Genomic DNA, 57671 nt, shown 5'->3' on the forward strand with positions numbered 1-57671 from the left:
CATCAGCATGCCGACGAACACATGAAAGCCGTGAAAGCCGGTAAGCATGTAAAAGGTCGAACCGTAAATGCCAGAGGTCATCTTCAAATTGAGTTCGGAGTAAGCATGAAAATACTCGTAGCCCTGAACAAACAAAAACACAACACCCAGGGTCACGGTAGCCCACATGAAAGCGATGGTGCGGGCACGATGGTTCTCACGCAGCGCATGGTGAGCAATAGTCATAGTCACGCCGGAGCTTAAAAGCAAGGCGGTGTTGATAGTTGGCAGCCAGAAAGGGCCTACAGTCTGAAAAGGCTCAATGATGTTGGCCGGTGAAGCCGTCACACCAGCTGCCACGCTTGGCCAAACAGCTTTAAAGTCGGGCCAAAGCAGTGCGTTTTCGATGTTTCCAAGTCCCGGCACAGAGTGCGAACGGGCCCACCAGAGGGCAGTAAAAAAAGCACCAAAAAACATCACTTCAGAAAAGATAAACCAGCTCATGGCCCAGCGATAAGACAAGTCAATCTTGTAGCCGTAGAGACCGCCTTCGCTTTCACGTACCGATTCACTAAACCACTGGTATAAAGTGACCAGCCACCAAACCATACCAAAGGCCAAGGCATAAGCGCCCCATGCCGCGCCGTTAATCCATTGACTGGCGCCGAGGATGACGAAAAATAAGCCTATAGAGGCCATCACAGGATGGCGGGACGGCTCGGGCACAAAATAATACGGGGTTCCCGACTGGGCTACTGAAGACATTTTCAACTCCTGTTTTCGCTAAATACCAAGATACCAAAATTCAAATATTTATGGGGCTTGCCAAGCACTAGCCGGCTAGCCCACGACCCAAGTAGCCAGAAGAATCAAGCTACCCACAAAAACACCTGCAGCAATTAAGCCCACGATAACGATGTGTAACGGATTGAGTTCCTCCACATCTTTTTCGTAGTCCCCACGCGAACGCAAACCGACAAATGACCAGAGCACCGCCTTGGCAGTGCGTAAAAATGAACCCTTGCGCTTATGCAGCGGCACTTCAGGAGGCTGACTCATCCGCCCACCCCAGCGGCTTCAGGTGCCACATCAACTAACGCTACCGGCGCAGCTGGCGTGCGGCCGCCAACCTCAAAAAAAGTGTACGACAGCGTAATGGTCGCCACATCCTTAGACAGCTTTGGATCAATCACAAACGCCACCGGCCATTGCTTTTTCTCTCCAGGTGCGAGCGTGTACTGGTTAAAGCAAAAACACTCGACCTTATTAAAAAAAGAGCTTGCCTGCGCAGGCGCAAAACTTGGAATAGCTTGTGCAGACATGGTGCGGTTTTGCACGTTTTGAAACTCGTACATTACGGTGGCTAATTCACCCGGATGAACTTTGAGCGAGCTTTGCGCTGGCTTGAAAATCCAAGGGCCACGCGCATTGGCATCGAACACCACCGTAATCGACCGACTCAAATCGACCTGCGTATTAGCTGCTACGGAAGAAGTTGCACCCGGAATCAACTTATCACCCAATGCGAGTACGTTGATGCCTGTGATATCGCAAATAGCTCTGTAAATGGGCACTAAGGCGTAACCGAAACCAGACATGCCGATCACGATGACGGTGAGTTTGCCCAGCATCTTGAGATTTTCTAGTCTTGCTTTCGCCATTTCAGTTCCGTACTGGGTACATCTAAAGCTTAAAAGCCCAAGAGCACATTTTTCGATAAATAGCCTAGAAAAAATACCAGCGCCACCGACACCAGTATCAGAGCCAGACGACGGTTTTTTTTCTTTTGATCAGGTGTCATGTGGATGCTTGTTGAGTCAATCAGCCGATCACGCGAGTTGCGCTGGCATCAAGCTTTGGTGGCGTTGCAAAGGTGTGGAATGGCGCTGGTGAAGCGACTTCCCACTCCAGACCAACAGCGCCAACGCCGCCTTCGTCAACCCATGGATTTTGTTTAGCCGGAACACCCTTGCCGCGCATCGTAGGAATCACGATAAAGACAAAAAAGTAAACCTGAGCAAAACCGAAGAAGAAAGCGCCCACTGAAGCGATGGCATTGAAGTCAGCAAACTGCATTGGGTAGTCAGCGTAGCGACGCGGCATACCGGCCAGACCCAAGAAATGCATGGGGAAGAAGGTCACGTTAAAGGCAATCAATGACCACCAGAAGTGAATTTTGCCGCGCGTCTCGTTGTACATCACGCCAGTCCACTTGGGTGACCAATAGTAAAAACCAGCAAACATGGCGTAGAGCGATCCGGCCACTAACACGTAGTGAAAGTGTGCCACCACGTAGTAAGTGTCTTGCAGCTGAATATCAATCGGAGCGACCGACAAGATCACGCCCGACAGACCACCAATGGTAAACACAAAGATAAAACCAACCGCAAAAAGCATGGGTGTCTCAAAGCTCATTGAGCCTCTCCACATGGTAGCAATCCAGTTGAACACCTTCACGCCGGTAGGCACGGCAATCAGCATGGTCGAGTACATGAAGAACAACTGGCCTGTGACCGGCATGCCGGTAGTAAACATGTGGTGCGCCCAAACCACAAAGCTAAGAATAGCGATGGAGCCGGTGGCGTAAACCATAGAGGCGTAACCGAACAGGCGCTTACGTGAGAAAGCCGGGATGATCTGACTGATGATGCCGAAAGCCGGCAAGATCATGATGTAGACCTCAGGGTGACCGAAGAACCAGAAAATGTGCTGAAACATCACTGGGTCACCGCCGCCGGCTGGGTTAAAGAAACTGGTGCCGAAGTGGCGATCGGTCAGCGTCATGGTGATGGCACCGGCGAGCACTGGCATCACAGCTATCAGCAGGTAAGCAGTGATTAACCAAGTCCAGCAGAACATAGGCATCTTCATCAACGTCATGCCAGGAGCGCGCATGTTGAGAATAGTCACGATGATGTTGATCGAGCCCATGATTGACGATGCGCCAAGTATGTGCAGCGCGAAAATACCGACGTCCATTCCGGGGCCCATCTGCAGGGAGAGTGGCGCATAGATGGTCCAGCCGCCAGAAGGCGCACCGCCAGGCAGGAAAAAGGTGCTGGCCAGCATGATAGATGCCGGAATCATCAGCCAGAAGCTGAAGTTATTCATCCGGGCAAAAGCCATGTCAGGCGCGCCGATTTGTAGCGGAATCATCCAGTTAGCAAAACCCACAAAGGCCGGCATGATGGCGCCGAACACCATGATCAAGCCGTGCATGGTGGTGAGCTGGTTAAACAGCTCTGGGTTTACAAACTGCAAGCCCGGCTGAAACAACTCCAAGCGAAGCAACAATGCCAATACGCCACCAAACATCAGCATGGTGAAGCTGAACAACAGATACAGCGTACCTATGTCTTTGTGATTGGTCGCATACACCCAACGACGCCAGCCAGCTGGCGCGTGTTCGTGATGATCATGCTCATCATGCGCATTGTCGTGATGGTCTGTGAGTGCACTCATCTTTGCTTCCTTTTGGTGGCTTAGGCCGGTGGCTTGTTATTTTTAGCGGGACGGGATGGTCTTGCGCTTTTAAAGAAATGAAAAACTTTTCTTGGCTTGTCAGTTGTCAAGGCAAATTGCCCTGACAACTCGCTGCCAAAAGATGACTGGTTTATTTGCGTGCCGCCAAAATTTCAGAAGGTTGCACCAACTGACCGGTCTGGTTAGACCAGTTGTTTTTGGAGTAAGTAATAACAGCTGCAATCTCGGTATCGCTCAGGGCTTTCCACGATGGCATGGCACCGTTGGCTGCACCGTTGAGCAACTTCATAATTTGCAGGTTGTGATCATCACTGAGAACCACAGCGGAACCGTCGAGAGCCTTGATAGCGCCAGCGCCTTTGCCATTGGCTTGATGGCAAGCCACGCAGTTAGAGGCATAAACTTTTTCACCGCGCGCCTTGAGGTCAACCAAGGTCCAGACTTTTGCCGGATCGTCAGCCAAAGCTGCGGCTTGTTTGGTCTTCATGGCAACCCATGCGGTGTAGTCCTCGGCAGAAAGAACCTTGACATGGATAGGCATGTAAGAGTGTTCTTTGCCGCAAATTTTGGCGCATTGGCCGTAGAAGTCGCCGACTTTATCGGCTTTAAACCAGGTGTCCCGCACAAAGCCAGGAATCGCGTCTTGGTGGATGCCCAGTGAAGGCACGGCAAAAGCGTGAATCACATCATTGGCAGTGGTGATCACACGCACTTTTTTGTTCACAGGAACAACCAATGGGTTGTCAACTTTAAGCAGGTAATTGTCTACCGGAACGGAGGGACCACCTTGGTTAGACATTTGGCGGTGACTGACGTCGAGGGTGGAAAGAAAGCCTAAACCTTCGCCTTCGCCAGTGATGTAGTCGTAACCCCATTTCCACTGCATGCCAGTGGCCTTGACGGTGATGTCAGCATTGGTCGTGTCCTTCATGGCCACCACCACTTTGGTTGCTGGCAGTGCCATGGCGATGACGATGACAAAAGGAACTATGGTCCATGCGATTTCGACAGCTGTCGACTCATGGAAATTGGAGGCTTTAAAGCCTTTTGATTTGCGGTGCGCCCAGATGGAATAAAACATCACGCCAAAGACGCCAAGAAAGATGGCTACCGAAATAGCCATCATGAACCAATGCAACCACATTTGCTCAGCCGCAATCTGGCTCGCCGGGGCATGCAAATTGAGTTGATTAACGCCGGGTCCACCTGGCAGGTCATTAACAGCATAAGCGGCGGTGCTAACCGTAGCGCTGGCCCAAGCCAATACTGATCCAACAATTGCACTGGTTTGCGCCAAGCCGGTACGCGTCATTTTGCTCATAGTTTTGCTTACGTTCATCGTGATCACTTTTAATGCCTACCTTGCTAGCAGATTAGTTCGCCAATTAGCCCGGAAAACTGTTTGTTAACCAGGACAAATTGTCCACCTTATTGATTTGTGATACCTATTATAAAGTTAGTGCAAAGACTAAAAAGCGCTGGGCACCTGTTTCAGAGACTTTCAAGTGACACAAAAGCCAAACTACCAGCTAAAGACAGTGCAGGTCAGCTAAAAAGCTAGCGGCATTTAGGTTTAATGTTCGCGCAGAGCCCGGCGTATTTCCCTTGCCAGAGTCGGCCGCAATTCCGGTCGCAAATGCCGGCCAACCCACACTGATCGCCCCTGACCAGACAGCACTATCAAAGATCCGTCACCATTTTTTGGCTCCACCCTGACCCAGGCCCGATTGAACTCAGAGCGTTGCAGACGGCCGGCTGTTTCTAGCTCCACCACCAACTGCCCGTCTTGCAATATTATTTTTTCAACGTCGCTGGCATGGCGTGCATAAATCAAAAAAGCTAGGCCAACGGCCAGCAACTCTAAACAGGCAAAAGGCATCACTATCCAAGCGCCCACCAGCCAAAAGGCCCCGGCAATGCCGAGTGACAAAAAACAAAGCGACAAATAAAACAAGCCCAATTGCTTAGGCGATACGGAGCAATTGCGCTTTAACAGCCATTGAACGCCGCCTGAGCCCAAGACGCCTGATGAAGGCATGCTGGCGAGTCGATAGTCGGAGCCAAAAAGTGCGGTGTTGAAGTGCAACATGCCATGTCACCCATAAAGGTATTGCCTAGCGCGACTCGCCATAGGCGCGGGAAAATGCCCAAATATAAAAACAGTATAGCGTTGAGTTTTTGCTGGAGAAGGCTTACTTCAAAGCAGCGCTGCTACCCTTGAGCATGCTGCGCATATCCTGCATAGATACCGAACTGAGCGCACTGAGTTTGACCCGCGGCAGGGGCTTGAGTGCGTGGCCATAAATGATCTCAAAGCTCAGACATAAACGCCCTTGGGCATCGCGCGGCACTCTCTCATTTATGGCCTGTTCCAGCCTTAACTTCCAGCGGCGCGTTCGTAGTCCAGCAAAACGCGCCGGATGAAAGTTGCGGCCTAACTCAACGAGTTCCGCCAACAGACGGGCTGGTGTTTCAAAAGTCAGGGTGATGCGCTCCATATCCATCACCGGTTCGGCAAAACCAGTTTGCACCAGCATGTCGCCCCAGTCGTGCATATCCGTCAAATCATGGCCGGCCGGCGGCCAGCCAAGGGCAGCATAAAGCTCGCGCAGCTCGATAACGCTGTCTGGACCAAGACAAGAAAACATCAAAAATCCGTTGGTCGCCAATGCTTGATGCCACTGTGCAAGTAACGCTTGGGGATCGGCCGCCTCATGCAGCGCCATATTGGCCCACAACATATCGACGCTAGCCGGCGGCGGCAGGCCATGCTTGATTTTTTGCTGCCAGCGTTTGAGATTCCACCAAGGAAGCCGTGTTTTCGTCATGGCAATGGAGACAAAGCGGGGATTAGTCTCGGCCACAAAGGTCAAAGCTTTGGGATATTTCTCCAGCAGCAAAGCATGCGCTTTCAAGCCGCCACGCAGCGCACCCCAATGAGCCCAAGTTTGGGGTTGCAGTTTGACCCATTGCAGTCTGTCGAGCATGCGACTGGCGACCTCTTCATGCAGCCACGGCGAAGCCGCTGGGGCGACCAGCAGCCAGTGCTGGGCGGCCAGCGGGTCCAAGGTGGGCGGACTATCAGTAATTGGCATGGGTGCGATTTAGAAAAGAAGAAAGATAGATACTGGAGAGCACAAGTTTTGCCGCTGGAAAAACTGCGGATAAAAACAAACCGTACAGATGACAAAGGCAAGCGGTCGGCCGGTGCGGGCGGACTAGCGTTTAGTAAAGTTTGACTTCCTCTGTGCTGTTTCCCAGTATATTGTTTTGCGTGTTTAAACCACTGCTGTCACTGCTGAGTCCCTTTTTGCCTGAGCTGCCTACCTTAGTCAGCCAGTGCGCCGTCTGCCGCAGTTGGCCGACAAGCCAAGTCTGCACTGACTGCACGAGCCGCTTTACGCGGAGTACTTCGCGATGCAAAACTTGCGCCATCGCCCTTCCCCTTGGCTTAGCAACGCCCGACGTGGTGACGGCTAAGCCATCCACGCATTCCTCAAAAATTGATGCGATTGATGCGGTTAATGCGCTTGACTCTTTCAGCGCAAGCCGACTGTGCGCGAACTGTCTACGCCAGCCCCCGTCCACCGATATGTGCTTGGTGGCAGTCGACTACGCCTATCCTTGGTCAACATTAATGACCCGCTACAAATTTGGTGCCATGCCAGGCTGGGCAACGTTTTTTGCCGGCCTGTTGCTGCGCTCGCCAGACGTGCCACAAGCTTTGGCAAGACTTAGCGCTGACGATTTCATAATCCCCATACCGCTATCAGCGCAGCGCCTGCAAGAGCGTGGTTTTAATCAAACGTGGGAGTTGGCGCGTGCGCTGTCAACGCAATCGAGAAGTCACGCGAAAAGCCGCGCCAATTTGCTGCTGCGAGTACGTCACACCTTGCCGCAAACATCACTAGATCGAAAGGCTAGATTACTCAATCTCAAGGGTGCTTTTCATGTCGATCCACTGCTCACGTCAGAGCTGAGCGGCAAGCGCGTGCTGCTAGTCGATGACGTGATGACGAGTGGCGCATCCATGTTTAGCGCCGCGCAAGCCCTTAAAGCTGGCGGTGCGGCCGAAGTCATTGCCGTGGCGTTCGCGCGCACGCCTTGACGCCGACTTACACCAGCACAGCCAGCACGGCCAGCAAAAGCAGCGACCTGAACGCCAAAAGCGTTTATGCCAAGCTAGGCGCAGCGACAATCAAGCGATGTTTAATATTGTCTTGGTCGAACCCGAAATCCCACCCAACACCGGCAACGTCATACGACTAGCTGCCAATACCGGCTGCCGCCTGCATCTGATTGAGCCGCTAGGCTTTTCTATGGAAGACAAGCTGATGCGCCGCGCCGGATTGGATTACCACGAGTACGCACCAGTGCTGCGCCACGCCAATTGGCAGGCGTTTATTGATCTTGAAAAGCCGGATCCCGCACGCTTATTCGCCATGACGACCAAGGGCTCACGCAGCTTATATTCGGCCACTTTCCTCCCCGGCGACTGGCTGGTGTTTGGCTCAGAAACCCGCGGCTTGGCAGCGGCTGTGCGCGATTCGTTTCCACTCGATCAACGTCTCAAGCTACCTATGCTGGCCGGCCAGCGCAGCCTGAATCTGTCTAACAGCGTGGCCACTTCAGTGTTTGAGGCTTGGCGTCAGCAAGGTTTTGAAGGCGCAGATCTAGCGCTTTAAAGTCGCTTAAGGATAGCGCCGCACCAACGACTCGGCCACGCAAACCGGTTTGGGCTGACCCTCGCGCTCAACTGTTACTTCCCAAGTCATTTGCACACCAGAGTTGTCTACCGGCTCTGCTGCCAGTAGTTTTAAATGTCCGCGCAGGCGGCTATCGACCGGCACCGGCGCAGTAAAACGCACCTTATTCAGGCCATAGTTCACACCCATTCGTGAACCCAGAATTTCAAACGATGAATCGAAAAATTTTGGCAACAAAGAAAGTGTGAAAAAGCCGTGCGCAATGGTTGTACCAAAGGGTCCGGCAGCGGCTTTTTCCGGATCCACATGAATCCATTGATGGTCACCCGTGGCTTGCGCAAACAGATCAATCTGCTGTTGGGTAATGCTGATCCACTCGCTCACGGCCACGGTTTGGCCAACGCAAGCGATCAACTCGTCTATGTTTTGGAAAGTTTTCATTCAGTCACTTTAGCCTCACCCAACCCAATTGGCTGTCAGCCCAGTGACAAGTGACAAGTGACAAGTGACAAGTGACAAGTGACAAGTGAGTCAAGTGTTTATCCAATTACAAATACCCTGCCACTGCTGCAAATCTTTTTCAACTCGGCCGGGAGCGATATCGAAAAGGCTAAGTCCACGAGCGGACAAATGTATATAGTTCTGCGTGCTGCGCAAAAACCCCAGTACTGGCAGTCCCAGCCCGTCAACAAATTCGCGCAGCTTGTCAGCAGAAATAGTGCGCTCGTCAACGCGCATGCCGACTATGCCGATTTGCAGCTTGCTCAGTTGGTGGTCTTGAGCGAGTTGGTCTAGAAAATCACGAGCGGCAAAAATGTCAAACACGCTAGGCTGCAAGGGCACTATGAGCTTATCTGCCATTTTGATGACGTCTTTAAAGCGCCAGCCATGCAGGCCGCCTGGCGTGTCGAGCACTACATGCGAGGCGTCGCGCGGGGGCTTAATGATTAAATCAGCATCCAGCCCCCAACTGCCAATCGGCCTGGCTTGCGGCGGGCGCAAACCCAACCAAAGCCGAGACGACTGCTGCCGGTCCGCATCGCCCAATAGCACCGCATGACCTTGACTGGCAAAGTAACCAGCGACGTTGGTGGCCAGTGTCGATTTACCGACGCCGCCTTTGGGATTGGCAATCACAATCACGGGCATGTACGACTCCTGATTTTTTGGCTTTGCATTTGTTGAAAAACAATGTTTGTGACATATGGTAACCAGAAGCCAAATGCCCGCAGTCGATTTACGGCCGAGAAAAAACCTAACACTCTGGTAACTTTGCGCTTTCAAAATGCTTGAAAACGGTTTTTTTCTTAACCATGACAGAAGGAAATAAACCGCCACAAAGCCACAAACAATGCCGCATAAAAAAGAGCAAATTAGCAGCGAACTAAAAACCAAAACACAGTCAGCAAGCCACAAGAGATTAGTCAGTGCTGTCTTAGCGCAGGGTGAAGTATTCTCTAGGCACTGAAGCATCTTTTTTTCGATGCTGCAGACATCAAACCTATGCAAGACATCGCACCCAAAAAAACCACGCCTAAGACAGCGCTAAAAGTCAAAGCAAAAGCCGGCCCAGCGCTGCACTACAAGCTGGAGATGGCTAATTTAAACGCCCATTTATTTCACATTACCCTAACAATTGCACAGCCGGCAGCGCTGCAGCAGGTGGCGCTGGCGGTGTGGATACCGGGTAGTTACTTAATTCGAGAATTTTCCAAAAACCTGCAAAGCCTCAGTGCGCGGCAAGGCAGTCAGTCACTAAACGCCGAGCAACTCGACAAATGCAGCTGGCAAATTGCCTGCGAACCCAACAAGCCCTTGGTGATTAGCTATCAGGTTTATGCGCGCGATAACTCGGTGCGCACTGCTTGGCTGGATTCGTCGCGGGGCTTTTTCAATGCCACCTCACTATGCCTGCGGGTAGCTGGACAAGAGCAATCTAGTCACATTTTAGAAATCAGCGACAAAGGCGAAAGTCCAGCCGCAACCCGCGTGTTATCTAACTGGTCAGTCGCCACAGGCCTAACAGCGCTCAAAACCAATGCCCGAGGTTTTGGCAGCTATAGCGCGGCAAATTTCGACGAGCTTGCCGACTGCCCGGTAGAAATGGGCACGTTTTGGAGCGGCAGCTTCAAAGCTTGCGGCGTAGCGCACCGCTTTGTGGTGGCCGGCGCGCTGCCCAATTTTGACGGTGACAAGTTGCTTGCCGACGCGCAGATTATTTGCGAGACCGAAATCCGTTTTTGGCACGGCAGCAAAAAGCCACCGTTTAAAAACTATCTGTTCATGCTCAATGCGGTGGACGACGGCTACGGCGGCCTAGAGCATCGGAATTCAACCGCTTTAATCTGTAAGCGGCAAGATTTACCCGTGCTGAACCCAGTCAAAGGAGCAAAACCGTCCGAGGGCTACATCACGCTCAAAGGACTGATTAGCCACGAATACTTTCATACCTGGAACGTCAAGCGCTTACGCCCAACAGAGTTCGCCAGCTATGACTATGCCAACGAAAACTACACCGAGTTACTATGGTTTTTTGAGGGTTTTACCAGCTATTACGACGATTTACTGCTGCGCCGCGCCGGTCTGCTGGAGAACGTCGACTACCTCAAGCTGCTCAATAAAACCATTAACCAAGTCATGCAGACACCGGGGCGCAAGCTGCAATCCGTAGCCGAAGCGAGTTTTGATGCTTGGGTCAAGTATTACCGCCAAGATGAAAATACCGCCAACGCCACCGTGAGTTATTACACCAAGGGCTCGCTGGTCGCACTTTGCCTTGACCTGACGCTGCGCACGCAAAGTCAAAACAGCGTCACGCTAGACCATGTTATGCGCGCCTTGTGGCTGCGCTGCAAAGGCGGGCCAATGCAAGAATCCGATCTGGCATGCGTGCTAGAAGAGCTAGGTCAGCGCTCTTATGCAGCCGAACTCGCTAGTTGGGTGCACAGTACGGACAACTTACCCATCAAAGCCTTGCTAGAACAGCATGGGGTTGCGGTTCATGAAGACGCTTCGCAATTAGCCCATAGACTTGGCCTACGCGTGAGCGAAGGCCAGAGCCTGCAAATCAAAACCGTGCTGCGCGACGGCGTGGCCGAACAAGCTGGATTTGCCTCCGGCGACGAATGGCTAGGTGTCCGAGCAGTAGCCAGCGCCGCAGCCAGACGTAGTAGCCCAGACGCCGGCTGGCGCATGAGCCGGCTTGACGATTTGACCGCTTACGCAGGCCAAGCCAAGCAAGTCACGGCTCTGGTCGCACGCGACAAACGTTTATTGCAGTTAACACTCGACATGCCGCCAGCCATGAGCACCTACCGCCTTGCCGTGCATGACGTCGCCGCCGTCAACAGCTGGCTTAGCCAGCAGTCGCAAGCCTTGATCTGAAATTAAAACCCGCCCTATAAACAAAAGGACTGCCAGCCATGTACGAAACCATTTTGACGCGCACCGAAGGCCCGGATTCACGCCGGGTCGGCATCATCACACTAAACCGCGTCAAGCAGCTCAACGCACTTAACGACCAGTTAATGGACGAGTTGGGCAGTGCACTCAAAGCCTTTGATGCAGACGCCAGCATAGGCTGCATGATTTTGACCGGTAGCGAAAAAGCCTTTGCCGCCGGCGCTGACATTGGCGCCATGGCCGGCTACAGCTTTGCCGACGCCTATAACCAAGACTTCATCACCCGCAACTGGGAACAAATCCGCAGTATTCGTAAACCCGTGATCGCTGCGGTTAGCGGCTTTGCGCTGGGCGGCGGTTGCGAGTTGGCGATGATGTGCGACTTCATCATCGCAGCCGACAACGCCAAATTCGGCCAGCCCGAAATCAAACTAGGCATCATCCCCGGCGCTGGCGGCACGCAGCGCCTGCCGCGCGCTGTCGGCAAAGCCAAAGCCATGGACATGGCCCTGACCGGCCGCATGATGGACGCCGTCGAAGCCGAAAGGTCTGGCTTAGTCAGCCGCGTCGTGCCGCTAGACAAGCTGATGGACGAGGCTTTGGGCGCAGCACTGATGATTTGCGGCCACGGCCAAACCAGCGTGATGGCGGCCAAGGAATCGGTAAACCGGGCTTTTGAAAGCGGCTTGAGCGACGGCGTGATGTTCGAGCGCAGACTGTTCCAGTCGCTGTTTGCAACCGCCGATCAGAAAGAAGGAATGGACGCTTTTCTAAATAAACGCAAACCAGTCTTCGTTCATCGCTAAAAACAGCCGCGGAGTCGGCTACAATTTGCGACGCGGGGTGATATAGCTCAGTTGGTTAGAGCGCAGCATTCATAATGCTGATGTCGGTGGTTCAAGTCCACCTATCACCACCAAAATTGCGAAAAGCCGTTGATTAACAATATCAACGGCTTTTTTTTGGTCTGACTTTTTAGTCAGGCACCGCACAGGATGAAAACTTTCATAAACGCATCCCAGCGTGGAAATTTTTCTTTTTCTAACGCAAGATATCAAGCGCGCACTTGACCATTGAAACTCGCCGCAATCGTGTCCATTGAAACTGAAAAGCGCACTAACTTTCGCGCCAGTCGATACCAGACATCTTTCTCTGCATGAACGCATCAAACATGGGCACTGTGAATGCTGTGTCCCCATGATTGGGACTCCAAACCATGCCCTTAACAATTAATGAGCTCCGCGTTGGCGCAAGCGATGACACCCTCGCTCCGTAACACGCAGCAATATCACCTGATCGGTGAGGTCCGGCACCAAGTTCAGCCATTGCCCGAAGATACTTTTTTTCCTTGGGTGTAAGCCGATCAAACCGGACACTGAAGAAACTCTCATCTAGTGCTGCGATGACGGTCGCTGAAGCGGAAACCACATCGCTCAAACGAATAGGAGACTGCGTTGCAGCACGCCAAGTATGGCTACCCCACTGTTGCAGAAAGTAGGCGTAACCTTGAGTGAGCGTTAGAACATGATCTAGTGCTTCGGGTGTGATGCTGACGCTTTCGTCCGCAAGCGGTTTTTCAATAGCACGTCGCGCGGCTTCTGGCGGCAGTGGGCCAATGAACGGAAAATCAAACAAGCGCTCGGCGTATGACTTTGCATCACCCATCCTTCCGCGTAATTGGGGCAAGCCCGCGCCGACTAAAACGATAGGCAACTGCCGCTGTTCAGAACGATGCATCGCCGTGATGAGAGCGGCCATTTGCGCTTCTTCAACATATTGAAGTTCATCAATAAAGATGACTATCACCGTGTCTGCCGCTTTTGCTGTCAAACCAACTTGCTCGAATAAGGCCTGCATGTCGTGCTCTAAATCGCCGTTATCGGCTAAACCCGGTTCAGGCTCGTAGTCAATGCCGACCTCAATGTCACCAAAGGTGAGCTTAAGTTTTCCCGCAAAACCAGCAAGCGCACGCAAAGCACGAATTGCGAATGCACGCGCAGCCTCAATTTGACTGAGTCGCAGCAGTGCTTGACGCAGTTGGGGCGCAAGTATCGACGGTAGCGAACGCCCTTCTGGCGCTTCGATACGTATAGTTTGAAAACCTGCTGCTTCGGCATCCGCCCGCACACGATCAAGCAATACCGTCTTTCCAACGCCTCTCAGTCCAACCAACATGGCACTCTTTGCCGGGCGTCCAATTTTTGCGCGGGCTATCGCGATGCGAAGCGACTCGCGCAATTCGTCTCGGCCAGCTAATTCTGGGGGCGGCGTGCCTGCACCGGGCGCAAAAGGATTAGTAATTGGACTCATTCGAGATAGTTTATAGCGATGTTTGGTAAATTACAAATTTTTGATAACTTAGTAAACATTGGTATAAATGCCATACGGCGTTGAAGTTAAGACCGCTTTTGTGAACTGAGTTGCTCGGGTTTATGCCGTACAAATGCCCTTCTGTTCGCATCAAATACCCAAACCACGATCACAAAGCAAGGCTGTCAGAGACAATATTTGTACTGATTTGATCTATAAAGCCTAGCCTTCTGATGACTTTCAATAGAAGGAGAAAGCCTTATCTATTTTCTTTTTTTGTCGCCAACATTGATCCGTATTACTTTGACAATAGGTTCTCATCGCTTGTCTTGTAAAATCAAATTTTACTGAACCACTTACCCCCGCTAAATTTCTAAAAAATAAAGACTTCACCGCTAACGGCAGCTGAAACTTCATTTTTTAGAGAACCTTTTTGCAATTTATTTGCAACCCACCAGCCTCTGGACAAACACCATGAAACGCTGCACCGCTTACGCTTACATTCTGACCTCTGCCGCTAGAGTTTTCTACGCACTGCCCGCAGCCGCCCAAACTCCTACCGTCAGAGAATTTCCTGCGGCTGCCATGCGCGCTGAGATGACGGTGCAAAATCACCCGGAAATCAGTCTGAACGACAAACCCGAACGACTCTCGCCGGGAGCACGTATTTTTGACACGCGCAACCTCCTAGTGCTCTCAAGTCAGCTCCAAGGTCAGCGCCTTAACGTTAACTATCTGCGCGATACCGGCAACCAAATTGAGCGGGTCTGGATACTCAATCCTGAAGAGGCCAAGCAAAAACGTCCGGGCTCTGAGCGCACTATTTTTAACTTCATCACCGGCAGTACGCCGACTAAGCCTTAATCGTCTTGTCCGGCTTTAATCGGTGTGGTTAATTCTTAACCTTTTTTTTAGTCTAAAAAGACCCCACGCATCCTCAGATTGAACCTCGCGAGCCGTAACGCTCGAAGTAGCCAATCCTTACCCAATTAACCACTGCGGCCCGCCTTTTTCTGGGTCTGTCGCAACATTACGAGTCAAAAAATGAGCAAAAAAGTCTTTATCAAAACCTTCGGCTGCCAGATGAACGAGTACGACTCGGAAAAAATGTCTGACGTGCTGCATGCCGCCCAGGGCTACGAGCCAACCCAAGACATGGAGGAGGCCGATCTGATTTTGTTTAACACCTGCTCGGTGCGCGAAAAGGCCCAAGAAAAAGTCTTTAGCGATCTTGGCCGGGTCAAGCACCTGAAGAAAAAAGGCGTTTTGATTGGCGTGGGCGGCTGCGTCGCCAGTCAAGAAGGCGCGGCCATCATTGCGCGTGCGCCTTATGTTGACGTGGTGTTTGGCCCGCAAACGCTGCACCGTCTGCCGGATTTATTGGCCAAACGCATCAGCATGGGCAAGCCGCAAGTTGACATCAGTTTTCCGGAAATCGAAAAATTCGACCACCTGCCGCCCGCCCGGGTTCAAGGCGCTAGCGCTTTTGTCAGCATCATGGAAGGCTGCTCGAAATATTGCAGCTACTGCGTCGTCCCCTACACCCGTGGTGAAGAAGTCTCGCGGCCTTTTGAAGATGTATTGGTAGAAGTCGCAGGTCTGGCCGATCAGGGTGTGAAAGAAGTCACGCTGCTAGGGCAAAACGTCAATGCCTACCGCGGCCCTATGGGCGGCACGGCAGAAATCGCCGACTTTGCCACCTTGCTCGACTATGTCTCAGACATTCCCGGCATAGAGCGCATACGCTACGTCACCAGCCACCCGAATGAATTCACCCAGCGCCTGATCGACGCCTACGCTAGATTGCCTAAGCTGGTTAACCATTTGCACCTGCCGGTGCAGCACGGCTCAGACCGCATACTCATGGCGATGAAGCGCGGCTACACCGCCATGGAATACAAAAGTACGATTCGCAAACTGCGCGCCATACGTCCAGACTTGGCCATGAGTAGCGACTTCATCGTCGGTTTCCCGGGTGAAACCGAGGACGATTTTGAGAAAATGATGAAGCTCATTGATGACGTCGGCTACGACACCTCGTTTAGCTTTATCTACAGCCCACGTCCCGGCACACCGGCCGCCGCACTGCACGACGACACGCCGCACGAGGTCAAACTCAAACGCTTGCAACGCCTACAAGCGGCGATTGACCAAAGCGTCATCGCCATCAGCGCCAGTCGTTTGGGCACGGTGCAACGGGTGCTAGTTGAAGGCCCGGCGCGCAAAACCGCAAACGCCTTGTTTGGCCGCACTGAGTGCAATCGAGCCGTGGTCTTTGAAGGCCCAGATCGCCTGATTGGCCAACTGGTCGACATCCGCATTACCGAAGCACCGCAGCGTTCGCTGCGTGGCGAGGTCGTGCAATCTGCGGAGCTAAGCACCCATTCAATACCGGCTTAATTTCAAACGGCGCTGCGAATGCTCAAACACATTTCCTTTCGTCAGCTACTGGTCCTGGCTTTTTTGCTGATAGCCACATTGCTGGCAGCAGTGTGTATGCGGGCGCTATCGACGCTAGAAGACCTGACCATGCAAAGTCGCAGTGTTGCGGCGCGCGCGCTCGATCTCAGCGCTTCAGCCCAGTTTCTGCGCGAGCGCAGCGTAGTCATTGAGCGCAGCTCGCGTCAGGCCGTCGTACTCGGTGACCAAGTACTGCGCGAGCGTTTTAACAGCGCCGCTGGAGAGATCTCATCCGGCTTGCAGCGCTTGGCAGCTCAAGGTGTGGCGATCAGATTAATCGCAGAGTGGCAAACCGGTGTGCAATCTATCAGTGCTTTGCTCAATGGGACTAGCGACACCGCGCTCGAACGTGAGCAGCAAATAGTGCATCAATTCCGTGAGCTCGACGACATCAGCGCCGGCATCACGCTAAAGGTTCAGCAGACGATAGAGGGACAAAACCAAATGCTACTGGCGCGCTTTGAAAGCAGCCAAGAATCACTAACCCGGCAAGTCTTTTCGGCGATTGCATTGGCCGTCGCACTGGCACTAGGACTTGGCATTTGGTTAACGCGGCCATTGCAGCGGTTAGAAAAAGCCATCAAGGGTTTAGGCGAGAACCGCCTCGATGAGGCCATTCATATCACCGGGCCGGCCGACCTGCAAATGGTTGGCCAGCGACTGGACTGGTTGCGTCTTCGGCTGGTCGAGCTTGACGCCGACAAAGCGCGCTTTTTGCGCCATGTGTCTCATGAACTTAAAACCCCGCTAGCGTCTTTGCGCGAAGGCGTGTCTCTGCTAGAGGAAGAAGTCGCCGGCGTACTGACCGAGCAGCAGCGTGAAATCGCCCAAATACTGCGGCAAAACACCAGCGTGTTGCAAGGCCAGATAGAAGACTTGCTGCGCTTTAACGCAGCCGCCTTTGAGGCGCGTCAGCTACACCGCGAAAAAACCGACTTAACGCATTTGATAGAAGCCCAGATCGAAGACCAACGCTTGCAGTGGCGTGCCAAAAACTTGCAAATACAGCTAGAGGGCACGGTTAAAAATATAGAAATAGACGCCGAAAAAATCACTACTGCAGTGGCAAACTTGCTGTCGAACGCGATACGTTTTTCACCGTCCGAAGGCATCATCAATATCCGATTAAGCCAACAGCCAGCCAGTATCTGCATAGATGTGCAGGACCAAGGCCCCGGGATTGCACAAGCCGACCGCGAACGCGTGTTTGAACCGTTTTACCGCGGCGAACGCCAGCCCTTGTATGCGCTGCGCGGCAGCGGCATAGGCCTGTCTATCGTTAACGAATACATCAGTGCCCACGGCGGACGCCTGCACCTGCTGCCAGAACAAGACAATGCGCCAGGCGCACATTTCAGAATTGAACTTACCTATGCACCGACAAACTGAAGCAGCACTAGCGCAGCAGCCAAAAGCTCATCCCAGTGCAGGGCCAAACCGCAAGGCAAACGCCGCTGAAAAAGTGCTGGCAGTACTGCTAGCGGTGGCTTTAGCCGGCTGTAGCACGGTCTCTTTAGAACCAACTGCAACGCTTGCCGCTAAAGCGCCGATCGCAGTGATGCCGACGCCAATACCCGTAGCGGCGTCGCCCGCCCTAGCGGTTCAGGAAGAACTTATCTACCAGCTAAAGCTAGTGTTTGACTACGCCGACCAGTTGCGCACTATGCAGCCTAGGCAGCTTTCTAACGAGGTCGCCCGGCTAGGCAGTTCCGCCATGCCAACCGACCAGTTACGACTAGCACTGGTGCTACTGCAATCTCGGCCATTCGTTGAGGCCGCAGCAGTGCGCCAAAACGGCGAGACAGCGCAAACCAGACCGAGTCTGGAAATGCTGCTGCGTGCCCACGATTTGGTGCAAGGGTTGGTATCGCAAACGGACAGCGAGTCTGCACCCCTTCGCCCCTTCGCGCGCCTGTTATTAGCCCGTATTACTGAGCAAAAGCGTGTAGAAGACCTACTCGAGCGCCAAAGCGGCCAACTGCGCGAGACTCAACGCCGACTAGACCAAGCCAATGAAAAACTTCAAGCACTCAGAGAAATAGAGCGCAGTTTGACGCGCCGATCTACGAATAACCAACCATCTCCGCCAGTGCGGCCACGGGCCATACAGCCATGAGCAACCCGCAAACCGGCGCAAGCCATGCAGCGCCTATGGCAGGCGCGCATTTGTTAGTCGTTGACGACGACACTGACATGCTGCGTCTGCTCACCATGCGCTTGACCGCAGCGGGCTACCGCGTCAGCACGGCCGGCTCTGCCGAAGCCGCGCTAACTCAGTTGGATATAGAGCGGCCCCAACTAGTACTCAGTGATGTACGCCTGCCGGGTCGTGACGGTCTGGCTTTGTTTGGCGACATTCGCGAACGCCACCCATCGCTACCCGTGATTTTGCTAACCGCCCACGGCACCATTCCCGACGCGGTAGACGCCACTGAACGCGGCGTATTTACCTACCTGACCAAACCCTTTGACGGCAAGGCCTTGCTGGAAAAAATCGCCCAAGCATTGGCACTGAGCGCACCGGCACCCGCAGCGCAGCGCGGCGATGAAGACTGGCATGCCGAAATCATCAGCCGCTCCAGCCGCATGGCGGAGACCTTGGCCGAAGCCCGCATGGTGGCGCAAACCGACGCCAGCGTGCTGCTGCGCGGCGAAAGCGGCACCGGCAAAGAGTTGCTCGCCCAAGCCATACACCGCCTAAGCAACCGCCGTAACAAACCGTTTATTGCAGTGAACTGCGGCGCTATTCCAGAAGCGCTGCTCGAATCCGAGCTATTTGGCCACGTCAAAGGCGCTTTTACCGACGCGGTCGCGAATCACAAAGGCCTGTTTCAAGCCGCTGAAGGCGGCACGCTGCTACTCGACGAAATCGGCGATATGCCGCCAGCGCTACAAATCAAGCTGCTGCGCGTGCTGCAAGAGCGCGTATTGCGCCCGCTGGGCTCTAGCCAATCCATCGCGGTGGATGTCCGCATCATCTCGGCCACCCACCGCGACTTGGACGACGCCATGGCGCAAGGCCAGTTTCGCGCCGATCTTTATTACCGCCTAAATGTGGTGACCTTAAGTTTGCCGCCGCTGGCCGAGCGGCGCGAAGACATACCGCTGCTGGCGAATCACTTTTTGGCCAAACTTGCCGCCAAATACAACAAGCGCCTGAGCGGCTTTGCCCCGGAAGCGCTGAAAACCCTGAGCACAGCAGCTTGGCCGGGGAATGTGCGTCAGCTGTTTAACGTTGTTGAACAAGTCTGCGCCCTGTCGAGCACACCGCTGATTCCGCTGGCCTTGGTACAGCGGGCGCTGCGTATGCCCAGCGTGGAAATACTCTCGCTAGCCCAAGCACGCCAGCGCTTTGAGCGTGAATACCTGGTCGGCCTGCTGAAATTAACTGATGGCAATGTGGCCGATGCGGCTAGGCTGGCGGACCGCAACCGTACAGAGTTCTATCGCTTGATGCAAAAACACGAACTCACGCCCGGCCATTTCAAGCCCGAGCCATCTGACACTGAAGACTAAGCACTCAAGCCTGTCGTGATTTAGCGACAGACCTAAGTGATTGATTTAAAACAATAAATCTAAAACTCGTCAATAGTCGTCGTCAATTAGCGACAAATAACAGCGTTTATCGCGGTAAAAACCGGACGAATTCGCTAGTGAAATCTAAAAACCCCTTAAAGCCTATGATTTATATATGTTTTTTAGAGTTGGCACAGGGTTTGCCCTATACAAGATATGAGCCACCATATCTTCTCAAAAAACACCAGCCAGCAGCGCCCTAGCAAGGCCCGCAAAACGCTGTTGTTAGGCGTGCTCGCAGCGCTGTCAAGTCTGCCCTTAGCCGCACTGGCATTCGATTTGAGCGATGTCGCAGCTATCGCCCAAGCCCGCTCCCAATCGGTTTGGCAAGCGCCTAGCGTGGTCATGCCGCCTGAGCTAGCAGCACTCGATTACGACGCTTTACGCGACATTCGTTTCAACACCGACAAAGCACTCTGGCGCGACCAGTTGCTGCCAATAGAAATTAACTTCTTTCACATCGGTCGTCAGGGCGACAGCGTTCGTATTAATGAAATCACCGCAGACGGCGTCACGCCATTTGCCTACAAAGCCAGCGACTTTAACTTCGGCAAAAACCAGCTATCCACCGCCAATTGGGGTGAGCTCGGTTTTGCTGGCTTTCGTGCCCACAGCTTTTTAAATTCGACCAACTACAAAGACGAGCTAATCGCCTTTATGGGCGCGAGCTACTTTCGGGCTTTAGGCGTCGGTCAGCGCTACGGCTTGTCGGCGCGCGGCTTAGCCATCGATACCGTGGGCGGTGCACGCGAAGAATTTCCTCGCTTTACCGAATTTTGGTTAGAAAAACCACTTCCAGGCGCGACCAGCCTTACCATCTACGCCCTGCTCGAATCCGAACGCATGACAGGCGCTTACCGCTTTGATATCCAAGGCGGTATTGATACCGCTGTCGACGTCCACGCCCAAGTATTTATGCGCCCGGCCAGCCCGGCAGTTGCCACCTTTGGCATGGCGCCGCTGACCAGCATGTTCTTCTTCGGTGAGAACCAGCCCCGCACTGGCGACTTTCGCCCCGAAGTACATGACTCAGACGGCTTGATGATGGCCAGCGGAAACGGCGAATGGCTATGGCGCCCACTGCAAAACACCAGCTCGGCGCTGGTCAACTCGTTCAGCATGGAGGCCCTCAAAGGCTTTGGCCTGATGCAGCGCGACCGCGACTTTAAAAGCTACGAAGACTTAGAAGCGCGCTACGAGCTGCGCCCGAGTGCCTGGATTACACCGCTTGGCGACTGGGGTTCAGGCCGCGTCGAGTTACTGCAATTGCCCACGCCTGACGAGACCCACGACAACATCGTGGCCTATTGGGTACCCAACAAACTGCCGCTGCCGGGCGAGGCTGTGAGCATGGCTTGGCGCATCAACTGGCAAGGCAAACAGCAGCAACGCCCGCCCAACAGCTGGGTGACGCAGTCGCGCAAAGGCTCGGGCTTTAGCCAACTCAGTGCGCAAGTGCAAAAACAAATCACCGAATTCTCGATTGACTTTGCTGGCCCGGCTCTTGAAAGCCTAAGTCCAGACGCTGCTGTCAAAGCCGTCGTCACCAGCGACGCCAACGGCCGCATTCTTGAAAGCCAAGCCCTATACAACCCCGCCGCCGGCGGCTGGCGCATTCACCTACGTGTGCAGCGCATAGACCCAACACAGCCCATAGAGCTGCGCGCCTTTTTGCAACATGACAACAACACATTAAGCGAAACATGGACCAATCTCATCACACCCTAAACGACACACAGTCGCTGCTAGCCGGCACTGCCAGCCCCAGCCCAGAAAGCCATGTAAGCGCCTCTGTTGTTAGCAAGAAAGATCGCAGCCCGCTGCGCGCCGAACGCCACCCGAATGCGGTGACAGCGCCTACGCTAAACCGCGGCTCTATGTTGCCAGCGCCTTGGCGCGGCTTTTGGAACGGCATGGCCAGCGTACTGCCGAGTCAAGACAAACCCGCCGCTCAAAATGTGACGTCAAGTGCGGCCAAGACCAGCGAAAAACCGCTGCCGTGGCAGCGCGCGGCAAGCCGCCGCCGCAGCCTTTTTCTAATCCTCACCTTTATCAGCACGGCCTTTGCCAGCAAGCTGTTTTCGGATCTACAGCCAGCCTACAACAACGCTTGGCTGACCTATGGCCAGTTAGCCCTGTTCGCATTGCTGACCGCTTGGGTTGTTACCGGCTTTATGACCGCCATGATGGGTTTTTACGTCACGCTGCGTGGCGACCGTTGGTCGCTGTCAGCCAAGGATGTCAAAGACCACAGCTTTAATGACGATGCCCGCACCGCCATCATCATGCCAATTTGCAATGAAGATGTGCGCAGCGTATTTGCTGGCCTGCGCGCCACCTGTGAGTCGATTGCCAACACCAAGCATGTAGGTGCTTTTGACGTGTTTGTGCTGTCTGACAGCAACGACGTCAACATACAAAAAGCCGAACGCCAGGCGTGGGAAGAGTTGCGCACGCAACTCGCCGGCCAGCCAGACCAGCCACAAATCGAGGTCTACTACCGCCTGCGTACCCGCCGTACCCACCGCAAGGCCGGTAACGTCGCCGACTTTTGCCGCCGCTGGGGCAAAGACTACCGCTACATGGTGGTGTTAGATGCTGATAGCGTGATGAGTGGCGACTGCTTGGTTAGCCTGGTTAAGCTGATGGAAGCCAACCCTAAAGCCGGCATTATCCAAACCGCCACCCAATCGATTGGCCACGCTACGCTGCATGCGCGCGCGCAGCAGTTCGCTTCCCGCATGACGGGCCGTTTATTCACCTTGGGCATGCAGTTCTGGCAACTTGGCGAGTCGCATTACTGGGGTCACAACGCCATATTGCGGGTTGCGCCTTTTATGGAGCATTGCGCACTCGCACCAATTACCGGCACGGGCGGCATGGCCGGCGGCATTATGTCGCACGACTTTGTTGAAGCCGCTTTGATGCGCCGCGCCGGCTTTTATGTCTGGCTGGTTTCTGACCTGACGGGCAGCTACGAGCAGCAGCCGCCAGATTTACTCTCCGAGTTGCAACGCGACCGCCGCTGGTGCCAAGGCAACTTACAAAACGCCCGCTTGATCGCTGAACCCGGCATTCACCCTGTACACCGCTCCATGTTTGGCACTGGCGCCATGGCTTACTTGTCGGCACCGCTGTGGCTGAGTTTTCTCACGCTAGGCACAGCCTTGTGGTTGTCGGGCACACCGATGATTAAAGACTGGAACTTGCTGCCCGCCGAGCTGTTTGGTATTTGGGCTTGGACGCTGAGCATTTTGTTTTTGCCGCGCGTTTTAGGTATCGCAGCAGTACTGATTAAAAAAGAACAAGCTTCTTTCGGCGGCACAGCCGCACTGCTGCGCAGCGCTTTGTTAGAGACTTTGCTGGCTTTGCTGCAAGCGCCGCTGCGCATGATGGCGCACTCGCTGTTTGTGGCGGTGGCAATCACCGGCCTCAAACTCGAATGGAAATCGCCTCCGCGTGAAGCCGTTAGCGTGTCGTGGAAACATGCAATTGAGCAACTCGCGCCCATGAGCTTGGTGATTGCCGCATTGGCGGCCGGTATTGCATTGATTGACGTTAGCGCCTTGATCTGGTTAATACCCGTTGGCCTACCGCTGCTACTAGCTGTGCCGCTAACTGTCATTAGCAGCCAGCCCCGTCTTGGCGCCGTTATGCGTGCACAGGGCTTTTTGTTAATCCCAGAAGAGACTCGCTCACCCGCCGTTTTGCGCCGTGCTTGGATGCATGCCAGGCCAGCGGCTAAACCAAGACTTCTGGCGGCTTGATAGGCTAAGACGCTGCGCGTTGCGCAGGTAAAAAAGGTCTGATTTCGCTTGCCGAGTCAGGCCTTTTTTTTCGGCTTGATACATTCAATTTAAGTCGATGTTTAAGTCGGCTTTAGTTTTCGCAGAAATTTTAAAATCCAGCCCTAGTCAATTGTTCACGGTGCGGCAAGCCTTCGCTGTCACCCAACACTTGAACCGCGCATGCACCTATGTAGGCGCCGCGTTTGACGGCTTGCGGCACGGACAAACCTTCTAGCAGCGCGCTGATAACACCGACGGCAAAGCCGTCTCCTGCACCGACTGTGTCGACAACAGAATCAACAGCAAAACCGGGCACAAAACCCTGACCGCTTGGGCCATCAAAATAAGCGCCATCGCTGCCGAGTTTGACCACCACTAAAGCAGCGCCGGCTTGACGGTAAAAAGTGGCGATGTCTTGAGGGCTGTTTAAGCCGGTCAAAAACCGGCCCTCATCCAAGCCCGGCAAGACCCAATCCGCACGGCTGGCCAAGTCATTGATAGACGCACGCATGTGTTCAGGTGTGCGCCATAACGTGGGTCTGAGGTTGGGATCAAACGAAATGCTGCGCCCGGCTAGACGCATCAAATCCATACTTTTAATAGCGGCGACTAGCGTGCTGTTTGAGACCCCAGCAAAGACGCCGGTTGCATGCAGATGACGTGCACTCACCAGCCAGTCTTGGTCAATATCGGCCTCGCCCATATGACTGCTAGCCGATCCGCTGCGGTGAGATTCGACCGTTGGATCGCCACCGTTATCAACTCGGCCTTTAAATTGAAAACCGGTTTTTTGCGCAGCAATGCAAACCACGTGTGAGCAGTCAATGCCTTCAGCCTTCATAGCGGCTAACAAATAGCGGCCCATAGAGTCGGTACCCAGACGACTGGCCCAACCGACACGCAAGCCCAGTCTCGACAAGCCAATCGCGACATTGGTTTCCGCACCCGCTGTGCGCTTGTGAAAGGTCATCACCGCTTCGAGCGGGCCAAGCTGATCCGCCACCAGCAGCAGCATGGCTTCACCAAAAGTGACCACATCAAGCGGCTCTTTTACTTCAATCGAAGCGGTTTCAGTGTGCATGCGAGAGATGAAATAGTTGATCTAGAAAACTGCGTGCAGTCTGGAAAGGTTTAGGCAAATGCACGTCTGCGTTTAGGCATCAAAGCGTGTTGGCAGGTGAGACAGAACGCTTAAAACTTAGGCATGCCCTTCATGCCGCCCATGCGCTTCATCATCTTCATCATGCCGCCGCCCTTGAGCTTTTTCATCATGCCTTGCATTTGCTCAAACTCGTTGAGCAGGCGGTTGACTTCTTGCACATGCACGCCAGAACCGGAGGCGATGCGGCGCTTGCGCGTGGCTTTGATTAGCTCGGGCTTGCGGCGCTCTAGTGGCGTCATGCTTTGGATAATTCCTTCTTTGCGCTTGATATCTTTTTCAGCTTTATCCATGTCGACCTGACCGGCTTTAGCTGCCATCTGCGCCGGCAATTTATCCAGCAGGCTGGACAAGCCGCCCATGTTTTTCATCTGCTGAATTTGGCTTAAAAAATCATTCAGATCAAAACCGTCGCCAGACTTCATCTTGGCCGCCAGCTTTTGCGCCGCGGCCATGTCAACACCGGCGGTGACTTGTTCGACCAGCGACAAAATGTCGCCCATGCCGAGAATACGGCCGGCATGACGCTCGGCATCAAAGACTTCAAGGCCGTCTAGCTTTTCGCTAGTGCCCGAGAACTTAATTGGCGCGCCGGTGATTTGGCGCACGCTAAGGGCTGCACCACCGCGCGAATCGCCATCGGTTTTGGTCAGAATAATGCCGGTTAACGGCAAGGCTTCTTTAAACGCCTTGGCGGTATTGATCGCATCTTGACCCTGCATGGCGTCGACTACAAAAAGTGTCTCTACCGGTTTTAGCACCGCATGCAGCTGGGTAATCTCAGCCATCAAAGCGGCGTCAATGGCTAGGCGGCCTGCGGTATCGACCAGCAGCACATCAAAGAAATGCCGGCGCGCATAGTCCAAGGCAGCTAATGCAATATCCACCGGTTTTTGATCCGGGCTACTCGGGAACCACTCGGCACCGGCTTGAGCGGTGACGGTTTTAAGCTGCTCGATAGCGGCCGGGCGGTAAACGTCGCCTGAGACGGTCAGCACTTTTTTCTTGCGCTTTTCAATCAGGTATTTGGCCAGCTTGGCGGTAGTGGTGGTTTTACCTGCGCCTTGTAGGCCGGCCATCAAAATCACGGCCGGTGGTTGGGCGGCGAGATTGATGTCACTAACGCCCTCGCCCATGGTGGCGGCGAGTTCACGGCTGACGATGGAGACCAAGGCTTGGCCGGGTGAGAGCGAGCCCATGACTTCTTGGCCGAGGGCTTTTTCTTTAACGCGGTTAATAAAGTCGCGCACCACGGGCAGTGCGACGTCGGCCTCTAACAATGCCATGCGAACTTCGCGCAGCATATCTTGGACATTGGTTTCGGTAATGCGGGCTTGGCCGCGCATTTCCTTGACTAGGCGTGTGAGTTTGTCGGTAAGGGCTGATGCCATGGCGGGAGCTCCACAAGCTGGGAGAAATTTAAGAAGTCGAAGATACCCGGCAAGCGCCGGACATGAGGGGCTGTTAGCAGTCAAATGAATTGAAAAGCTACAGCTAAGGCTAAACTGTAGTCATGATTTTAGCTTTGAGTTCCGGGTGGGGTCTTGCAGCAGCCGCAGGTGCTGTTGCAAGCTATAGCGTGCTCGCCTTATCGGCCAGCCGTTTGAGTCCGCGCACCCTGCGCGGCGTATTGTTTGCCGCATGGCTACTGCATGGTTTGGTACTGACCACTGGCCTGATCGCGGAACCACTTCGCTTTGGCTTTGCACCCGCACTCTCGATGACAGTGTGGTTGGTACTCAGCATTTATGCGGTCGAGAGCCAGCTGTTGCCTCAGCTTGGCACGCACTGGGCGTTGGCCAGTTTGGGCGCATTGGCAGTCGCGTTGACAGTGGTCTTTCCGGGTAGTTTTTACCACCGCATAGCCTCGCCTTGGCTGCCGCTGCACTGGGCGTTGGGCATTGCCTCTTACGGGCTGTTTGCTGTAGCAGTAGTGCACGGCTGGCTGACAACGCGCACCGAGCGCGCCATGCGTCTGGCCACTTCTTGCGACACTGGCGTGCCGCTGTTAACGCTAGAGCGTCTGACTTTTCGCTTTGTTCAGGCCGGTTTTGTGCTGCTCACAGCAACGCTGCTAGTGGGTTGGCTATTTGCCGAGCAGCTCTATGGACTGGGCCAGGTTTGGAGTTGGAGTCACAAAACCATTTTTTCAGTCTTAGCCTGGCTAACTTTTGCCGGTCTTTTGGTTGGAAGAGCGCGTCTAGGCTGGCGCGGCCAGAAAGCGGTTCGCCTGCTGTATTTAGGTTCAGGTCTGCTGCTGCTGGGCTATGTCGGTTCGCGCTTTGTGCTTGAGGTCATACTCCACCGCTTATGAAATATCTGCTCCTCTTTATTTTGGTTCTCTGCGTGATCGGCTGGTGGCGCAACCTTGCGCGAGGCGACAGCCAGAGCAACGAAGCCACCAAGCGCACAGCGCAACCACGCCAAACCGCCCTACCGCCTACCCAAATCGTCGCCTGCCGGGTCTGTGACCTGCACTTGCCGCGCCGTGAAGCACTGGTCGGGCCAGCCGGGCTGTACTGCTGCGAAGCACACCGAAAAATAGGCACGTAAAAAAGGCACGTCAACGTGGCACCAGGCCAAAACAAATCCGGCAACCCGTATGCTTGAATCCCAACCTAAAAGCACTGGCCTGTGGTCCCACGGCTGGTACCAGCACGCCAGAGTGCTGGCTTCACCCAATTTCGGTCCACGCCCAGAGGCGGCACACATCGATTTAGTCGTGATCCACTCCATCAGCTTACCGCCTGGCGAGTTTGGTAACGGCCAAGTGCAGCAATTGTTTACCAATCAGCTTGACTGGGATGCTCACCCGTATTTTCAAAGTATTCGCGGGTTGCAGGTGTCGGCGCATTTTTTCATTACCCGACTAGGTCATCTGTGGCAGTTCGTGAGCTGCGACGACCGCGCTTGGCATGCCGGCTCATCCGAGTACCGCGGCCGCAGCGATTGCAACAACGACTCAATTGGCATTGAACTCGAAGGTTTGGAGGGCGACCGCTTCGAACCCGCTCAATATGAAACCCTCAGCAGCTTATGCAGCTCAGTGCTGACGCATTACCCAATAGCTCACATTGCCGGCCACGAACATATTGCACCGGGCCGCAAATTCGATCCTGGTGCGGGCTTTGACTGGACGCTGCTGCAACACAGCCTAAGCGCGTCAAAAGAGTACTTCCCCACAGTTGGTGACGACGCCTGAAATGAACGTTGAATCTAGCAATATGGTGACGTTGTAAAAATTATTTCTCAAGCATTTAAAGCGCAGAAATTCGGGCCTATCCAAAAGTATTTTTTTTAAATAAGCCAAGCACCAAGCTGGGCACGTGATGCAGCCTAAAAACCGGCGCTAAGCCGCATCAATCCTATATTTTTTCAACCAAAAGCCGGCCTAGCAAGGGCTTGCAGACAACCTCGGTTTAGCAAAGCACTGGTTGCTCGCAAGTGCATCAATTGAGGTTTTAAAAAAGATCTCATTTCGTGTGAAAATACATCTCAAGACACTACCGGTAGTGCTTGAAATCAAAATTAACACTAGGTATAGTGTCTACATATCTTGCTACGTTAGATGTAAATTCAGTCTTTCGAGCCCAGACAAAGACCCCCGCCATAGCGCCCCAGAGAGATTTAAAAAGTCAGCTACGCCGATTTGACAGTCATTTCGTGCGCCTGGTGCGGGTAAATTGAGATTTTAAGTCAGACAAACTTTTTTCCGTAACGACCGAAAAAATCAGCCGCAAAAGTAGCTAAAACCTCAGCCAATAAGCCAAGAAAAAGCCCATGCAAAACACCCTCAATACCGTCAGCGCGGCCAGCGCTGGCAATGCCCTTCATTCACCCTCGACCCATCAAGGACAGGCCCAAGCCAGTCTATTTAGCGACTACCAAATTCTGCGCCGCAACGGCGCTGTCGTGCCGTTTGCGCCCAGCAAGATTGCGGTTGCCGTGATGAAGGCCTTTCTCGCCGTTCATGGCACGCAAGGTGCCGCCTCAGCGAGCATTCGCGAGACCGTTGATGAGTTGACCCAAACTGTGGTGCGCGCACTGATGCGCTCGCGCCCGGGAGGCGGCACCTTCCATATTGAAGACGTGCAAGACCAGGTCGAACTAGGCCTGATGCGCGGTGGCCACCACGAAATCGCCAGAGCTTATGTGCTGTACCGCGAAAAACGCACGCAAGAACGTACTCAGGAACGCGCCCGCACCCCACAAGCGGCCGCCGTACCCCTGTTGCATGTGACGGACAAGGGTCAGCGCGTGGCGCTAGACATCCGCAATCTACAGGCTTTGATCGAAGCTTCTTGCGCCAACCTTGGCGCCGGTGTGGTGGCTGCACCGATTGTTTCTGAGACCATGCGCAATCTGTACGACGGCGTGCCAATAGACGAGGTCTACAAAGCTGCGATTCTCGCGGCCCGCACGCTGATAGAAAAAGATCCGGACTACACCTACGCCACTGCGCGTTTGCTGATGCACACCATTCGCCGCGAAGTGTTGGGTGAAGAAGTCGATCACGCCCACATGCAAACGCGCTACGCCGCCTACTTTCCAGAGTTCATCGCCAAGGGCGTAGCTAACGAGTTGCTGGACGAAAAACTCGCCAGCTTTGACTTAGCTCGACTCGGCGCAGCGCTCAAGCCAGAGCGCGATTTGCAATTTGACTACCTCGGCCTGCAGACATTGTTTGACCGTTACTTTCTGCACGTGCGCAAGCTACGCATAGAGCTGCCGCAGGCATTTTTCATGCGCGTCGCCATGGGCTTATCTCTCAACGAGAGCGACCGTGAAGCGCGCGCCATTGAGTTCTACGAGTTGCTCTCCTCGTTTGATTTCATGTCCAGCACGCCAACCCTATTTAATTCTGGGACTCGCCGCGCACAGCTTTCTTCATGCTACCTAACCACAGTGGCAGACGACTTAGGCGGCATCTACGACGCCATCAAAGAAAATGCATTGCTGTCTAAATTTGCTGGCGGCTTGGGCAACGACTGGACACCCGTGCGCGCACTGGGTGCCCACATCAAGGGAACCAATGGCGAGTCCCAAGGCGTTGTGCCATTCCTGAAAGTTGTCAATGACACGGCCGTGGCCGTCAATCAAGGCGGCAAGCGCAAGGGCGCGGTGTGTGCCTATCTTGAGACGTGGCACTTAGACATCGAAGAATTCCTCGAGTTGCGCAAAAACACGGGCGACGATCGTCGCCGCACGCACGACATGAATACAGCCAACTGGATTCCAGACTTGTTCATGCGCCGGGTGATGGAAAAAGGCAGCTGGACGCTGTTCTCGCCAAACGACACGCCCGACTTGCACGACAAATATGGCCGTGAATTCGAAGCCATCTACACCGCTTATGAAGAGCGCGCCGAACGCGGCGAGCTCAAGCCTTCACGCAAACTGCAAGCCACAGACATGTGGCGCAAGATGCTGTCGATGTTGTTTGAAACGGGTCATCCTTGGATTACTTTTAAAGACGTTTGCAACATTCGCTCGCCGCAGCAACACGTGGGCGTGGTTCACTCCTCAAACCTGTGCACAGAAATCACACTCAACACCAGCGAGACTGAAACCGCTGTGTGTAATTTGGGCTCAATCAACTTGGTCCAGCATTTGATGGACGGCCCCGACGGTCAGCGCATGCTCGATAGCAAGAAGCTGCAAAAAACCATCACCACGGCCATGCGCATGTTGGATAACGTTATCGACATCAACTACTACGCAGTTAAAAAAGCGCGTGACTCCAACATGTTGCACCGCCCTGTGGGCTTGGGCCTAATGGGCTTTCAAGACTGCTTGTACGAGTTGCGTGTGCCCTACGCCTCGCAAGCGGCGGTGGACTTTGCCGACACATCCATGGAAGCCATTTGCTACCACGCCTACTGGGCGTCGACCGAATTAGCAAAAGAACGCGGCAAATACCAAACCTACGAAGGCTCGCTGTGGGACAAGGGCATCTTGCCTTACGACACCATGGACATGTTGGCCAAAGAGCGCGGCGGCTATGTAGAAGTTGACCGCAGCATGACGCTTGACTGGGATGCACTGCGTGCAAAAATTGCCCGCGACGGCATGCGCAATTCCAACTGCGTAGCGATCGCACCAACTGCTACCATTTCCAACATCATCGGCGTGGATGCTTGTATTGAGCCTTGCTTTGGCAACCTCTCAGTCAAGTCCAATCTGTCTGGTGAATTCACCGTCATCAACGGCTACTTGGTGCGTGACCTCAAACGCTTAGGTTTGTGGGACGACGTGATGGTGGTTGACCTGAAACACTTCGACGGATCACTGCGCCCGATAGACCGCGTACCACCAGAAATTAAAGCTTTGTATGCCACTGCGTTTGAAGTCGAAACCTCTTGGATAGTCGAGGCTGCAGCAAGGCGCCAAAAGTGGATTGACCAAGCGCAATCACTGAACATTTATATGGCTGGCGCATCCGGCAAAAAGCTCGACGAGACCTACAAACTGGCTTGGTTGCGCGGCTTGAAAACGACTTACTATCTGCGCACCATGAGCGCTACCCACGCCGAAAAATCCACTGTTCAAGCCGGCAAGATGAACGCCGTTTCATCGGGCAGCGCCACCGCCGCTTCAACTGCCAGCAGCGCGCCTAGCGCACTGGATTTGGCAGCGGCCGCAGCGTTGGTTCAGATGAGTGCGTCACCTGCGACTGACATTAAGTTCTGCGCGATTGACGACCCTGGCTGCGAAGCCTGCCAATAAATAATCAGAGGCAAATAACGCGCTTGATGCTGCGGATTTTTATCCCGATTCGATGCAATTAGGCAACACAAAATGGCAACGATAAGAATCACTTCTTTGAGATTCTTGTCGCGGCTTTCATAATCCCCCGAATATTGGAAAATACTATGTTGACTTGGGAAGAAGACGTCATACCGTCAGTGCAAAAAACACCCGCCGCCAGCCCACCGGAAAAGGCTCAGAGCCGCTCTAACGAACTACCGGCATTCTCTTATGCAGACAGTCTTTCAGCTGTCACCACCAACGCATCAGCGAGCGCAACAACAGCGGCGTCGAAAAACACAAACACTGATAACGCACACGCAGAAGCGGCCACTTCAAACCTTGAACCCGTCGCTGCAGCACCGGTTGCCAATCGCGTCAAAGCTGCCGACAAGCGCATCATCAACGGCCGTACCGATGTCAACCAACTCGTGCCGTTCAAATACAAATGGGCATGGGAAAAATACCTCGCTAGCTGCGCCAACCACTGGATGCCGCAAGAAGTCAACATGACGCGCGACATCGCGCTTTGGAAAGACCCCAACGGTTTGACCGATGACGAGCGTCGTCTGGTCAAACGCAATCTAGGCTTTTTCGTCACGGCCGACTCACTCGCTGCCAACAATATCGTGTTGGGCACTTATCGCCACATCACGGCACCCGAATGCCGCCAGTTTCTACTGCGTCAAGCATTTGAAGAAGCCATTCACACGCACGCCTACCAGTACATCACCGAGTCACTCGGCCTAGATGAAGCGGAGATTTTCAACGCCTACAACGAAGTGCAGTCGATCAAGGACAAGGACCAGTTTCTTATTCCATTTATCGCCGTCATTTCCGACCCCAACTTCAAGACCGGAACACTAGAAGCTGACCAGACTTTGCTCAAGTCGCTCATCGTATTTGCGTGCCTGATGGAAGGCCTGTTCTTCTACGTCGGCTTTACGCAAATTTTGGCGCTGGGTCGTCAAAACAAAATGACTGGTGCTGCCGAGCAATACCAGTACATACTGCGCGACGAGTCTATGCATTGCAACTTTGGTATTGATCTGATTAACCAACTCAAGCTTGAAAATCCACAGCTTTGGACAGCGGACTTTAAAGCCGAAATCAATGCCTTGTTCATGCAGGCAGTTGAGCTCGAATACCGCTATGCAGAAGACACCATGCCACGCGGTGTGCTGGGTCTGAACGCCTCTATGTTCAAAGGCTATTTGCGCTACATTGCGAACCGCCGCGCAACTCAGATTGGACTGGAAGCTTTGTTCCCTAACGAAGAAAATCCATTCCCTTGGATGAGCGAGATGATAGATCTGAAGAAAGAACGCAATTTCTTTGAAACTCGCGTGATTGAATATCAATCAGGCGGCGCCTTGTCGTGGGATTAATGAGAAACTCATGACTTCTACAATTGCAATGACCAGCAACCGCACCACGCGGGTCGGGCATTGCTACTGTGTTCGCGGCGCTGGGCAGGTATTGATACCTGCTCAACGTCAGGAATCGCTTTGCGGACTCCCGACGTAAAGTGCTCATTGCAACGAGATCAAGGAGAAAAAATATGGCAACTGCGAAAAAAACTGTGGCAAAAAAAGTCCCAGCTAAGAAAGCCCCCGCTGCTAAAAAAATAGTGGCGGCAAAGGCTCTAGTAAAAAAAGTAGCGACCAAAGCTGCGCCTAAAGCGATTAAAGCAACTAAAAAAGTAGCGCCCGTAAAAGTGCCGGCTAAAAAAGTTGCGCTCAAGCCAGTATTGGTTTCAAAAACACCAGCTAAAAAAGCTGTCGTGATTAAGTCAATAGTAAAAAAGGCAATGGCAAAACCGATAGTGATCAAAAAAGCGACTGTAAAAGCAGCCGTAAAAGCGGTCAAATTGGTCAAGGCTACCAAACCTGTGAAAGCGGTAAAAGCTGTAAAAGCGGCTGTGCCAGTCAAGGCAGCAAAAGCTATCAAGGCAGTGAAAATCGCCGCACCAGTAAAGGTCAAAAAAGTGCTCAAAGCAGCAACGCCTGTCAAACCGGCAAAAGTAGTAAAAGCGGCAAAAGTCGTGAAGATCGCTGCAAAACCTGCGGCCAAAAAAGCGGTGAAAGCACCGGCAGCCAAGTCAGCATCGGCTCAGACCAGTCTGAACCCGCAAGCAGCATGGCCTTTCCCTACGGCCAGCAAGCCGTAAGCTGTACCGCGAAAGAAGCAAAAATGCTTCTGTTTAAAAAGCCCAGTGACTCAGCAACTGGGCTTTTTTTATAACTCAAGTTTAATTTTTTATCCGCTAAAGCAGGGGACTTCCATCAGCAAACCGCCCAGTGCTGCCTTTTTGCATACCGATAAAAATGGCAATACCCGTATCGATATCCATGTCATGCCCAATGCGTCCAAGACCACGGTATATGGCCTGTCCGGTGAAGCAGGGAAAATCGCACTCAAGCTCAGGCTTAACGCTCCACCGGTAGACGGCAAAGCCAACGCAGCCCTGATCAAATGGATGGCTAACACGCTGGGTGTTAGCCAACGTTCGCTAGAGTTGGTGCGCGGCGAAACCAGTCGGCACAAACAACTGGCCATGCTTGCAGAAACTGCAGAGCGCGCAGATTGGTCCAAGCTGATGGCAATGTTAGAGGCATGCTGAATCATAGAAACTGAACTTGATGCTCAGTTAAACACGCGCCTACTTAGCCGCATGCATTACAAAAACTCAAAGACTGGCAACAATCGCTTCTAGTGTGTAGTTTTGGCAGCCGTAATGAGCGATTTTGTGCGAGCCAACTCGGTTACCCAACTCAGCGCAGCGCACCAGCGACCAGCCGCGCTCAAGCCCAAACAACAGCGCACCGCGAAACGCATCGCCGCAACCAGTAGGGTCTAGAACTTCAGTCGCCAACACTGGCGGCACATGGGTTTTCTCACCGTCCACCCAAACATCGCAACCGTCAGCGCCCAGCGTCACGATCAGACCTTTTACTTGACGGGAGAGCTGCTCGCAGCTAAGAGCTGTGCGGTCGCACAACAACTTGCCTTCGTAGTCGTTGACAGTAATCCAGTCAGCCATGGCCACGAAGGCCTTTAGATCAGCACCATCGAACATGGGCAGACCTTGGCCCGGATCAAACAGGAAAGGAATCTTTGCCTGGCTAAATTGTGCCGCGTGCGTCTGCATAGCTTCGCGGCCATCAGGCGAGACGATTCCAATTTTGATATCGCTGTGCTGCGGCACTGGGTTGAGGTGGGCATGCGACATAGCGCCCGGATGAAAAGCGGTGATCTGATTGTTGTCACGATCCGTCATGATCATGGCTTGCGCGGTGTAGGAGTCTGGCACCTCGTGAATAAACTCAGTACTGATGCCTTGACCGCGCATGCGCGCCGCATAACCGGCACCATCACTGCCAATGCTAGCCAATGGCAAGGGTGTGCCGCCTAACTGCTGCAAACAGTAAGCGATATTGCCAGCACAACCGCCGAACTCGCGCCGCAAAGCGGGCACGAGAAAGGAGACGTTCAGGATGTGTAATTGGTCAGGCAATATCTGTTCCGAAAAACGCCCCTCAAAAGTCATGATGGTGTCAAAGGCTAGCGAGCCGCAAATCAAGGCAGACATGGTGATACTTTATGAAAAAAAATTATGGATAAAACGCGAGCAGGTGGTAACCGGCAACACGAGCAGACAGCGCGACTGAGGCAGATTCTGGCGAGCTGGCAGCCGTTACATCGGTAGCCGGCTCAGGGTCGGTGTCCAAGCGCAGCACCAAAGAGGCGGGAAAATTCGAGCCTGGCAGCAGCTCATTAACAGCACCAAACTGAGTGGGTGCCAGTACCCGCCTAAGCACTGCTCGGTCTTGGGAGTCCGTCAAAGTGACCTCAACAAAAGGCATGGCCAAGGGTATTGAGTCGATATTTTTAAGCGAAAAGCTAAGACGGTAAGCCTGCGTTCCAAGCTTGCTAAAAGAGGAGCTGTCTATGACTACCGACTCTATTTGTCGGAAGGCAGAAATCTGGCAACCAAAAGGCTTGCACAATTGCTGCAACCAAGGCTTGCTAAAAGGGTAGCGAGCGGCCAAATAATCTTTTTGTTGTAGCGCTATCTGCATCAGCAGCAGCGCAGTCAGCAGCAGACACAAAAAGCTTAAAACCAAACGAGTCAGCGGCCTGCGCCAAAATGCTTGACGCTCGGCATCACGCACGAAAGACACGTTAGCGTAAGCATCTTCAGGTCGCTTGCTGGCAAAGAAATCAGGCTCAGGCGCCAGAACGGTTGGCACCGGTTGGGCTGAGGGCTCAAACTTTGCGTCTAGTGGGTCAGCTTGCAGCAGAGGATTGTCGTCGAGCGGCTCCGGTGAAACGTCTCGCGCCAATCCCTCGTCCATAGGTCGGTCAGACCAAAGAGCGTCAGGTAACCAAGGTGGTTCAGAGTCAGAGTCAGAGTCAGACTCTAGCTGAGGCTCGAATGCAGGTTCAGGTTCAATCTGAAGCGGAGGTTCAGGCTCAACTTCAGTGGGAAGTTGAGGCAAAAGCTCGGGGGAATGTTGGTTCGAGAATTCCGCTTGGCCTTTAGGCCGCTCAGATGCAGACAAGTCTTGCATGTCTTGCGGCGGTACTGCAAGTGCAGCGATCTGCATATGCAAGCTGGCGTCGAACACTACTGTGCATTGGCCGCAACGCACCCAGCCTTGGGAGACTTTAAGTTGATCGGTCACGACGTTAAACATCGTGCCGCATTCAGGACAGCGCGTAATCAGGCTCATTAGCGGTCGATTGTAGGGGCTGACATACACCCACTGATGCGGCCCAGGACTTAGGGCCGCAGTGATTAAAAACTGAGGTTAAAAGTGCGCCGTCATCAAGATCCAGCCGTCTTCTTGATCGGTCACCTCGAGCTTAGCCCAAGGTGCGTAAGCCTCTTTGAGTTCATCCGCTTGGCGCTCAAGAATACCGGCTAATACGAGATGCCCGCCGCTTAGCACGTGGTTGCAGAGCAATGGCGCGAGCACTTTTAACGGCGTGGCCAAGATGTTCGCAACCACCGTGAGGTATTGACCGCTGGCCTTGTCTGGCAAACCTTCATTGAGCGCCGCATGATTGGCCTGTGCATTGGCACGCGTAGCTTGTACAGCGGCGTCATCGATATCGACAGCGTCAATATTGACCGCACCAAACTTAGCCGCGCCAATGGCCAAAATACCCGAGCCACAGCCGTAATCCAAGACACGTCCAAGCGAGCGAGCCGCACCTTGGGCCGCAATCCAGCGCAAACACATACGAGTAGTCGGATGGGTACCAGTGCCAAAGGCTAAGCCGGGGTCTAGGCGGATGACTTTTTTCGCTTGTGCCGGTGGCTCGTGCCAGGTTGGAACAATCCAAAATTCAGGCATGATCTCGACCGGCGTGAACTGCGACTGCGTTAGCCGCACCCAATCTTGATCCGGCACAGCTTGCACCGCGACCAAGGAACATTCGGCAAAAAAGTCCTGCGCTTGCAGCAAGGCAGCCGCTTCGCGCGCCAAGGCTTCGTTAGCAAACAGCGAAACGATGCGCGAACGTTCCCAGCCGGCCTTGGGCGGCGGCATACCGGGCTCGCCGAACAAAGCTTGCTCAGCCGGTGTGTGGGCATCAGCGTCTTCGACCGACACGCTCAGCGCATCGAGTGCATCCAGCGCATCGCTCAAGGTCTCGACCTCGTGCACCGGGGCCAACAAAATCAGTTCAAACATATCAGCGGTCACGTTTTGAAAGCCACTCTTCAAGGTAATGAATATTCGTGCCGCCGTCCATGAACTTGGTGTCAACCATGAGTTCGCGGTGCAGCGGGATGTTGGTGTTAATGCCTTCGACAACCGTCTCTGCTAGAGCGGTACGCATGCGGGCCAAAGCCTGCTCGCGAGTATCGCCATGGACAATAATTTTGCCAATCATGGAGTCGTAGTTTGGCGGTACGTAGTAATTGGCATAGATATGCGAGTCAACCCGCACGCCCGGCCCACCTGGCGTATGCCAAGTGGTAATGCGGCCTGGTGAAGGGGTGAATTTATAGGGGTCTTCAGCATTGATGCGGCACTCTATTGAGTGGCCCTTGAGCTGTATGTCACGCTGAGCAAAGGGCAGTTTGTCGCCAAAAGCCACCATGATCTGGGTACGCACGATATCTATGCCAGTAATCCACTCGGTGACTGGGTGTTCGACCTGCACACGGGTGTTCATTTCAATGAAATAAAACTCGCCGTTTTCGTACAAAAATTCGAACGTTCCAGCACCGCGATAGCCGATTTTTTTAACCGCAGTGACGCAGCGCTCGCCAATGCGCTCAATTAACTTACGCGGAATACCAGGCGCTGGCGCCTCTTCGATAACTTTTTGGTGGCGGCGCTGCATGGAGCAATCGCGCTCACCCAGCCAGACCGCATTTTTATGCTGATCAGCCAGAATTTGGATTTCAATGTGGCGCGGGTTCTGCAGGAATTTTTCCATGTAGACCTCGGGATTACCGAAGGCTGCACCCGCTTCCGCTTTGGTGGTCTGAACCGCGTGCACCAGTGCCGCCTCGGTGTGCACCACACGCATGCCGCGACCACCGCCGCCGCCTGCGGCTTTGATGATGACCGGGTAGCCAACCTGCTTGGCGATGCGCTTGAGAATGATGGGATCATCCGGCAATCTGCCCTCAGAGCCCGGCACACAAGGCACGCCAGCTTTGATCATGGCTTGTTTAGCTGAAACCTTGTCGCCCATGGTGCGAATCGATTCAGGCGAAGGACCTATGAACTTGAAACCGCTTTGCTCAACGCGTTCAGCAAAATCAGCGTTCTCGCTCAAGAAACCATAACCGGGGTGAATTGCTTCCGCATCCGTGACTTCAGCGGCCGAGATGATGGCCGGCATGTTCAAGTAACTGTGGACAGAAGCCGCAGGGCCAATGCAAACCGACTCGTCGGCTAGGCGTATGTACTTGGCATCGCGGTCAGCTTCTGAGTAAACCATAACGGCTTTGATACCCAATTCGCGACAAGCGCGCTGAATGCGAAGTGCAATTTCGCCGCGGTTAGCAATCAGTATTTTTTTAAACATTCGTCTCAGCTCATTCAATCATGAACAGGGCTTGTCCGTACTCAACAGCCTGACCGTTTTCACACAAAATTTTGGTAATGGTGCCGGACTTGTCGGCTTCGATCTCATTGAGGATTTTCATCGCTTCAATGATGCAGATGGTGTCCCCTTCTTTAACCACATTACCGACTTCGACAAAAGCCTTAGCGCCTGGACTAGAAGATCGATAAAAAGTGCCCACCATTGGCGACTTGACCGCATGGCCAGTTGGCGCTGCAGGTTCCACTGAGGCTGGTGCAGCCTCGGTGGCAACGACAGGCACAGGCATCATAGTCACCGTGGGCTGCTGCATATACATAGGCGCGCCACTGGATTTAACAATACGTACCTTGCCTTCAGCTTCGGTAATCTCAAGCTCAGAAACATTGGACTCAGAGACTAAATCTATGAGTGTCTTGAGTTTTCTTAAATCCATGGGGTTCTCCAACGACGGTAGATACTGCCACCCTAGCGGGTGGGCGGCTTAAAAACATTGCTGTGCAACTTATTAGCGCCAGCACAGCGACGTACAAATCGTAGCAACAAGAATATTGCTTCATATTGCGCTTACGCACATCTTCTGCATACTAAAAAAGCTATTCGCTAACAACTTGGTCCAGCACAACAGCTGTCTAGCTGTGAAGAAAGACGAGTGTAACTCAAGCCCTGAGATCAAAAGTAGACCTAAATTCAAATACACCAGGGCCGCAGAAATCATAAAAAATAATTAATTAGCTACTGATAAGAGCAGTTAGCGCATTAATTACTCAAGAGTCACAAACTCACCCAACACAAGGCAACTATAGGAGTTGACTCCAAAGCGCTAGATCTTCTTCTGTGACTTTGCCAATACGGCGATGTAGCAACTCACCGCTGGCAGAGAAAACCACAGAAAAAGGCAGCACACCAGCCAGATTACCCAAACTTTTGCTCAACTGCGTACCACTGAGTCCCGCCATGGCGACCGGGAAACTTAAAGGCTTGGCTTGCAACCATTGGCGTACCGCACTAGGTTGATCAACCGCCAGTCCCAGCACTTGATACTGACTTTTGTGGGCCTGATAAAAACGATCTAGCATGGGTAATTCCTCTATGCAGGGTGGGCACCACGTCGCCCAAAAGTTAACCAGCAAAGGTTTGCCGCGCAAGCTAGTCATAGCCAGAGGCGTGCCCTGAGGGGAATCAAAATTCATATTCCAAAATGCCTCGACAGCCGGTTCAGCGACTTCACCCATGCGCAACCTCCAGACGGCTGCACCCATACCGGCCAAAGCCGCTGCGGCTGCAACACCACCGTAAAGCATGCTTCTACGTTTCACTTGAGTCTTTCTCGATTAATTTTTGGACGGCTCGCAGATCGCCGCGTGGCGCTCTGCCTCTGGCGTCGGGCTTTAGAGCGCCGCGCAAATCGTCGTGGTCGTAAATCATTAAATGCAAACCTACCGACTCTTGCAGTGGCTTGCAGACAATGCTCATGCTTAAAGCCTCTACGCTGGCGCCGTTAAATCCGGTCACCGTACGCGGCTCGTAATCTACATTGTGGTCTATCAATGCGATTTCAGCGGACTTGGGGTCATCGCAAAAAAGTTGTATAAAAATATCCGACAACCGAGTCGCCGTACCTTGCCAGACAGAGCCGGTCAGATGGGGCCTGAAGTCGGCCATTCGCTCCATCCACACCAATGCCAACTCACGCAACGCTGCCAATTCGGTGGGTTGGGTATCGCCGCAAAAAATTGCGATGTATTCGCGCACCGCGTCTTCAATCATGACGTTGTCGGGCAATTCGGTGCGCGCAGGCAAAGCCATTTGTTTAACCGCACGGCGCTTGGCTTGGCCGTACTCCATACCTTCTTCAACAATAAGGGCAGCAGCCGAAGCTGCGATTTCAGATTTTAGAGTGATCACTTGAGTTTGAATAAGAGTCGATAGCTGCTCTCCAGTGTAGGCCGCTCAGTCAGGCCAGACGTACGCCAAGGCTAATGCGTGGTTAGCCTGCCTAAAATGGCAACATGCACATACATATTTTGGGAATTTGCGGAACATTCATGGGCGGCTTAGCCGCACTGGCTCGTGAGGCTGGACACAAAGTCACTGGCTGCGATGCAGGGGTTTATCCACCTATGAGCGATCAGCTGCGAGCACTAGGCATTGAACTGATAGAAGGCTTTGGCGAAGAGCAACTCGCGCTCAAGCCAGATATCTTCGTGGTGGGCAATGTGGTCTCGCGCGCCCGCACTAGCGACGGCCAGCCCAAGTTTCCGCTTATGGAAGCGATACTCAACCAAGGCCTTGCCTACACCAGTGGCCCACAGTGGTTAGCCGAGCATATGCTGCACGGCCGCCATGTTTTGGCTGTCGCAGGCACGCATGGCAAAACCACAACAACCGCTATGCTGAGTTGGATTTTGGAATACGCAGATTTGAAGCCCGGCTTTTTGGTCGGTGGCGTGCCGCTTAACTTTGGCGTTTCAGCGCGGTTGGGTGAAGGCAAGACTTTTGTCATTGAAGCCGACGAATACGACACCGCTTTTTTCGACAAGCGCAGCAAATTTGTGCACTACCGGCCACGTACCGCTATTTTGAACAATCTTGAATTCGATCATGCGGACATTTTTGATGACTTGGCCGCCATAGAGCGCCAATTCCATCACTTGGTGAGAACCGTACCGGCTCAAGGCAGAGTGGTCGTCAACGCCGATCAAGCCAGCTTGGCACGCGTACTAGCCCAAGGCTGCTGGAGTGAGCGCATGCCGTTTGGCAGCAGTACTGACAAAAATCCCATCGGATTTACTGCCCAAGGCGAGCCGCATGATTTCGCAGTGCTAAAAAATGGACAGCAAGTCGCGCGCCTGCAATGGGCAGTAGCTGGCGTGCATAACCAGCACAATGCGCTCGCGGCGATAGCAGCAGCCGAGCATGTGGGTGTAGCGCCGGCTATTTGCACACAAGCGCTAGCCAGTTTTGATAATGTTAAGCGCCGCATGGAAGTGCGCGGCGTGCTCAAACGGGGCGACGGCGAGATAACAGTCTATGACGACTTTGCCCACCACCCGACCGCTATTCACACCACCTTGGACGGCTTGCGTCGCCAGCTCAACGCGCAAGGCAAAAATAGCCAACGCATACTCGCCATCTTCGAGCCGCGCAGCAACACCATGAAGCTAGGCGCTATGACGGCCTTATTGCCTTGGAGTTTGGAAGCGGCCGATTTGTCTTTTTGCCATGCGGGCGGACTAGACTGGGATGCCCGCGAGGCGTTGTCGCCTCTGGGTGCAAAAGCACTAGTCGCCCAAAATTTAGATCAGTTGATTATTCAAATCAAATCAGCCGTTAGACCGGGCGATCACTTGCTGTGCATGAGTAATGGCGGATTCGGCGGCATACACAACAAGTTGTTGGCAGCGCTTTAAAAGTACGCAGTTTAGTAAGCCTAGTGCTGGGTAGCGCTCATTAATAAGCATACTCATCAATCACCACGAGACTAATAAGTACGCCTATTAGTAAGTGGTGCGGCGCTTTCTATCGACAAACCGCCGCTAACTGGCAGCGGTTTGTTGGCTTGGGCTAAATTACTTAAGTGCTCGGCGTGCGAGCACCGCAGCCGACAGGGTCTCCAACACGCCGAGTGAATCATCCCAGCCTATGCAGGCGTCGGTGATGCTTTTACCGTATTCGAGCTGACTCGCGTCATCTTTACCCGGCGTGAATTTTTGCGCGCCGGCGTTAAGGTGGCTCTCGACCATCAAACCAAACACTTGACGCGAACCGCTAGAGATTTGCGCGCTGATATCGGCCGCCACATCAATTTGCTTTTGATGCTGCTTAGAGCTGTTGGCATGGCTGCAGTCAACCATGAGGTTGGCTCGCAGCTTTGAAGCGGTGAGCTCATTACAAGCCGCTGTGACACTCGCAACATCGTAATTAGGCGCCTTACCACCCCGCAAAATCACATGGCAATCTGGATTGCCGTCAGTCTGCACAATCGCAACCTGACCATTTTTATGCACTGATAAAAAGTGATGTCCGCGCGCTGCAGCCTGAATTGCGTCAGTGGCGATACGAATATTGCCGTCAGTACCATTTTTAAAGCCAATCGGCGCGGACAAGCCAGACGCTAGCTCACGGTGGACTTGGCTCTCTGTGGTACGCGCACCAATCGCGCCCCAAGCGATCAAGTCGCCCAGGTATTGCGGTGAAATTACATCGAGAAACTCGCTGCCGGCCGGCACACCCATGCGGTTGATCTCTATGAGTAGCTGGCGTGCGATGCGCAGGCCCTCGTCAATGCGAAAGGTCTCATCAAGGTAAGGATCATTGATCAGACCTTTCCAGCCCACCGTTGTGCGCGGCTTTTCAAAGTAAACCCGCATCACAATTTCTAAAGTACCGGCGTATTTCTTGCGCTCATCGGCCAGCTTGCGGGCGTAGATCACAGCAGCAGCAGGGTCGTGAATCGAGCAGGGACCTATCACCACCAGCAAACGGTCATCGCTGCCGTTGATGATGTTGTGAATACTTTGGCGGGTGTCGCTAATTAAGGTCTCTACCGGCGTGCCGGCAATAGGAAAGAAACGTATCAAATGCTCTGGAGGTGGTAGCACGGTAATGTCCTTGATGCGTTTGTCGTCGGTTTTGCTGGCATTAGAGACACTCGAATAACCGATGTCGTTGGCAGATTTGGCTTTGGCATTCATCGCAGACGTTCCTTAAAAAAACTTTTTTGAAATCAACAGAGCTGGAAAATAAACAGGCAAAAAAAAAACCGCCGGGGTTCGGCGGTTTAGGAGGACTTTTAGCGTATCTGGGGGCTTACGCGATTGTCTCTCTACCGCCAAGGGCGCTTGAGAACCAAAAGTAAGCAAAATATTTATTGGCTAAAGTCATAAGAATTAATGTAGCACAGCTTAAATAAGATCTAGTTTTGCAAGGGCTTCAAGCTGTACCGCCGACTGTCAAGCCATCAATGCGCAGGGTTGGTTGACCCACACCGACTGGCACGCTTTGACCTTCTTTGCCGCAAGTACCCACACCGCTGTCCAGCGCCATATCGTTGCCCATCATGGTCACACGGGTCAATGCATCGGGGCCGTTACCGACAATCGTCGCACCTTTGACTGGATAGAGAATTTTGCCGTTTTCAACCCAATAGGCTTCGCTGGCGGAAAATACAAATTTGCCAGAAGTGATGTCAACCTGACCACCGCCGAAATTGGTGGCGTATAGACCCTTCTTAATACTGGCGACGATTTCTTCAGGCTGCTTGTCGCCGGCCAACATATAGGTATTGGTCATGCGCGGCATAGGCATGTGGGCGTAACTCTCACGCCTGCCATTGCCGGTAGGCTTGACCTTCATCAGGCGCGCGTTCAGTGAGTCTTGGATGTAGCCCTTGAGAATACCGTCCTCAATCAACACATTGCGCTGGCTGGCGTTACCTTCGTCATCTACGTTGAGTGAGCCGCGGCGGTCCGCAATCGTGCCGTCGTCCAAAACCGTCACACCTTTGGCCGCGACACGCTGACCAATCTTGCCGGCAAACGCGCTAGAGCCCTTGCGGTTAAAGTCGCCCTCGAGTCCGTGGCCTATAGCTTCGTGCAACAAAATACCAGGCCAGCCAGAACCTAAAACTACCGTCATTTCACCGGCCGGTGCAGGCCGGGCTTCAAGATTAGTCAGTGCGGCTTTAACCGCTTCGTCCACATATTGGGTAATTTGCGCATCATTAAAATACGCCAAACCAAAGCGGCCACCACCACCACTGGAGCCCACTTCGCGTCTGCCCTTTTGTTCGGCGATCACCGTCACGCTCAAGCGAACCAATGGCCGGACATCAGCGGCTAACGTGCCATCCGCACGCGCCACCATCACCACGTCGTATTCACTGGCCATGCCGGCCATGACTTGCACCACACGCGGGTCTTTGGCCTTGGCCAATTTTTCGACTTTCTCTAACAGTTTGACTTTGTCTGTGCTGTTTAGCGTTGCAATCGGATCAAGGTCTTGGTAGAGCGAGCGGCTGCTGGCGACTCTGCGCGTGGGTGTTTTTACACGGCCACTTTTGGCGGCTGCGGAAATGCTGCGCACGGTGCGAGCTGCATCCAACAAGGAAGCTTCTGAAATATCGTCAGAATAAGCAAAAGCAGTTTTTTCACCGCTCACTGCACGCACGCCAACGCCTTGATCAATGCTGAAGGAGCCACTTTTGACAATGCCTTCTTCAAGACTCCAGCCTTCGCTGCGGGTGTATTGAAAATACAAGTCGGCATCGTCTGCGCCGTGGGAGGCGATCTCGGCCAACGCGCGGTTAAGGTGAGTTTCGGTTAAGCCGAAAGGCGTGAGCAGCAAGCTGCGCGCAATCTCTAGTCGACCTTCAGTTGAGGCGGCAGTGGGACGCGCCTTGGAAGACAGCGTGGACGCATTGACTGCGCTGGCGGAGGATGAGCGTAATGAGTTCATCAGCCATTGTAGGCAGTTGGCCTCAACCGCTGCACGACATGGTTATGCGATTAAAGTGCTAGGCCGTTATGACTGCACCAAGCGTTTAGATTTGGCAATAGACATCAAAATACCAACCGCCAGCCCCAATGTCACCATGGCCGTGCCGCCATAGCTAATAAAAGGCAGGGGTACGCCAACTACCGGCAATATCCCGCTAACCATGCCCATGTTTACAAATGCATAGGTAAAGAAAATCATGGTCACAGCGCCAGCCAGTAAGCGCGAGAAAAGCGTCGGCGCCTCCAGCGCAATAATCAGACCGCGCAAAATCAAAAAGAGAAATCCGACGATCAGCGCCAAGTTACCTAGCAGCCCGAACTCTTCAGAAAATGCCGCAAAAATAAAGTCAGTGGTGCGCTCTGGAATGAACTCTAAGTGCGTTTGCGTGCCGGCCATAAAACCCTTGCCGAAAATGCCGCCAGAGCCAATTGCAATCATGCCCTGAATGATGTGAAAGCCCTTGCCCAAGGGGTCGCGGCCGGGGTCAAGCAATGTGCAAATACGCTGCTGCTGGTAGTCGTGCAAAACCACCCAACGCATGCCGTCAGCGCACAAGCGCGGCTCTAGCGCGACGAGTAAAAAAATACCGATTAGTCCCAAAAGCACTGGCGGCAGTATGAGTTTCCAGTTCAGACCAGCGAAAAATATCACCGCCAGACCGGCGCTTAAAACCAGAAGTCCAGTACCCAAATCGGGCTGTTTCATGATCAGACCCACAGGCACTAAAAGCAGTAAACCGGCGACCAAAAAATCCAACGGTCGCAACTGACCTTCGCGCTTTTGAAACCACCAAGCCAGCATCAAAGGCATGGCGATCTTAAGTATCTCGCTAGGCTGAATCACCACGCCTAAATTAAGCCAGCGTTTAGCACCTTTTTTAGTCAAACCAAACACCGCCACGGCAACTAGCAGCGCAACGCCAAACAAGTAAAGCGGCACCGCCAATGTCATCAGGCGCTGGGGTGGAATTTGTGCCACCACAAACATGATGGCGCCAGCAATCAGCATATTGCGGCCGTGATCCACAAAGCGAGTACCGTGGTCATAGCCCGAGGAATACATGATGAGTAAGCCGGCAGAGGCCAGCATAAAAACAGCAAAAGCCAGCGGGCCATCAAAGCCTTCAAGCCAAGGTTTGCTGCGCTGGAAAAAAGAGGGTTTATCAAAGACTACGGACATTTGCCGCATTATCCGCGAGTACAGCAAGCTGGCGTTAAACATCACCATCAGCGCAGGTATGAATTAGCACCGTTGCAAATAAGAAGTGATGCGCGCATCGATTGATCCACCGGCTGACTTTTCGTTCAATGCAGGTAAAGTCAACTTGCCCACATCCCTGCTTTCTCATTCATCACGCAAGGCTTATCCATATTGAACCTTTTGCAACACCAACTGACTGCGCTTTCAAAAAATCACCACCCCCTATGATCTAGTCATGCAACCGCCCTTAACCCACCTGCTTTACCTGCATGGCTTTCGCTCTTCACCGCAGTCTTTAAAGGCGCGCAAGATGGCGGCGCTGATGGCAGAAAAATACCCGCACATCGTTTGGTGCTGCCCACAACTGCCGCCCTCACCTCAACTGGCCGCACAGCAAATCATGGCATTGATCTCCAGCTGGCCTCAGCTCGGCATGGCCGTAATGGGCTCATCGCTAGGCGGTTTTTACGCCACCTATTTTGCCGAGCAAAGAGCGTGCAAAGCGGTGCTGCTGAACCCTGCGATCAAGCCAGCGCGCGACTTGGCTAAATACATTGGCGAGCAAAGCGTTTGGCAGCGTCCCGACGAAAAATTCTTTTTTGAACCACAATTTGTGGACCAACTCACAGCGCTAGACGCTGGCCCATTGACTAGGCCCGAAGACTACCTAGCCATCATCGCCAAAGGCGACGAGGTGCTGGACTGGCGCGAAATGGCCGAGCGCTATGGGGGAGCGCACCAATTAATACTGGAATGCAGCGACCACGCCCTGAGCGACTTCGACGCGCAACTGCCTGCCGTACTGGATTTTCTGGGCCTAGCAGCTTGATTACACTTAAGCCCAACCGAAAAATCACTCCCATCACGAAAAAGGCCTTGTTTTGTTTGTACTGTTTGAAGAAGCCGGTAAGTTTCTAGCCGGGCGCATCATGACCGAGGCAGATAGCTCGCTGCAAGTCGAGCTCGACTCTGGTAAGCGCGTAAAAGTCAAGGCCGTCAACGCCTTGCTCAAATTCGAAAAACCCGCACCCGCCGAGATGCTGGCAGCCGGCCAGCGCATCAGCCAAGACATTGAGTTAGAGCTGGCTTGGGAGTTCGCCAGCGAAGAAGAGTTCGGCTTTGCTGACCTAGCACGTGACTACTTCAGTGCCGACCCATCCAAACCCGCGTCTTTAGAGCAACAAGCTGCAGCCCTGTTTCGCTTATTTGATTCCCCTCATTACTTTCGCCGCGCCGGCAAGGGACGCTTTAAGAAAGCCCCTGCCGACATCTTGCAATTAGCACTCGCAGCGATAGAGAAGAAAAAACAAGTCGCCCTTCAAATCGAAGGCTGGGCTAGCGAGCTAGCGTTGGGCAATTGCCCTGACCCTATTCGCGAGCAACTCTATAAAATTTTATTTAAACCGGATAAAAACAGTGCCGAGTACAAAGCCGTCGTCGATGCTTCTCGCAGCACACATATCGCACCGCTTGACTTGCTGCAGCGTTCGGGCGCGATTGCGTCTGCCTACCAGTTTCACTGGAAACGCTTTTTATTCGAGAACTTCCCCAAAGGCACAGGCTTTGCCGCCGTCACCGCGCCCACGCATTCGGAAGTGTTACCGCTGGCCAATGTGCGGGCGTTTTCTATCGATGACTCCAGCACCACTGAAATTGATGATGCGCTGTCTGTACAAGGCTTGGGAACCGGCAGCATCACGCTTGGCATTCACATCGCCGCACCCGGTTTGGCCGTGCTGCCAGGCAGCCCAGTTGATAAGCTGGGCCGCGACCGTTTTTCTACCGTCTACATGCCAGGCTACAAGCTGACCATGCTGCCCGACGCGGTGGTGCAAAACTACACCTTGCTCGAAGGCCGTGACTGCCCCGCCGTCTCACTGTATGTGACGCTGGATGAAGCAACGCTAGAAATTCGCGAGAGCGTCACGCGCATTGAGCTCGTGCCAATTGCCAGCAACTTGCGCCACGATGTGCTTGACACCACGTTCACCGAAGAATTTTTCGAAGTCGCGCATGCCGGCGCAGCACCCGCAGAGATTGCATGGGCCAGCGAGCTGACCTTTTTGCATCGCCTCGCCAAGCACCTCAAAGGTCTGCGCGAAATCGTGCGCGGCAAGCCAGAGAACTTCAACCGGCCAGACTACAACTTCAAGTTAGACAACCCCAGCGGCAATGCGCCAGAAGGTGACGAGCAGGTCAGCATCAGCATACGCAAACGCGGCGCGCCACTAGACCTGATAGTGGCCGAAGCCATGATTTTGGCCAATAGCACTTGGGGCGAATGGCTGGACCAACACGGTGTGCCCGGCATTTACCGCAGCCAAGCGAGCATGGCACCAGGCGTGAAAGTACGCATGGGCACCAAGGCCATGCCGCACGCAGGTTTGGGTGTGAAAAGCTATGCTTGGAGCACTTCGCCCCTGCGCCGCTACACCGACTTGGTCAATCAATGGCAAATCATTGCCTGCGCCAAGCATGGCCGCACAGCAGCGCTGGTTGCCCCCTTTAAAGCCAGAGATGCAGAGCTGTTTTCCATCATCTCCGGCTTTGATGCGGCGTACAGCGTTTACAACGGTTTTCAGTCCGGCATAGAGCGCTATTGGACGCTTAAATACTTGCAGCAAAACGGCATTACCGAGTTAACAGCAACCGCTTTTAAAGACAACTTGGTACGCGCCGACGACTACCCACTGGTGCTCGCCGCCACCGGCGCACAAGGCCTGCCGCGCGGCGCACAAGTGCGCATCAAACTGGGCGAGATTGACGAGATCATGTTGGACATCAGCGGCGCAGTCACCGAGCGGCTAGATCTGGACAATGAAAACGACCCGCAAGGCGCAGACTTTGAGGACAACGAACAAGACGATTCCAGCGCCGGCCCTATCGCAATAGCGGTAGACATGGACGAGCCAGCCGCCGATGCTCAAGCCGCGCCCGCTTAAACGCTTGGCGTAGCCAGCAGCGTGAACCGCATTGATTAGCCGGGATAATTGCAAAGTGAAATCATTGAGCCCACTGCAAATCGCCCTAGGCGTCTCCCTGTTAGTCCATGCAGTGCTGGTGACTACGCGCTTTGTCGATCCGCAAAGTTTTGATCGTATGTTTCAAGACACGCCGCTAGAAGTCATACTGGTCAATGCCAAAACAAATGAAAAGCCTGACAAAGCAACAGCGATTGCTCAGGCCAGTCTGGCCGGTGGCGGCGAACAAGACAAAGGCCGTGCCACCTCACCGCTACCGCCGTCGGCGCTGACGGCTCTGGGCGACGCCGCCGAAAACGCGCAGCGTCAAGTCAACGCCATGCAGCAACAGCAAACACTGCTGCTGGCGCAGATTAAAAACCAACTCGCCACACTCGCCGTCAAAGATCCCAAAGTTGAAAGCTTGGACCCAGAACGTGCAGCACGTCAGGAAAAACGCCAGCAACTACTCAAAATACTGGCTGAGATAGAAAAGCGCATTAATGAAGAAAACGCCAGACCCAAAAAACGCTACATCAGCCCCGCTACGCAAGAAGCTGTGTATGCCATCTACTACGATACGCTGCGCCAACGCATAGAAGAAAAAGGCACGCGTAACTTCCCGGAACAATCGGGGAAAAAACTCTATGGCGTGTTGACCATGATAGTGACGGTCAACTTTGACGGTCAGATATTAGCCACCGAAGTGGTCGTCAGTTCAGGCAATCGCATGCTGGACCGGCGCGCCCTCAACATCGTCCAAGGCGCTGGCCCATTCGAGCGATTTAATGCAAAGATGCGGCAGCGCGCAGATCAAATTGTGGTGATTTCGCGTTTTAAATTTACCCGCGACGATAAGCTGGAAACCCGGCTCACCGATCAATAGACAAGGCAAAAATAATGGATAAATATTTGGTTTTAGGTAACCCGATTGCGCACAGTAAATCACCACAAATTCACGCCCGCTTTGCCGAACTCACAGGCCAGCAAATGGCTTATGACAAATGCTTAGTCGCTAGCGACGGCTTTAATGCGATGCTGGCGCAGCTGCTCAAAAACGGTGTGCGCGGCTGCAATGTCACCGTGCCTTTTAAGTTTGAAGCCTTTGACGCGGCGCACAGCGCCAGTGCCAGAGCGCAATTGGCAGAGGCCGCCAACACCTTGGTCTTTGACGAAGAAACCATTTATGCAGACAACACCGATGGCGCAGGTTTGGTCGCGGATATTGAGATCAATGCCGGCCGCAAACTCGCCGGACTAGACATTTTGCTATTAGGCGCCGGTGGTGCAGCAGCTGGCGTGCTGGGTCCGCTAATTAGCGCGAGTCCACGCCGACTGGTGGTCGCCAACCGCACGCTGAGCAAAGCGCAGGCGCTGGTCGCACGCCACCGCCAGCATGAGTCGCTACAGCAAGCGCTGCAAAAAATCGAGTTCAGCGCACAGACGCTAGAGAGCCTAAACCACAACCGTCAAGACCCGCTGCACAGCCGTTTCGATGTGCTGATTAACGCCACCGCCAGCTCGCTAAGTGGCGCGTCCATTCCCGTACCAGCGAGTGTGCTAAAACCCGGCGCGCTAGCTTATGACTTGATGTATGGCCCAGCCACACAAGCTTTTATGGATTGGGCCAGAGACAACGGCGCTGAGCCACGTGATGGCCTGGGCATGTTGGTTGAGCAAGCCGCAGTGGCGTTTGAATTGTGGCGTGGCCAGCGTCCGCCGGCGGCTCAGGTACTGGCTGAAATGCGGGCCGCGCTGTCCGCCGTAAACACATGAAAGCGCTGCTACGACTAGCGCTTTTAACGCTGCTAATGGTGTTTGCTTTGCAGCTGTATTTCGCCACGCGCATCGCCATGATGCGAGTGATCAACCCCGAGTCGACCGCCTTTGAGCGCTCTGAAATCTGGCGCATGACGCACAGCAGCGGCAGTTTTAAGTGGCGTCAGCAATGGCTTGATTATGGAAAAATTTCAGACAACTTAAAAAAAGCCGTGATCGCATCAGAAGACGCCGGCTTTATTGACCACGATGGCGTAGACATTGATGCACTGGAAAAAGCGTGGGAAAAAAATGCTAAGGCCGAACAACGCAGCGCCAACAGCAGCAGCAAAGCCTTAGCAAGCCGCGCACCCAAAATAGTCGGTGGCTCCACCATCACTCAACAGTTGGCCAAAAATCTTTTTCTTTCTGGTGAGCGCACTTTGCTGCGCAAAGGCCAAGAACTGGTGCTCACCTTAATGCTGGAAGGCTTGCTCAGCAAAGAGCGTATTTTAGAAATTTACCTGAACAACGTCGAATGGGGCGAAGGCGTTTTTGGTGCTGAAGCCGCTTCTCAGCGCTACTACCGCAAGGGCGCAGCAAGTCTGAGCGCCTACGAGGCAGCACGGCTGGCGGTAATGTTGCCAAGACCTAGATATTTTGAAACCCGTACCGGTTCGGGTTATTTAGCCTCTCGCGCCGGCACGATTACAGCGCGCATGGGCGACGTGGAAATTCCCTGATGCGCGCACTAAACCATTCATCAGCAAGCTACCTAAAAGGTATTTTGAAATTGTCATTTTTAAGCCCACAACCATGAGAATTCTTGGCATAGACCCAGGCCTTGAGAGCACCGGTTTTGGCGTAGTAGACATGGACGGCCATGCGCTGAGTTATGTCGCCAGCGGCACGATTAAAACCACGCCGCGCGACCCCGGAAAACTGCCGGCGCGGTTAAAAATTTTATATGCCGGCATACGCGAAGTCGTCAAGCGATATGAACCCGATGCCTCGTCGATTGAAATCGTATTTGCCAACGTCAACCCACAGGGCACGCTACTTTTGGGTCAAGCCAGAGGCGCATGCCTGACGGCACTGGTGTCGTGTGATTTAAGCGTCGCCGAATACACCGCTTTGCAAATGAAAAAAGCTGTCGCCGGTTATGGCAAGGCGGGCAAACCAGAAGTGCAGCAAATGGTGATGCGCTTGCTCAGGCTGCCCTCTCTGCCGGGCAGCGATGCGGCCGATGCATTGGGTCTGGCGATTACCCATGCGCATGTGGGCGGGGCAGTAGCGCTGCTGGCAGCGGCTGCAACACTCAATCCCAACACCAGTGCATCTTACAAAGCCGGAAGGTTGTATTAAAACTCAGCTTTAGCCAGTCAGCTCAAGCTGCGCGGCTGACGTTGCGCAGAGCGCAGGGTAGACAATCCATTACAGGGCAAAAACGTTTAGATAATTCGCTGCACAATTAAGACCGCAAAAAAACCAAAGCCCGTTATTAACGCCCACTTCAAACTAGTCAAGCCGTAGCGGCGAAATTTTTGTTGCCCAGTGGCGGCATAAAAAACAAAGCTTACGACTGCACCTAAAAGCAAGAGTAAAACTAGAAAGCGAAAAACCAGCACGGCCTACCAAGCCCGCGCCAAAGAAGCAAAGCCTTTGGGCGCCAGCTTTTCATCTTCAAAAGTAACTGTCTCCCAAGCATCGGGATGGTCTAACAACTCGCGCAGCAGTTTGTTGTTAATCGCGTGGCCGGAGCGATACGCGCTGTAGGCGGCGAGCATGGGTTTGCCAAGCAAATACAAGTCGCCCATAGCGTCGAGAATTTTATGCTTAACGAACTCATCGTTGTAGCGCAGACCATCGCTGTTGAGGACTTTGTAGTCATCCATCACGATGGCGTTATCCAAACCGCCGCCCAAGGCCAGCCCGTTGGCGCGCATCATCTCTACATCCTTGGTAAAGCCAAAGGTACGCGCGCGCGCAATGTCGCGGCTGTAAGAGTCCAAGCCTTGGTCGAACTCCACGCGCTGACCGGTTGAGTCCACTGCGGGGTGACCAAAATCGATTTCAAAACTGAGCTTGTAGCCTTCATACGGCGTGAGCCGCGCCCACTTGGCACTGGCACCCTCGCCTTCGCGCACTTCCACGGGTTTGAGAATACGCACAAATTGCTTGGGCGCATTTTGCAAAGCGATGCCAGCCGATTGCAGCAAAAATACAAACGATGAGGCCGAGCCGTCGAGTATCGGCACTTCTTCCGCTGTGATGTCTATATAAAGATTATCTAAACCCAAACCAGCACAAGCCGACATCAGGTGCTCGACAGTGTGAACCTTGGCTTGACCGCTAGAGATGGTCGAGGCCATGCGGGTGTCCGTCACCGCCATTGCGGAGATCACAATATCAACCGGCTGCGGCAAGTCAATTCGGCGAAACACAATGCCGGTATTAATCGGCGCAGGCCTTAGAGTCAACTCGACTCGCTGGCCGCTATGCATGCCAACGCCTATGGCTTTGGTCAGGGACTTAAGAGTTCTTTGGGCTAACATTTTTCCTATTTTATAGGGGCACAAATAGCCCCGGGGCTAGGCTCACCTTTGTGGCCTAGCCCCGGTCTTTTAGTCGGCCAGATCAGTCTGCCTGTTTGCGCAAAAACGCGGGTATCTCAAAATCATCCATGCCGCCAGAAGCTAGCGCATCGACTTTGGCCGCAGCCTGGGTGCGATTGGTGCGCCATACGCTTGGCACCGACATATTGCCGTAGTCAGGCTGGCTAGAAGGCGCGCTTAATGGTTGCGTGTGACCGCCAGATGTGCCGTTATTGCCACCCACTGAGCTCAGGGTTGGGATCGCAAAGCCAACATTATCAGTACCGGTACGCAGGCCATGGAGCACTTGCAGCGGCGGCGCTTGACGGCGCACGCCTTGACGACTCAGACCGGTGGCAACCACCGTTACGCGAATATCTTCACCGAGTTCGTCGTCATAAGCCGTGCCATAAATCACATGCGCATCAGGCGATGCGTAAGCGCGAATGGTGTTCATGGCCAGTTTGGACTCGCTCAATTTCAGTGAGCCTTTAGCAGCAGAGATCAACACCAGCACGCCCTTGGCGCCGGACAGGTCTATGCCTTCGAGTAACGGGCAAGCCACGGCCTGCTCGGCGGCAATGCGCGCGCGGTCTGGACCACTGGCCTTGGCCGTGCCCATCATGGCCTTGCCGGGCTCGCCCATGACGGTGCGCACGTCTTCGAAGTCAACATTGACATGACCAGGAACGTTGATAATTTCAGCAATTCCACCGACGGCATTTTTCAGCACATCGTTGGCATGTGCAAAGGCCTCGTCTTGCGTGACTTCATCGCCCAGTACTTCAAGCAATTTTTCGTTGAGCACCACGATTAGCGAATCCACATTGGCTTCGAGTTCGGCCAAGCCGAGGTCGGCATTGGTCATACGGCGACCGCCTTCAAACTCAAATGGCTTGGTGACCACACCGACTGTCAATATGCCCATCTCTTTAGCGATACGCGCTATCACTGGGGCTGCGCCAGTGCCAGTGCCGCCGCCCATGCCGGCGGTGATGAACAGCATGTGCGCGCCGGCAATAGCGCTGCGGATATCGTCAACCGCGAGTTCAGCCGCTTCGCGACCTTTGTCCGGCTTGCTGCCTGCGCCCAAGCCGCTAGTGCCCAACTGAATCGTCTTGTGCGAAGCACCACGGCTCAGGGCCTGCGCGTCAGTGTTGGCGCAGATAAATTCCACGCCCTGCACACCGCATTCAATCATGTGACCTACAGCGTTACCGCCGCCGCCGCCAACACCAATCACTTTGATTTGTGTGCCTTGGTTGAACTCTTCAATTTCAATCATTTCGATGCTCATGGGGCGCTCCTATTTCTAAAATTTTTAAAAACACTAAAACTAAAAAACAAATTCTTGTGCTGCCTAAACCAGACTTTTCACGGTGGCGGTTTTAGCCCTCCGGGTAGTATTTGAAAGAGTCCGATAGATTGAAAATTGCATAAATTTATCACAACGACCCCCCCTTTAAAAGTTGCCCACAAACCAGTCTTTAACCCGCCCAAAAGCGTTCTGCACGCTACCGGCTTTTTGCGAGACTTTAAAGCCTCGCATACGCGCTAAGCGCGCCTCTTCAAGTAAACCCATGACCGTAGCAGCGCGAGCTTGAGCGACCATGTCAGAAAGTGCGCTGGAGTAGCGCGGTATGCCGCGCCGAACCGGTTTGAGAAAGATGTCTTCACCCAACTCAACCATGCCGTGCATGACCGAGCTGCCGCCAGTAATGACGATGCCTGAGGAGAGTACTTCTTCGTAACCCGACTCGCGTATGACTTGCTGCACCAATGAGTAAATTTCCTCCACCCGAGGCTCGATCACGCCAGCCAATGCTTGACGGCTAAGCATGCGCGGCGCACGGTCGCCAAGACCTGGCACTTCGACTTGCGTGTCAGGATCGGCCAACAACTGCTTGGCGAAACCGCTCTCGACTTTGATGTCTTCCGCGTCCTTGGTTGGTGTGCGCAAGGCCATGGCAATGTCGCTGGTAATCAAATCACCAGCGATCGGAATAACTGCTGTGTGGCGTATTGCGCCACCAGTAAAAATCGCGATGTCAGTCGTGCCTGCGCCTATGTCGACCAAAGCCACGCCAAGCTCTTGCTCGTCGCGAGTCAGCACTGCCAAGCTAGACGCCAGTGGGTTGAGCATTAACTGGTCAACTTCTAAACCGCAACGGCGCACGCACTTGATGATGTTTTCGGCGGCGCTTTGTGCGCCGGTGACTATGTGCACTTTGGCCTCTAAACGGATGCCGCTCATGCCTATGGGTTCGCGCACATCTTGTCCGTCGATCACAAACTCTTGCGGCTCAACTAACAGCAAGCGTTGGTCGGTAGAGATATTGATGGCTTTAGCGGTTTCAATCACGCGGGCCACATCGGCTTGGGTGACTTCTTTGTCCTTGACCGCCACCATGCCGCTGGAATTAATGCCGCGTATGTGGCTGCCGGTGATGCCGGTGTAGACGCGGGAGATCTTGCAGTCGGCCATTAACTCGGCTTCTTTCAAAGCCTGCTGAATGCTTTGCACGGTGGCGTCTATATTGACCACTACACCGCGTTTGAGCCCGTTACTCGCCGCGATACCTAAACCGGCCAGCTTGAGCGCGCCGCTAGGCATGATCTCGGCCACCACGACCATGACCTTGCTCGTGCCTATGTCCAATCCAACTACCAGATCTTTGTATTCCTTGGCCATAACTTACCTTTTAGCTTTCTTGACTGCTTTGTCCCCGGGGTAGCCCGTGGTGACGCCTTTTAACTTCAGCGCATAGCCATTGCTATAACGTAAATCGGCAGACTCTACATCCTGACCGTATCGGGCAGAGACCTGCGCCAAGGTGCTGGTAAAACGCTGCACCCTAGTTTGTATTTCATCGATCGGGCCTTGACCCAATTCAAGTAGCGCGCCACTGTCAAGGCGGGCGCGCCAACGGCCTTGGCCGGTGAGTTCAAGCCGCTCAATCACAGCATCTATCTTTTCAAACAGCGGCGAGAGCCGTTGCCAGGCTTGCAGTACTTGTTTGGCTTGGTCCACAGGGCCGTCGAGTTGCGGCAGATCCAGCAATTCGACATCACCTTGATTGGCATCAAAAACCTCGCCAAAACTATTCACCAGACGCGTCTGACCTTCTGGTCCCCAATACGCGAGGGCTTGATGTTCTTGCAAAATCACCCGCAAGCGATTGGGAAACTGACGCTTGACTTCGGCCCGACGCACCCAAGGCACGGACTCGAAAACCGCGCGGGTCTTGGTCAAGTCAAGCGTGAAAAAATTACCGGCTAAATGCGCCGCCACATTGGCCCGCAGTGTCACCGCATTGTTGTGTTCCAAGTCACCCTGCATGCTGATGGCGCTGAGGTTGAACAGCGGCTGACGCATAAGCCAAGCGCCGCCCAGCACCAACAACATGGCCGCGAACGCCAACCCAAAGCCATTGGTCATCAGGTGCATAAACCGGATGTCCAAAGGCAATAGTACGGGTGATGGCGGCCGGCGTGTCATGCGAGAAGCGCTCCCTTTTGATGATCCAGTCCAGCACTGGCGAGCACCTGCAAGCACAGCGCTTCATAAGAGATGCCAGCGGCGCGCGCCGACATAGGCACCAAGGAATGACTGGTCATGCCGGGCGAGGTATTGATTTCGAGCAAATAAGGTTTGCGCGTGCGCTGATCAATCATCACGTCAGCTCTGGCCCAGCCGCGGCAATTGAGGGTTAAAAAAGCTTGCAGTACGATTTTTTGTATCGCTTCTTCTTCGCCGGCCGGCAGACCGCACGGCACTAAGTATTGGGTGGTGTCGGTGAAGTATTTGTTCTGATAGTCGTAATTGCCGTCTGGCGCGACGATGCGAATAACTGGCAGGGCGCGGACTACGCCGTTGCTGCTAAGTACTGGGCAGGTGACTTCGTCGCCGCTGATAAATTGCTCGCACAAAATATCGCAGTCCAAGCTAGCGGCCAAATCCACTGCGGCTTGCATTT

The 57671-nt window shown here is 53.7% G+C and carries 53 protein-coding genes and 1 tRNA gene (2 of these 54 running past the window's edge); 26 read left to right on the top strand and 28 right to left on the bottom strand.

Features of this window, described 5'->3' with window-relative positions; genetic code table 11:
* The 8 genes from HC248_RS13630 to HC248_RS13660 form a co-directional block, all read right to left on the bottom strand.
* Positions 1-744, bottom strand: partial view of a cytochrome c oxidase subunit 3 gene (locus tag HC248_RS13630; RefSeq protein ID WP_168922945.1) — the 5' portion only. 138 nt of this gene lie to the left of the window's left edge; 744 of the gene's 882 nt are visible here — the first part of the coding sequence; it begins with the start codon at positions 742-744; its stop codon lies off the left edge, out of view.
* A gap of 75 nt (positions 745-819) precedes the next feature.
* The gene (locus HC248_RS13635) at positions 820-1038 is read right to left on the bottom strand and encodes a DUF2970 domain-containing protein (RefSeq protein WP_168922946.1); all 219 of its coding nucleotides are present in this window, start codon (positions 1036-1038) and stop codon (positions 820-822) included.
* Positions 1035-1640, bottom strand: a complete 606-nt coding sequence (locus HC248_RS13640) for a cytochrome c oxidase assembly protein (protein ID WP_168922947.1) — start codon at positions 1638-1640, stop codon at positions 1035-1037. The genes HC248_RS13635 and HC248_RS13640 overlap by 4 nt, the downstream gene beginning before the upstream one ends.
* 29 nt (positions 1641-1669) lie before the next feature.
* Entirely contained in the window at positions 1670-1780 is a 111-nt protein-coding gene (locus HC248_RS17740) for a cytochrome oxidase small assembly protein (protein WP_238342634.1), read from the bottom strand.
* A 20-nt stretch (positions 1781-1800) separates the two neighbouring features.
* Positions 1801-3441, bottom strand: coding sequence for a cytochrome c oxidase subunit I (ctaD, locus tag HC248_RS13645; RefSeq protein WP_168922948.1), 1641 nt, complete (start codon positions 3439-3441; stop codon positions 1801-1803).
* Positions 3442-3592: 151 nt separating this feature from the next.
* Positions 3593-4783: a cytochrome c oxidase subunit II gene (coxB, locus tag HC248_RS13650; protein WP_238342635.1), complete on the bottom strand. Its 1191-nt coding sequence runs from the start codon at positions 4781-4783 to the stop codon at positions 3593-3595.
* Between the two features lie 252 nt (positions 4784-5035).
* Positions 5036-5500 (bottom strand): DUF2244 domain-containing protein, encoded by a 465-nt coding sequence (locus HC248_RS13655; protein ID WP_168923856.1) that lies wholly within the window; start codon positions 5498-5500, stop codon positions 5036-5038.
* 154 nt (positions 5501-5654) lie between these two features.
* Positions 5655-6557: a methyltransferase domain-containing protein gene (locus tag HC248_RS13660; RefSeq protein ID WP_168922950.1), complete on the bottom strand. Its 903-nt coding sequence runs from the start codon at positions 6555-6557 to the stop codon at positions 5655-5657.
* A 179-nt stretch (positions 6558-6736) separates the two neighbouring features.
* Here HC248_RS13660 and HC248_RS13665 point away from each other — a divergent pair, with 179 nt between their 5' ends.
* Together HC248_RS13665 and HC248_RS13670 are read left to right on the top strand one after the other, a co-directional pair.
* On the top strand, positions 6737-7570 hold the full coding sequence (locus tag HC248_RS13665; protein WP_168922951.1) for a ComF family protein: 834 nt from the start codon (positions 6737-6739) through the stop codon (positions 7568-7570).
* Between the two features lie 97 nt (positions 7571-7667).
* Positions 7668-8147: a tRNA (cytidine(34)-2'-O)-methyltransferase gene (locus HC248_RS13670; protein WP_168923857.1), complete on the top strand. Its 480-nt coding sequence runs from the start codon at positions 7668-7670 to the stop codon at positions 8145-8147.
* A 6-nt stretch (positions 8148-8153) separates the two neighbouring features.
* On the opposite strand, the gene HC248_RS13675 is transcribed toward HC248_RS13670, so the two are convergent.
* Together HC248_RS13675 and HC248_RS13680 are read right to left on the bottom strand one after the other, a co-directional pair.
* Positions 8154-8609 (bottom strand): MaoC family dehydratase, encoded by a 456-nt coding sequence (locus HC248_RS13675; RefSeq protein ID WP_168922952.1) that lies wholly within the window; start codon positions 8607-8609, stop codon positions 8154-8156.
* Between the two features lie 90 nt (positions 8610-8699).
* Positions 8700-9317, bottom strand: coding sequence for a ParA family protein (locus tag HC248_RS13680; RefSeq protein WP_168922953.1), 618 nt, complete (start codon positions 9315-9317; stop codon positions 8700-8702).
* 354 nt (positions 9318-9671) lie between these two features.
* Here HC248_RS13680 and HC248_RS13685 point away from each other — a divergent pair, with 354 nt between their 5' ends.
* The 3 genes from HC248_RS13685 to HC248_RS13695 all read left to right on the top strand — a co-directional run bounded on the left by HC248_RS13685 (position 9672) and on the right by HC248_RS13695 (position 12489).
* Positions 9672-11552 carry a M61 family metallopeptidase gene (locus tag HC248_RS13685; RefSeq protein ID WP_168922954.1) on the top strand — a complete coding sequence of 627 codons (1881 nt, stop codon included), beginning with the start codon at positions 9672-9674 and terminating at the stop codon, positions 11550-11552.
* A 38-nt stretch (positions 11553-11590) separates the two neighbouring features.
* Positions 11591-12376: an enoyl-CoA hydratase gene (locus HC248_RS13690; protein WP_168922955.1), complete on the top strand. Its 786-nt coding sequence runs from the start codon at positions 11591-11593 to the stop codon at positions 12374-12376.
* A gap of 36 nt (positions 12377-12412) precedes the next feature.
* Positions 12413-12489: transfer RNA gene (locus HC248_RS13695), tRNA-Met, on the top strand.
* A 197-nt stretch (positions 12490-12686) separates the two neighbouring features.
* Here HC248_RS13695 and HC248_RS13700 read toward each other — a convergent pair.
* Positions 12687-13880 (bottom strand): ATP-binding protein, encoded by a 1194-nt coding sequence (locus HC248_RS13700; protein ID WP_168922956.1) that lies wholly within the window; start codon positions 13878-13880, stop codon positions 12687-12689.
* Positions 13881-14354: 474 nt separating this feature from the next.
* Between HC248_RS13700 and HC248_RS13705 the strand changes: the two genes are divergently transcribed.
* The 7 genes from HC248_RS13705 to mdoH all read left to right on the top strand — a co-directional run bounded on the left by HC248_RS13705 (position 14355) and on the right by mdoH (position 23683).
* The gene (locus tag HC248_RS13705) at positions 14355-14744 is read left to right on the top strand and encodes a hypothetical protein (protein ID WP_168922957.1); all 390 of its coding nucleotides are present in this window, start codon (positions 14355-14357) and stop codon (positions 14742-14744) included.
* A gap of 180 nt (positions 14745-14924) precedes the next feature.
* Complete coding sequence (gene miaB, locus HC248_RS13710) at positions 14925-16280, top strand: tRNA (N6-isopentenyl adenosine(37)-C2)-methylthiotransferase MiaB (protein ID WP_168922958.1); 1356 nt, start codon at positions 14925-14927, stop codon at positions 16278-16280.
* An 18-nt stretch (positions 16281-16298) separates the two neighbouring features.
* Complete coding sequence (locus tag HC248_RS13715; protein WP_168922959.1) at positions 16299-17729, top strand: sensor histidine kinase; 1431 nt, start codon at positions 16299-16301, stop codon at positions 17727-17729.
* Entirely contained in the window at positions 17713-18456 is a 744-nt protein-coding gene (locus HC248_RS13720) for a hypothetical protein (protein WP_168922960.1), read from the top strand. The genes HC248_RS13715 and HC248_RS13720 overlap by 17 nt, the downstream gene beginning before the upstream one ends.
* A complete protein-coding gene (locus tag HC248_RS13725) occupies positions 18453-19856 on the top strand; it encodes a sigma 54-interacting transcriptional regulator (RefSeq protein WP_272953620.1) in 1404 nt (467 codons plus the stop codon). The genes HC248_RS13720 and HC248_RS13725 overlap by 4 nt, the downstream gene beginning before the upstream one ends.
* 216 nt (positions 19857-20072) lie before the next feature.
* Positions 20073-21644: a glucan biosynthesis protein G gene (locus HC248_RS13730; protein ID WP_168922961.1), complete on the top strand. Its 1572-nt coding sequence runs from the start codon at positions 20073-20075 to the stop codon at positions 21642-21644.
* Positions 21620-23683 carry a glucans biosynthesis glucosyltransferase MdoH gene (mdoH, locus tag HC248_RS13735; protein ID WP_168922962.1) on the top strand — a complete coding sequence of 688 codons (2064 nt, stop codon included), beginning with the start codon at positions 21620-21622 and terminating at the stop codon, positions 23681-23683. The genes HC248_RS13730 and mdoH overlap by 25 nt, the downstream gene beginning before the upstream one ends.
* Before the next feature lie 130 nt (positions 23684-23813).
* Here the strand turns inward: mdoH and HC248_RS13740 are convergent, their stop codons facing one another.
* Both HC248_RS13740 and ffh read right to left on the bottom strand, forming a co-directional pair.
* Positions 23814-24785 (bottom strand): sugar kinase, encoded by a 972-nt coding sequence (locus HC248_RS13740; protein WP_168922963.1) that lies wholly within the window; start codon positions 24783-24785, stop codon positions 23814-23816.
* 110 nt (positions 24786-24895) lie between these two features.
* Positions 24896-26254 (bottom strand): signal recognition particle protein, encoded by a 1359-nt coding sequence (ffh, locus tag HC248_RS13745; RefSeq protein WP_168922964.1) that lies wholly within the window; start codon positions 26252-26254, stop codon positions 24896-24898.
* 122 nt (positions 26255-26376) lie between these two features.
* On the opposite strand from ffh, the gene HC248_RS13750 reads away from it, so the two are divergent.
* The 7 genes from HC248_RS13750 to HC248_RS13780 all read left to right on the top strand — a co-directional run bounded on the left by HC248_RS13750 (position 26377) and on the right by HC248_RS13780 (position 34233).
* Positions 26377-27177, top strand: coding sequence for a cytochrome C assembly family protein (locus HC248_RS13750; protein WP_168922965.1), 801 nt, complete (start codon positions 26377-26379; stop codon positions 27175-27177).
* On the top strand, positions 27174-27416 hold the full coding sequence (locus tag HC248_RS13755) for a PP0621 family protein (protein ID WP_168922966.1): 243 nt from the start codon (positions 27174-27176) through the stop codon (positions 27414-27416). Before HC248_RS13750 ends, HC248_RS13755 begins: the two co-directional genes overlap by 4 nt.
* A 49-nt stretch (positions 27417-27465) precedes the next feature.
* A complete protein-coding gene (gene ampD / locus HC248_RS13760; protein WP_168922967.1) occupies positions 27466-28065 on the top strand; it encodes a 1,6-anhydro-N-acetylmuramyl-L-alanine amidase AmpD in 600 nt (199 codons plus the stop codon).
* Between the two features lie 578 nt (positions 28066-28643).
* Positions 28644-31589 carry a ribonucleoside-diphosphate reductase subunit alpha gene (locus tag HC248_RS13765; RefSeq protein WP_168922968.1) on the top strand — a complete coding sequence of 982 codons (2946 nt, stop codon included), beginning with the start codon at positions 28644-28646 and terminating at the stop codon, positions 31587-31589.
* 146 nt (positions 31590-31735) lie between these two features.
* Positions 31736-32998, top strand: coding sequence for a ribonucleotide-diphosphate reductase subunit beta (locus HC248_RS13770; RefSeq protein ID WP_168922969.1), 1263 nt, complete (start codon positions 31736-31738; stop codon positions 32996-32998).
* 173 nt (positions 32999-33171) lie between these two features.
* Positions 33172-33780: a histone gene (locus HC248_RS13775; RefSeq protein WP_168922970.1), complete on the top strand. Its 609-nt coding sequence runs from the start codon at positions 33172-33174 to the stop codon at positions 33778-33780.
* A 45-nt stretch (positions 33781-33825) separates the two neighbouring features.
* Complete coding sequence (locus HC248_RS13780; protein ID WP_238342636.1) at positions 33826-34233, top strand: DUF167 domain-containing protein; 408 nt, start codon at positions 33826-33828, stop codon at positions 34231-34233.
* Positions 34234-34299: 66 nt separating this feature from the next.
* Here the strand turns inward: HC248_RS13780 and HC248_RS13785 are convergent, their stop codons facing one another.
* The 7 genes from HC248_RS13785 to HC248_RS13815 all read right to left on the bottom strand — a co-directional run bounded on the left by HC248_RS13785 (position 34300) and on the right by HC248_RS13815 (position 40529).
* Positions 34300-35202, bottom strand: a complete 903-nt coding sequence (locus HC248_RS13785) for a carbohydrate kinase family protein (protein ID WP_168922971.1) — start codon at positions 35200-35202, stop codon at positions 34300-34302.
* Positions 35203-35224: 22 nt separating this feature from the next.
* Positions 35225-36346, bottom strand: a complete 1122-nt coding sequence (locus HC248_RS13790) for a DUF3426 domain-containing protein (RefSeq protein ID WP_168922972.1) — start codon at positions 36344-36346, stop codon at positions 35225-35227.
* Between the two features lie 78 nt (positions 36347-36424).
* On the bottom strand, positions 36425-37312 hold the full coding sequence (prmA, locus tag HC248_RS13795; RefSeq protein WP_168922973.1) for a 50S ribosomal protein L11 methyltransferase: 888 nt from the start codon (positions 37310-37312) through the stop codon (positions 36425-36427).
* 1 nt (position 37313) lies between these two features.
* Positions 37314-38663 carry an acetyl-CoA carboxylase biotin carboxylase subunit gene (gene accC / locus HC248_RS13800; RefSeq protein WP_168922974.1) on the bottom strand — a complete coding sequence of 450 codons (1350 nt, stop codon included), beginning with the start codon at positions 38661-38663 and terminating at the stop codon, positions 37314-37316.
* Positions 38664-38673: 10 nt separating this feature from the next.
* A complete protein-coding gene (accB, locus tag HC248_RS13805) occupies positions 38674-39117 on the bottom strand; it encodes an acetyl-CoA carboxylase biotin carboxyl carrier protein (RefSeq protein ID WP_168922975.1) in 444 nt (147 codons plus the stop codon).
* 364 nt (positions 39118-39481) lie between these two features.
* Entirely contained in the window at positions 39482-40000 is a 519-nt protein-coding gene (locus HC248_RS13810; RefSeq protein ID WP_238342637.1) for a TlpA family protein disulfide reductase, read from the bottom strand.
* The gene (locus HC248_RS13815; protein WP_420372023.1) at positions 39990-40529 is read right to left on the bottom strand and encodes a hypothetical protein; all 540 of its coding nucleotides are present in this window, start codon (positions 40527-40529) and stop codon (positions 39990-39992) included. The genes HC248_RS13810 and HC248_RS13815 overlap by 11 nt, the downstream gene beginning before the upstream one ends.
* A gap of 164 nt (positions 40530-40693) precedes the next feature.
* Here HC248_RS13815 and mpl point away from each other — a divergent pair, with 164 nt between their 5' ends.
* The gene (mpl, locus tag HC248_RS13820; RefSeq protein WP_168922977.1) at positions 40694-42094 is read left to right on the top strand and encodes a UDP-N-acetylmuramate:L-alanyl-gamma-D-glutamyl-meso-diaminopimelate ligase; all 1401 of its coding nucleotides are present in this window, start codon (positions 40694-40696) and stop codon (positions 42092-42094) included.
* A gap of 159 nt (positions 42095-42253) precedes the next feature.
* Here mpl and HC248_RS13825 read toward each other — a convergent pair whose 3' ends face one another.
* The 3 genes from HC248_RS13825 to rodA form a co-directional block, all read right to left on the bottom strand.
* Entirely contained in the window at positions 42254-43378 is a 1125-nt protein-coding gene (locus HC248_RS13825; RefSeq protein WP_168922978.1) for a 3-deoxy-7-phosphoheptulonate synthase, read from the bottom strand.
* A gap of 238 nt (positions 43379-43616) precedes the next feature.
* Positions 43617-45140 (bottom strand): metalloprotease TldD, encoded by a 1524-nt coding sequence (gene tldD, locus HC248_RS13830; protein ID WP_238342638.1) that lies wholly within the window; start codon positions 45138-45140, stop codon positions 43617-43619.
* Positions 45141-45206: 66 nt separating this feature from the next.
* Positions 45207-46361 carry a rod shape-determining protein RodA gene (rodA, locus tag HC248_RS13835; protein WP_168922979.1) on the bottom strand — a complete coding sequence of 385 codons (1155 nt, stop codon included), beginning with the start codon at positions 46359-46361 and terminating at the stop codon, positions 45207-45209.
* Between the two features lie 256 nt (positions 46362-46617).
* Here rodA and HC248_RS13840 point away from each other — a divergent pair, with 256 nt between their 5' ends.
* From HC248_RS13840 to ruvC, 6 genes are all read left to right on the top strand, one after another.
* Complete coding sequence (locus tag HC248_RS13840) at positions 46618-47211, top strand: YqiA/YcfP family alpha/beta fold hydrolase (RefSeq protein WP_168922980.1); 594 nt, start codon at positions 46618-46620, stop codon at positions 47209-47211.
* 52 nt (positions 47212-47263) lie between these two features.
* Positions 47264-49324, top strand: coding sequence for a ribonuclease catalytic domain-containing protein (locus tag HC248_RS13845; protein WP_168922981.1), 2061 nt, complete (start codon positions 47264-47266; stop codon positions 49322-49324).
* 55 nt (positions 49325-49379) lie between these two features.
* Positions 49380-50228, top strand: a complete 849-nt coding sequence (locus tag HC248_RS13850) for an energy transducer TonB (protein WP_168922982.1) — start codon at positions 49380-49382, stop codon at positions 50226-50228.
* Between the two features lie 14 nt (positions 50229-50242).
* On the top strand, positions 50243-51118 hold the full coding sequence (gene aroE / locus HC248_RS13855; RefSeq protein WP_168922983.1) for a shikimate dehydrogenase: 876 nt from the start codon (positions 50243-50245) through the stop codon (positions 51116-51118).
* The gene (mtgA, locus tag HC248_RS13860) at positions 51115-51843 is read left to right on the top strand and encodes a monofunctional biosynthetic peptidoglycan transglycosylase (RefSeq protein ID WP_168922984.1); all 729 of its coding nucleotides are present in this window, start codon (positions 51115-51117) and stop codon (positions 51841-51843) included. Before aroE ends, mtgA begins: the two co-directional genes overlap by 4 nt.
* A 73-nt stretch (positions 51844-51916) precedes the next feature.
* A complete protein-coding gene (gene ruvC / locus HC248_RS13865; RefSeq protein ID WP_168922985.1) occupies positions 51917-52465 on the top strand; it encodes a crossover junction endodeoxyribonuclease RuvC in 549 nt (182 codons plus the stop codon).
* 266 nt (positions 52466-52731) lie between these two features.
* On the opposite strand, the gene lpxC is transcribed toward ruvC, so the two are convergent.
* The 5 genes from lpxC to HC248_RS13890 form a co-directional block, all read right to left on the bottom strand.
* Entirely contained in the window at positions 52732-53655 is a 924-nt protein-coding gene (gene lpxC, locus HC248_RS13870) for a UDP-3-O-acyl-N-acetylglucosamine deacetylase (RefSeq protein ID WP_168922986.1), read from the bottom strand.
* 82 nt (positions 53656-53737) lie between these two features.
* A complete protein-coding gene (ftsZ, locus tag HC248_RS13875) occupies positions 53738-54991 on the bottom strand; it encodes a cell division protein FtsZ (protein WP_168922987.1) in 1254 nt (417 codons plus the stop codon).
* Positions 54992-55156: 165 nt separating this feature from the next.
* On the bottom strand, positions 55157-56386 hold the full coding sequence (gene ftsA / locus HC248_RS13880; protein ID WP_168922988.1) for a cell division protein FtsA: 1230 nt from the start codon (positions 56384-56386) through the stop codon (positions 55157-55159).
* A gap of 3 nt (positions 56387-56389) precedes the next feature.
* Positions 56390-57193: a cell division protein FtsQ/DivIB gene (locus tag HC248_RS13885; protein ID WP_168922989.1), complete on the bottom strand. Its 804-nt coding sequence runs from the start codon at positions 57191-57193 to the stop codon at positions 56390-56392.
* On the bottom strand, positions 57190-57671 hold the 3' end of the coding sequence (locus HC248_RS13890; RefSeq protein ID WP_168922990.1) for a D-alanine--D-alanine ligase. It continues 490 nt past the right edge of the window; 482 of the gene's 972 nt are visible here — the last part of the coding sequence; its start codon lies beyond the right edge, outside the window; it ends in the stop codon at positions 57190-57192. The genes HC248_RS13885 and HC248_RS13890 overlap by 4 nt, the downstream gene beginning before the upstream one ends.

This window comes from Polaromonas vacuolata, assembly GCF_012584515.1.
Taxonomy (GTDB): Bacteria; Pseudomonadota; Gammaproteobacteria; order Burkholderiales; family Burkholderiaceae_C; genus Polaromonas; species Polaromonas vacuolata.

Coding starts and splice junctions, on each gene's coding strand:
- HC248_RS13635 (WP_168922946.1), bottom strand. CDS start 1,038: ATGAGTCAGCCTCCTGAAGTGCCGCTGCATAAGCGCAAGGGTTCATTT.
- HC248_RS13640 (WP_168922947.1), bottom strand. CDS start 1,640: ATGGCGAAAGCAAGACTAGAAAATCTCAAGATGCTGGGCAAACTCACC.
- HC248_RS17740 (WP_238342634.1), bottom strand. CDS start 1,780: ATGACACCTGATCAAAAGAAAAAAAACCGTCGTCTGGCTCTGATACTG.
- ctaD (WP_168922948.1), bottom strand. CDS start 3,441: ATGAGTGCACTCACAGACCATCACGACAATGCGCATGATGAGCATGAT.
- coxB (WP_238342635.1), bottom strand. CDS start 4,783: ATGAGCAAAATGACGCGTACCGGCTTGGCGCAAACCAGTGCAATTGTT.
- HC248_RS13655 (WP_168923856.1), bottom strand. CDS start 5,500: ATGCCTTCATCAGGCGTCTTGGGCTCAGGCGGCGTTCAATGGCTGTTA.
- HC248_RS13660 (WP_168922950.1), bottom strand. CDS start 6,557: ATGCCAATTACTGATAGTCCGCCCACCTTGGACCCGCTGGCCGCCCAG.
- HC248_RS13670 (WP_168923857.1), top strand. CDS start 7,668: ATGTTTAATATTGTCTTGGTCGAACCCGAAATCCCACCCAACACCGGC.
- HC248_RS13675 (WP_168922952.1), bottom strand. CDS start 8,609: ATGAAAACTTTCCAAAACATAGACGAGTTGATCGCTTGCGTTGGCCAA.
- HC248_RS13680 (WP_168922953.1), bottom strand. CDS start 9,317: ATGCCCGTGATTGTGATTGCCAATCCCAAAGGCGGCGTCGGTAAATCG.
- HC248_RS13685 (WP_168922954.1), top strand. CDS start 9,672: ATGCAAGACATCGCACCCAAAAAAACCACGCCTAAGACAGCGCTAAAA.
- HC248_RS13690 (WP_168922955.1), top strand. CDS start 11,591: ATGTACGAAACCATTTTGACGCGCACCGAAGGCCCGGATTCACGCCGG.
- HC248_RS13700 (WP_168922956.1), bottom strand. CDS start 13,880: ATGAGTCCAATTACTAATCCTTTTGCGCCCGGTGCAGGCACGCCGCCC.
- HC248_RS13705 (WP_168922957.1), top strand. CDS start 14,355: ATGAAACGCTGCACCGCTTACGCTTACATTCTGACCTCTGCCGCTAGA.
- miaB (WP_168922958.1), top strand. CDS start 14,925: ATGAGCAAAAAAGTCTTTATCAAAACCTTCGGCTGCCAGATGAACGAG.
- HC248_RS13715 (WP_168922959.1), top strand. CDS start 16,299: ATGCTCAAACACATTTCCTTTCGTCAGCTACTGGTCCTGGCTTTTTTG.
- HC248_RS13720 (WP_168922960.1), top strand. CDS start 17,713: ATGCACCGACAAACTGAAGCAGCACTAGCGCAGCAGCCAAAAGCTCAT.
- HC248_RS13725 (WP_272953620.1), top strand. CDS start 18,453: ATGAGCAACCCGCAAACCGGCGCAAGCCATGCAGCGCCTATGGCAGGC.
- HC248_RS13730 (WP_168922961.1), top strand. CDS start 20,073: ATGAGCCACCATATCTTCTCAAAAAACACCAGCCAGCAGCGCCCTAGC.
- mdoH (WP_168922962.1), top strand. CDS start 21,620: ATGGACCAATCTCATCACACCCTAAACGACACACAGTCGCTGCTAGCC.
- HC248_RS13740 (WP_168922963.1), bottom strand. CDS start 24,785: ATGCACACTGAAACCGCTTCGATTGAAGTAAAAGAGCCGCTTGATGTG.
- ffh (WP_168922964.1), bottom strand. CDS start 26,254: ATGGCATCAGCCCTTACCGACAAACTCACACGCCTAGTCAAGGAAATG.
- HC248_RS13750 (WP_168922965.1), top strand. CDS start 26,377: ATGATTTTAGCTTTGAGTTCCGGGTGGGGTCTTGCAGCAGCCGCAGGT.
- HC248_RS13755 (WP_168922966.1), top strand. CDS start 27,174: ATGAAATATCTGCTCCTCTTTATTTTGGTTCTCTGCGTGATCGGCTGG.
- ampD (WP_168922967.1), top strand. CDS start 27,466: ATGCTTGAATCCCAACCTAAAAGCACTGGCCTGTGGTCCCACGGCTGG.
- HC248_RS13765 (WP_168922968.1), top strand. CDS start 28,644: ATGCAAAACACCCTCAATACCGTCAGCGCGGCCAGCGCTGGCAATGCC.
- HC248_RS13770 (WP_168922969.1), top strand. CDS start 31,736: ATGTTGACTTGGGAAGAAGACGTCATACCGTCAGTGCAAAAAACACCC.
- HC248_RS13775 (WP_168922970.1), top strand. CDS start 33,172: ATGGCAACTGCGAAAAAAACTGTGGCAAAAAAAGTCCCAGCTAAGAAA.
- HC248_RS13785 (WP_168922971.1), bottom strand. CDS start 35,202: ATGTCTGCCTTGATTTGCGGCTCGCTAGCCTTTGACACCATCATGACT.
- HC248_RS13790 (WP_168922972.1), bottom strand. CDS start 36,346: ATGAGCCTGATTACGCGCTGTCCTGAATGCGGCACGATGTTTAACGTC.
- prmA (WP_168922973.1), bottom strand. CDS start 37,312: ATGTTTGAACTGATTTTGTTGGCCCCGGTGCACGAGGTCGAGACCTTG.
- accC (WP_168922974.1), bottom strand. CDS start 38,663: ATGTTTAAAAAAATACTGATTGCTAACCGCGGCGAAATTGCACTTCGC.
- accB (WP_168922975.1), bottom strand. CDS start 39,117: ATGGATTTAAGAAAACTCAAGACACTCATAGATTTAGTCTCTGAGTCC.
- HC248_RS13815 (WP_420372023.1), bottom strand. CDS start 40,529: ATGGAGTACGGCCAAGCCAAGCGCCGTGCGGTTAAACAAATGGCTTTG.
- mpl (WP_168922977.1), top strand. CDS start 40,694: ATGCACATACATATTTTGGGAATTTGCGGAACATTCATGGGCGGCTTA.
- HC248_RS13825 (WP_168922978.1), bottom strand. CDS start 43,378: ATGAATGCCAAAGCCAAATCTGCCAACGACATCGGTTATTCGAGTGTC.
- tldD (WP_238342638.1), bottom strand. CDS start 45,140: ATGAACTCATTACGCTCATCCTCCGCCAGCGCAGTCAATGCGTCCACG.
- rodA (WP_168922979.1), bottom strand. CDS start 46,361: ATGTCCGTAGTCTTTGATAAACCCTCTTTTTTCCAGCGCAGCAAACCT.
- HC248_RS13840 (WP_168922980.1), top strand. CDS start 46,618: ATGCAACCGCCCTTAACCCACCTGCTTTACCTGCATGGCTTTCGCTCT.
- aroE (WP_168922983.1), top strand. CDS start 50,243: ATGGATAAATATTTGGTTTTAGGTAACCCGATTGCGCACAGTAAATCA.
- mtgA (WP_168922984.1), top strand. CDS start 51,115: ATGAAAGCGCTGCTACGACTAGCGCTTTTAACGCTGCTAATGGTGTTT.
- ruvC (WP_168922985.1), top strand. CDS start 51,917: ATGAGAATTCTTGGCATAGACCCAGGCCTTGAGAGCACCGGTTTTGGC.
- lpxC (WP_168922986.1), bottom strand. CDS start 53,655: ATGTTAGCCCAAAGAACTCTTAAGTCCCTGACCAAAGCCATAGGCGTT.
- ftsZ (WP_168922987.1), bottom strand. CDS start 54,991: ATGAGCATCGAAATGATTGAAATTGAAGAGTTCAACCAAGGCACACAA.
- ftsA (WP_168922988.1), bottom strand. CDS start 56,386: ATGGCCAAGGAATACAAAGATCTGGTAGTTGGATTGGACATAGGCACG.
- HC248_RS13885 (WP_168922989.1), bottom strand. CDS start 57,193: ATGACACGCCGGCCGCCATCACCCGTACTATTGCCTTTGGACATCCGG.